This window comes from Mucilaginibacter phenanthrenivorans (assembly GCF_024721155.1).
Classification (GTDB): domain Bacteria; phylum Bacteroidota; class Bacteroidia; order Sphingobacteriales; family Sphingobacteriaceae; genus Mucilaginibacter; species Mucilaginibacter phenanthrenivorans.
Window position 1 is genome coordinate 1 of record NZ_JAHVAP010000004.1, and the last position, 57671, is coordinate 57671.

Genomic DNA, 57671 nt, shown 5'->3' on the forward strand with positions numbered 1-57671 from the left:
AGCGCTTGTTTTGCCGGGTGTAAAAATACAAACGATGTACCTGCCCAGATTAGGGCGCAGCTGGCGGTTGATAGTAAAATTATTACCGCTTATTTGGCGACTAATAATATTAAGGCAACCATGGTGGATTCGGCAGGTGTTGCAACCGGCATCTACTATATTATTGATACGGCAACTACCGGGAAGGACTTGTACACCAGCTCAACCCAGATAGTGGTGGGCTATAGCGCAACGTTGTTGACTACCGGTAAAGTGGTGATCTCTACCGATCAGTTTCACCCATCGTATGTGTTGGGTGCAACAATAAGAGGATGGCAGTTGGGGATAGCTGCCTCGAAGGCGCAGGTTGGCAGTAGAATACGGTTATTTGTACCGTCGCATTACGCTTACGGGCCCTTTGCGCAGCCGGATTTGGGATTGCCCGCAAATGCGATCCTTATTTTTGATATTAAGATTTATAATATAGTTAATTAACATAAAAAAATACAAGGCATCGCAATAACAACTTATGCCGCGAGGGCTACATTGGCCCGATAACAACAGATAACAAATGAGACAAAAATTCTTTACCCTACTTTTAATTTCAGCCATTGGTTTTGCATCGTGCCGAAAGGACAAAATTGAACAGACGATCAAGCAATATGATGAAAGCCAGATGCAAAATTATATTAAAGTTCATGGGTTAACCGGAATGCAAAAGGACACCATCGGTGGAGATACCTCCGGAATTTATTATAAAATTATAATGCCTGGTAATATAGTACCGCCGGCAACTACACTTGTTCCGTTAGATTATCCTGATAATGTATCGTTCGTATTCCAGCTAAGCAGCTTTGACGGAAGATACATCACACTTGATACTATTCAAAACCATATTGACGATTACCTGGGCCATTTAACAAATGACGCCTTACCTTCCGGTTTACAGCTTGCCATAAAAAAGCTGGTAAAATATAAAGGTGCTAGCGCCCGCATCCTGATCCCGTCGCACCTGGCTTATGGGGTAAATGGATATGGTTCCGGTAGCTCAAGTGTTACAAATACCAAAATAGCGGGCAACCAATGCCTTGATTACTATGTGCATCTTATTTCTGATTATACAACATACGATGACCAGGTTATTCATAATAACTGGAATTTAACCGGTTATACAAAAATGCAAAGCGATGCATTGCCCGGTAATTATTATTATTATAAAGTGTTGACACCCGGCACTACTGGGGCAGCCCCAATTACTGAAACAACAACCATGACTGTCAATTATACAGGGTCATTACTAAACGGAACTATTTTTGACGGAAGTAACAATGGTGCTAATACGATAGAACAGCCAATTTCACAGATTGCGTTAAGCGGGTTGAAGGAAGCGTTGGAGAAATTTGCCACTACAGGCACTAAGATATCCGTAATATTGCCTTCAAAATTGGCTTACGGGACCACATCAGCAGGAACCATCCCAATCAACAGTGTTTTACGGTTTTCCTATGTTATCATATCAACGGTGCCATAGTTGAAATTTTAAGGCTTTGATTTAGATAGCTTTAAAGTTAATTTAATGTTATTTAAAAAATAAAAATTTGTGTATTGGTTTAAGTTATTTATTATTGCGGCATAGTAAATAACTTAAACTTTAATCATGAAAAAACACCTCTTAATCTTGTCGGTATTATTTTTATTTTTCCAGGCCGCAAAGGCCCAAACAGCTGTCTCTGTATTACAATATTACAACACAACAACGCACAAACATTTTTACACTACCAGTGGTACTGAAATAACGGTAGGTCAGGGTGGTTGGACTCAACAAAGTGATTTAGGAAGATTATATAACTCTAATCAAACATTAGTTGGTCCGGCAGTTTACAGGTTTTACCAGGGGAGTTCCTATGCACACTATTATTCAAATAATAGGAACGTATTCCCGGACGGCTTTGTTTATGAAGGCGTTATGGGGTATGAAACTACAACCCCGCTGGCTTCTTACGGCACCCGTAAAGCTGTTTACGAGTTTTTTAATACATCAACTGGCGATTACTATTATTCTACCAGTTCAGCTGCTGTTACTGGCTATCATTTAAATGGAGCGACATTTCATGTGTTTTAGCATTAACAGGTTTAGATTACAAGCCTAAAAGCAAAATAATGGGTTTTGAAATATTGCCAGATGCGGTATGTTTCAAAGCCCATTTATGTTTAGATATTGCCGATTATCATAAATGTTTTATTATTGCGTTTTTAAATAAATCAAAATTTTAACATCAGACCTTATCCATTAATCGACAACATATGACCAACAGTAATTTCCCCTGGGTTGAATCACCTTTTTTTGAAGAGATCCTCAAATCAAAGAATTTACCGGATGACAAGGTAAAACTGATCAGGGAATATCACGAAAACGGCTTTGTTGTCTTGAGCGGATTGCTTCCGCAGTCGTTAATTAATGCGGTAAGAGATGATGCGGAAAAGAAGGCATTTAATCCTGATTTCGCGATAACTACCCAAAGGGATAAAACACGGGTACAGGATTTTTGGCAGTATTCTGAAGCAGCTAAAGAGCTTGCCTGTTTCCCCAAAGTATTAGAAACGTTGGAGTTGTTGTATGAAAGAACACCTATTCCATTTCAAACTTTAAACTTTTGCGTTGGCACCCAGCAAAGGGCGCATTCTGATACCATCCATTTCAGTTCGTTGCCGGCGAGGTTTATGTGCGGTGTTTGGGTAGCGCTGGAAGATATTACCGAAGAAAATGGTCCGGTTTTTTATTATCCCGGCTCGCAGCAATTGCCTGAATATGATTTCTCGGATATCCGGACGACTGCAGAAACTACATCCTACGAAAAGAACTACAAGGGGTATGAGGACTTTATCGAGAAAATTGTAGCGGTAAACAAGCTGGAAAAAAAGAAATTCCTTGCAAAGAAGGGCGATCTGCTGATCTGGTCGTCAAATATTATTCACGGGGGTTCGCCTGTTACCAAGGAAGGCGCATCACGGTGGTCGCAGGTTACGCATTACTTTTTTGAGGATTGCTATTATTATACGCCAATGCTATCAAACATGGCGGTTAACCAGCTTTACCTGCGGGATAATTTGCTTAATGTTAAAACGGGCGAGGTTATCAAACAATCATACAATGGGCAACAGCTAAATTATTTTAAGACAGGCACAGGTAAATTTATTTTTACCGGCGATATTAAGTTCCCTAAAATAATGAAGCTTTGGACGAAGCTAAAGGGTAAGAAATGAGTATTACCGGGCTAATGCTTCCTTAAAAGCCTTTAAACACCTGTCGCGTGCGAAAGCATGATCAACAATAGGTTTTGGATATTTGCTGAAATCAGCGTATTCCGGGACCCATTTTTTTACGTATTCCAGTTTAGGATCGAATTTTTTCATTTGTGATTCCGGGTTGAAAATCCGGAAATAAGGTGCCGCATCTGTCCCCGAGCCGGCCGACCATTGCCAACCGCCCACGTTGCTGGCCATTTCATAGTCCAGCAGCTTGCGGGCAAAATAACGTTCGCCCCAGCGCCAGTCAATCAACAGATCCTTACTTAAAAAGCTCGCGACTACCATGCGCACGCGGTTGTGCATGTAACCGGTTTCGTTTAGTTCCCGCATGCCGGCGTCAACCAGCGGATAACCAGTTTCGCCTTTACACCAGGCTTCAAATTGCTTTTCATCATTGACCCATTTTATCCGGTCATATTCCGGCCTGAAGGCTTGATCGGCAGTGTGGGGGAAATGATACAAGATCATCATATAAAACTCGCGCCATATCAGTTCATTCAGCCAGGTTTTCTCTTTATGTCCGTTTGCTGTTCGTGCAAGTTCACGGATACTTACCGTACCGAAGCGTAAATGTAAGCCTATATGCGTAGTGCCTTTTATAGCAGGGAAGTCACGCTTTTCAGCATAATCAGTTATCAGTTCTTTATAATCGATCTTCGGAAACTCGCGGTCGCTTTTCCCGAAGCCCATTTGTTTTAGTGATGGAAGCAGGAAAGCTTTAGTTTGATAAAAGTTTTTAAAGTACTTTCTATTGGGATAAGCCTTTAAATAAAATGGCGTAAGCTTTTGGTGCCATTTGCGCATGTATGGCGTGTATACGGTATAAGGTTTACCATCGTCCTTTGTCACTTCATCGCGGTCGAAAATTACCTGGTCCTTATAAGTATTAAAGGTGATGTCGTGTTTTTTTAGTTGCGCCGATATAGCTTCATCGCGTTTTTTGGCATAAGGCTCATAATCATGATTGGTGTAAACGGCTTTGACATCATATTCTTTCAGGAGTTTATCCCAGGCGTGTTCCGGTTTGTCATAAATAACCAGCAGGCTGCTGCCATGTTGGCGAAGTTCCTTATCCAGTTCCTCGATGGCCTGGTAAATGAAGGTTACCCGTGCGTCATCCTTATCCTCCAATTGATCGAGGATTGCCTTATCAAAAATAAATATTGGTAATACGGGGTTTCCACTCTTAAGGGCATGATACAAACCAGCGTTGTCATCAAGCCGCAGGTCGCGCCTGAACCAGAAAACAGAAACGGGCGACTGCTTATCCATAGATCTCCTTTAATGCTGATGTTAACTCCGGGTATTTGAATTTAAACCCTGCATCCTCAATTTTTTGTGCCGATACTTTAGTGCTGCCAAGTACAATGGTGGCCATTTCGCCAAGCAAAAGCTTTAATGCGAATGCAGGTACATTCGGCGCCCATAAAGGCTTATGCAATTGTTTAGCAACCGCCCGGGTAAGCTGTTTATTGGTCACCGGGTTAGGGGCAACCATGTTGTATGTTCCTTTGAAGTCTTCTTTTTCAATTGCGAACATGTACATATCAACCACATCCTGCCAATGGATCCACGGGATCCATTGTTTGCCGCTGCCCAGCGGAGAACCCACAAACATTTTTACCGGCAATGCCAGTTGCTTTAATGCGCCGCCATCGTTTAAAACCACGCCGGTACGGAACTTTACTATCCTCAGGTTAAGTGCAGCAGCCTCATCAACGGCTACTTCCCAATCTACGCAACATTGCGCCATAAAATCGGTATTTGGCGGGCTGTCCTCCGTCATCAGCTCATCGCCCCGATCGCTGTAATAACCGATGGCCGATGCAGAGACAATAGAATTTACTTTGTGCTTTTTTGTGCGGAGCAAACGATAAATAAGCCCGATGGATTTGGTACGGCTTTCAATAAGCTCCTTTTTGCGCTCATCAGTCCAGCGTTTGTCGGCTATGCCTGCACCTGCTAAATGGACAACGATGTCGATGCCATCGATACAGGCTTCATCAATCTCGCCCTTATTCACATCCCACAAAAAAGTTTTAACACCAAGGTTATTCCCTGGCTTGCGACTTAAATGACTAACACGGTAACCATTAGCCAACAACTGCATGGTAAGAGCTTTGCCTATTTCACCGGTGCCGCCTGTAAGGAGGATGCTTTTGGGAGAGTTCATGGTTGATAGTTCATAGTTAATAGGAGTTCGTGGATCATGGTTGATAGTTCATAGAAAAAAGTCTTGCCAACTGCAGCGGCTATGAACCATGATCTATTACCCATGAACTACTAAACATTCACACTATCAACAACAACAACTTTACTGCAAAGCGGTTTTGCGTAGTTTTCGGCAAATATTATGTGGGTAGGGTCAACCTGGTAGGCTTCCTGTTGTTCGGGACCGTCAAATAGCATCAGCAGGGATACGTCGTATGAGCGGTCGATCACCTCGCGAAATGTTTCCGCAGGCACACCGATATGGATCTGGCGGATATGCGGGATTGGCAGCAAGGTGTTTAATCCGTCGAGTAATTGTTGTTTATCGGCTTTGTCTTTAAGCCAGAAATGTACGTGGTGAACGAAGGTGTTTTTGAGTAGCATGTTAAGTGATCTATTAAAAGTAGATGGTGCAATTTGGTAATAATTTTCTTATCCGTTGTTGTTCCGCCGCATTGATGGGGTTGTTCTCCAAATGTAACTCCTGTAGTTGATACAGGTCTTTGATTTCATCTGGAACAGTATTAAGCTTATTGGTGCTAAGATCGAGATATAAAAGATTGTGAAGCGAGCCTATTTCTTTGGGCAGCTTTGTTAATTTATTAAAATCGATATACAACAAGCGAAGGCTTTGCAAGCGATTGATCTGTGGTGTTATTTCTTTTAGTTGATTAGAAGCAAGTGATATTTCCTCGACGTTTGATAACCTGGTGAGGGCAACAGGAAATTTATTGAAATTATCTGCCATTAGGCAAACCGATATGGCATTTTTAATCTTTGAAAACTCAGGTGGCAATGATTTTATTCCTTTATCATATATGTATAGCTTTTTAACTTTTGAAGCATTTTTGATCGCAAATTTGAGGTCTTCATATTTGTCAATAAATTCAAGCTTTCTGACGTAGCCCCAATAGGAATGATTTGCTTCGTGTTTTGCAATAAAAGGATATGCCCTATTATCGGCAGAGGTCCAGCTTCCTGAAATTATGTTCCTGTCACCGGCAATCCAACCGGCAAAGGTTCCGGTAATTTTTCCGGCATTTGTTCTTTCGATAAGGTTTATGGTATTATCTGAATTTATTTTTCCGCTCAAACTTAATGATCCATTTTCTGCCTTGTAATAATACAATCCATTAACCGACGAATCTTTATTTAGCAGGATATTTAGAGTCATAGGAACTTTGTGGCCGGGATTAATTTCGATATAACCCTTATAAACATAGGTTGGGTAAACGTATTTATCCCTCGAATAAACTACGTTGGTAAGCAGGATAAAAAATGAAAAAAAAGCTAAAATTCTCATGTTGTGGAACCGTTCACTAATTTAATCATATTTGATAATACAACTCAAATATTTTATAATAGTTGAACAACCAACAAAAAGAAGGGAGTGTGTTTTTTTGCCCGCGTTACCAAAATCCTATCCCTGGCGGAGTTTTAAATTTACCTATATCGCCCGCATTTTATTCCCCTTTGCCTCATGGGTAATTTCGGCTAAACCAAGCTTTTCCATTAGTGGTGGAATGTACATGCCAAACCGCCCGCGCAATCCTTTCTTTAACCCGTACCAACCGCCTACGGGATTGCCTTCAGAACGGCCCCAGGCTTCAACCGTTCCTTCTTTTGCAGGTTTCTGCTCATCGGCGCTGCCGAGATTCATCCAATCGCCATGTTGCTTTAACATCGTATGCAGGTCATTAACGCAGCGGATATCATAGTGCAGTATTGTTTTACCAACTGTACAAACCAAAACTTCTTTGCCATCTTTTTCATCAACGTGCATAGTGTATTCAGATGATTGCGGCGGCGTTTTCAAAAGCATCGGGTTTGCCTTGGTTCCTATTTTATCCTTCATTTTTGGGTGAATTGGTTGGATAAAGATAAAGTTTTAAAAACCGAAAATCTTAAAAATGTCGTTAAGTGTCAACCGCTTACCCAAACACTTCAAGCGTTTAGGCAAATTGCTCCACCACATGTGGTTTATAAGTATCTGTCTTCACCTCGGCCTTCAATTCATGTAAAATATTATACAAACCAAAATTGGTTCGATTTACATATATAAAATGTTTTACACCGCGGGCCTGTTTAAATTCGGGCATTTTTGATACCTTTTCGCCAAAGCCGTATAGCTCATCAAAGAACTCGGTTTGGCCAAAATCAAAATGATCGGTAATATATGGTTTGGCAAACAGGCCGATCATCTGCCGGTAGGCGGTATAATAAAATTCTATCTGCGCCGGGGTATCCTTAGCGTGGATCATCTCCAGCTGGCGGAATGCCTTGATTGTTTCCTCCTTATTATCCATCAGGCCGGTTGATGTAAGCGAGAAAAACGGGTAATAAAAATCTTCAGGCATTTCCTTGATACAGCCAAAATCAATTACACCAAGCTTATCGTCGCTGGTGATCATGAAATTTCCGGGGTGTGGATCAGCGTGTACGGCACGCAACTCATGTTGTTGAAAATTGTAAAAATCCCAAAGTGCCTGGCCTATTTTGTTTCTTAGCTCCTGTGATGGACTGGTTTGCAAAAACTCACGCAAGTGCTTGCCCTCCAGCCAGTCCATGGTGATGATCCGTTTACTGGATAGTTCGGGGTAATACTTAGGGAAAACAACGTTGTCTAAATTAGCGCAGGCAGTTGAAAATTCGATGGAGCGACGTACTTCCAATTCGTAATCGGTTTCCTCCAGCAGGCGTTCTTCAACCTCGCGCATATAAATATCCAACTCCTTTTCACTCATGCCCAGCATCCGGAATGCAAAGGGTTTTACCAGCTTTAAATCGGATGAAATGGAATCACCAACACCAGGATACTGAATTTTTACAGCGAGCTTTTTTCCATCCAACTCCGCCTGGTGAACCTGGCCTATGGAAGCTGCATTTGATGAACGCACATTAAACTTATCGTAGATCTTATCGGGCGTTTTGCCAAAATACTTTCTAAATGTCTGAACGATCAGCGGTCCGGATAGGGGTGGAGCGTTGTACTGCGACTGTGAAAATTTGTCGGTATAAGCTTGCGGCAGCAGGTTTTTATCCATACTGAGCATTTGCGCCACTTTTAATGCGCTGCCTTTCAGTTCGCTTAGGGATTCGTAAATATCCGATGCATTGTCCTCGTTCAACTCCGATTTATCCATATCGGGATTAAACAGTTTTTTTGAATAATGCTTTATATAGTTGCCGCCAATCTTAAAGCCTGTTTTTACAAACTTAGCCGAGCGTTCAACCTTACTGGTAGGGATGCTGTTTTGTTCCTTTGGTGTGTTATCACTCATTTTTAATGTTCCTTAAATAGGGCAGCAAGCTTTTGAACTGTCAGTTCTGAATAATCATCAATCACTAAATCAACCGGGTGCAGGTCTGCTGCTTTATGCCCTGTGGTAATAGCGACAACTTTCATGCCTGCATCCCTGCCTGCTTTAATTCCGGCGAGGGAATCTTCAAAAACCACGCATTTTGACGGTGGGGTGTTTAATTTTTCTGCCGCCTTTAAAAAGATCTGCGGATTTGGCTTGGGTTTGCTCACCATTGACGAGTTTACGATCTCTTCAAAATCATTCTGAATGGGCACCTTGTTCAGTATAAAATCGATGTCCTCAACCGTTGCCGAAGTTGCCATCGCCATTTTTATCCCGGAATTTTTTAATTCGGTTAAAAAATTTTCAAGTCCGTTGATCGGGGCAAGATAAGGGGCATACAACTCTCGGTAAAAACCTTCTTTTTCGCTGAGCAGTGCTTTCAACCCTGCTTCATCACGATCCGGAAATAGCCCTCTTAACGTATCCATTATGGGGACGCCACTAATTTGCGTGTAATAGGTTTGCCTGCTTAATTCGCCTTTGTCGTATTTCTTAAAAAGCGCCTGCCACGATTTAAAATGATATGGGGTATTGTCTATCAGGGTGCCGTCCATATCAAATATGGCGGCGAAGGTATTAGTTGCTTCCAAATCCCATCTTCTCTTTAAGGCCGCCGTTTTTAGCTAAAAACTTGCCGTATTCAAATAAGTTGTCAATTGGCGAGCGCTGGAAAAGATCGAACGTAACATTGATTCCTTTTTCAATGGCTTCATCAGTTTTTTCAAAGCCTGCTGAGCTATCATTTATCCAGAAGTTCAATACAAAAACAAGTTGTACCCAAAGGGCATCCTTATAGCGGTTGCTAAAGAATTTACGTTCAGAAAGCTCGTTCGATTCCAGGCCCTCTACAATCAGATCATTGCAAAAGGTTTCAAAAACATCTTTTATGCCGGTGAAGATTTGCGGGGTAGAAAATGTTTTCGGTTGTTTTTTTACACTGTAAACCACAAAACTGCGGCTGCCTTTCAATAGCTCGAAAAAACTATAGAAAAAAGATAAAGCTTTTTCGCGAGCGGAATACTGGCTCCAAACATCCTGGGTTTTTATTTCAGCGATCGTCCTTATCGCAAAGCCGGTCCATAAATTTTGTTCAATTGCGTCGAATGAGCCGAAGAATTTATAAAATTCCTCCTCAGTCATTTTATTTTTTTTGGCGAAAATGTAAACCGACTTGGGCTGTTGCCCTTCGGTGAGTACAAAATCTATATACGCCTTTTGGATTCCTTCAATAGTAGCCATAGGAGAGTGAGTTTTAAATTACTTTATAAAATTATGATATTAGACAATAGCAAGTGTCATGCCTATCTATAAATTAACGGACAGATTTTTAGGATAGTACAAATTAATTTTTGTTGGCTTGTTTTGTTAGCCTTGAATCAATATTTAAAAGTTGTATATCTTTCACTGTGACTAAATTATTGTATCCTGGAAATAGAGGATTTAATAGAAAATTGAACTCAAAAGGATTTACAGCAGAATAAACCTTAATCGCGATGTGACTTCGCTGAACCATCCATTCGTTTCCGATAAGTTTATTTTCTAAATTTTCATGACTTTGCCAAGACGTCGGATATTCGGAATCTGGTAATTTAAAGATCAAGCTGTCATCAATGTTCAATTCTATGGATGCAATATATAAATTAGGCGGTACATCCATTTCGGCAAAATGCACTATATTTTCAAGGTAAGCCAGTGAACTGTTCATGCTGGTATACAGCATAAATGTGCCCTTACTATTCCATCTCCCTCCAAATTTGAATGCTCCAATACCTGATAGATCCCTCGCTCTTTCTGTTGACTTAGAAATTCTATAAACAAAAACTGACATTAGGAGTAAACTCCTTCTTCAATTCGTCCTAAAACGTCATTAATCATATTTAAGCCTGTTTGTATATGAAAAAGCTCAATTGGCTTGACATCATTTAAAGCCTTGTTTTTTGTATTTAACCAATCTTTTAATTTTTCGTTATTTTCAAAAACTGCAAATGCATGCACTACTATTTTTGCAATTTCAATTACATGTGAAGAGGTTTGCTTATCAAGTTTATCAGTGTGTTTTTTTCTTTCTAACGATCGAAAAGATACATTAAGGACATTTTCACAAAAAGACTTTTTTGAAATGCCTAAATAATTAACCAATGAATCTAACGAGGCTTTAGTTATTCCCTCGTTACTTAATGCGATAATATCAAACTCCGAAAGAATAGGTATTGTGATTGTTTTTTCTCCGCCAAGCAGGTTAACAAGGCTTAATTCGGGATTTGATTGTAAATTTACTGAAGTTGGATCGATTTGTCTTTCAAGAATTTGTGCAAGCATTTTAATTGTGGGGTATTGAAATATAACTGCTATAGGGATTTCTTGTTTAATTTCTTGTTTGAGCTGACTTATTATTCTAATAGCTGATAAAGAGTGCCCACCAGAGTCAAAGAAATTGTCATAAATACCAATTTTAGAATTATTATTTAAAACGCCTATCCATATTTTGGCTACAAGCTTTTCTGTTTCTGTGCGGGGGGCGACATATTCATGAATGTGTTTATAATCTTCTTCCATCGCAATCTGGCTAATTTATCTATCAAAAATAGAGATAGCTGAATGGAAAAAAAAATATTTTGTTGTTGATACGATGTATTAGGCGCTACATCTTTAAAATAACCTTATAAAATGTTTAACAGATGTCAAATATTAGCTGCAACTGTTTGTAACTAACAAATAAATTGCAAATTTGTACACTGCAATAAAGTTAACCCCCTGTTTAACTATGAGTGAAAAAACAATATTGGTATGGTTTAGGAATGATTTACGCATCCGTGATAATGAAATATTATTAGAGGCAGTGCGTAAGGCAGATAAAGTGCTACCGGTTTATTGTTTTGATCCATTCTATTTTAAGCACAATCTTTCAGGCAATCCAAAAACCGGGAATATAAGGGCGCGGTTTCTTTTGGAATCGGTGGCTAACCTGCGGAAGAATTTGCAGGCCATCGGCGGGGATTTAATTATTCGCATCGGCAGCCCGGCAGAAATAATCCCGCAACTTGCTGAGGAATACCAGGTGAACGAGGTATATCATCACCGCGAAGTTGCCCATGAGGAAACTGAGATTTCCGAGCAGGTGGAAACTGCGTTGTGGAAGATCCGGCTTAATTTAAAACATTTTATTGGTCATACTCTATATCATAAGGAGGATCTGCCATTTCCGATAAAGGATATCCCGGACAGTTTCGCCATTTTTAAAAAGAAAGTGGAGCGCGACAGCGATGTGCGCCAGTGTGTGGCAACCCCCGAACATATCGACACCCCACAAATTATTGATGCCGGTGAATTACCGACATTGCAAATGTTAGGTTTGGATGAGCCATTTGATGATCCTCGGGCGGTTAATCATTTTAATGGCGGTGAGGACGAAGCAATAAAGCAACTTGAAGAATTTTTTGTCAACAACAGCCACACAGTCATCGGCAAAAAAAATAACAATATAAATTTATCTAAGCTGTCGCCTTGGATCGCCCTGGGCTGCATCTCATTGCGGCAGGTTTACTGGGAGATCATCAAGCATCAGCAACTAAACAATACCCATTACCCGGGTATGCTGCTCGACCTGCTTTGGCGCGATTATTTCAGGTTTATGTTTAAAAAGCATGGCCAGAAGTTTATTGCCGTGAAGGATCAATCGGGCGATGTTGGCGCTGACGTAATCAATAGCAACACACTTTTTGAACACTGGGAGCATGGTGAAACAGGAGTGCCCCTGGTTGATGCAATTATGCATGAGCTTAATGCTACCGGGTATATCAGCAACCACAGCAGGCAACTTGTTGCCTTGTTTTTAGTTAATGAGCTTAAGGTGGACTGGAAAAAAGGCGCCGCCTACTTCGAGGAAAAGCTGATTGATTATTCACCGGCAAGCAACTGGGGTAACTGGGCCTTTATAGCAGGGGTTAATGATGCCCGCGAGAGCCGGTATGCTATTGCTGCCCTGCCTGTAGCCGAACAAATTGCAAAAAACGACTACATAGAAACCTGGCTGCCTGCCTTTAACAGCGATGACTACCAGGCATATGCCATAAAATAATTGCGTTAATTTGTAATAATTGGTTTGGCTTTACGTCATATAGTTATTATGAACTCCTTCGAACAATTTACTGTTATTATTGGCCTGCTTGCCGTTCTTTTTGAAGGGGTATCTTACCTGCGTCAATTTGTGCACAAACTGTTGCACAAATAAAATTTCCTCCCAACTAACTTATTTGAATTTATATTAACAAATGTTAATAGGTGGGTAAGTTTTATAAATAAATTACAAAGTTTGTAAACCGATATGCTTACTTTTGTACCGTTTTAAAGATTGGTTTCTCATGGATCGTCTCAACTATATAAACAGCGGTAACGCTGCATACATTAATTCCCTCTACGAAGCATACAAACAAGACCCTGAATCTGTTGACTTTGGATGGCAAAAGTTTTTTGAAGGGTTTGATTTTGGAAAAGATACAACGGCTGCTCCCTCGGCAACAAGCGATGGAACGCCGGCGCATATTTTAAAGGAAATAAATGTGTTTAACCTGATTGAAGGTTACCGTACACGCGGGCATTTATTTACCAAAACCAACCCGGTACGCGAGCGCCGCAAGTACTTTCCGGGTAAAGAGCTGGAAACCTTCGGCTTAAGCGATGCTGATTTAGACACTGTATTTAATGCAGGTATTGAGGTTGGCCTGGGCCCTGCCAAACTGAGCGACATCCGCCAGTTATTGGAGGATACCTATTGCCAGTCGATAGGTGCTGAATACCGGTATATCCGCAACCCTATTAAGATCAAGTGGTTTGAAGACAGGATGGAAAGCAAGCGTAACACGCCATCTTTCACTGTCGACGAAAAGAAACTGATGCTTGATAAGCTGAACGAAGCGGTTGTCTTCGAAAACTTCTTAGGCACAAAATTCTTAGGTCAAAAACGTTTCTCGCTGGAAGGTGCAGAAGCATTAATCCCAGCTTTGGATTCTGTTATTCAGAACGGTTCAGAGCTTGGCATCCAGGAATTTATCATAGGCATGGCGCATCGCGGAAGGCTGAATGTGCTGACCAATATCATGGAAAAGCCTTATAAAGAGGTTTTTTTAGAGTTTGAAGGAAAGAATTTTGACGAAGATACCCCATTTGGTGGCGACGTAAAATATCACCTTGGGTATTCAACGGACGTGGTAACAAAAGGCGGCAAAAAGGTACACTTAAGCCTTTGCCCTAATCCGTCGCACCTGGAAGCGGTTGACCCTGTTGTTGAGGGCTTAACCCGTTCAAAAATCGACTTTAAATATAACGGTGACGATACTAAAATTGCACCGATACTGATCCATGGTGACGCTTCTGTAGCGGGCCAGGGTATTGTGTACGAGGTATTACAAATGGAAAAACTGGATGGCTACCGCACAGGTGGCACTATCCACGTTGTAATAAATAATCAAATTGGTTTTACCACTAATTTTAAGGATGCCCGTTCAAGTACTTATTGTACCGACGTAGCCAAAACTGTATTATCACCTGTATTCCACGTTAATGGTGATGATGTTGAAGCTTTGGCTTATGTAGTAAACCTTGCCATGGAGTACCGCCAGGTGTTTCATGAAGATGTGTTTATCGATATTTTATGCTACCGCCGGTATGGCCATAACGAGGCGGATGAGCCAAAATTCACCCAGCCATTGTTATATAAAGCAATTGAGGCGCACCCTAATCCGCTGGAGATCTACAAGCAAAAGCTACAGGCTGAGGGAAGTATCGATTCTGCGTTTGCTTCAGAACTGGAAAGGAAGTTCCGTGCCGAACTGCAAACAAAACTGGATGAATCAAAAGCCCAGGAGGGGGTCGCTGAAACAATACAGATGTTTGAAGGCGCCTGGCAGGGCCTGCATCTGGCAAGCAGCAGAGAGTCGTTTGCCTCAATAGACACTTCGGTTCCTAAAGATGAATTGCTTGAGATAGGCAAAAAGATAACCGAATTGCCCAAAGGCAAGGAGTTCTTTAAAAAGATTGAAAAGCTTTTTGAAGAGCGCAGTAAAATGGTAACCAGTACCCATGTGTTCGATTGGGCAATGGGAGAGTTGCTAGCTTATGGTACATTATTAAAAGATGGGCACCCTGTTAGGTTAAGCGGAGAAGATGTTAAGCGCGGTACGTTTTCACATCGTCATGCGGTATTAACGCTGGCTGATTCTGAAGATGAATATACCCCGCTTGAAACCATAAACGCTGAAGCCAAGCTGAGTATTTTTAACTCGCTGCTTTCCGAATATGGCGTTTTAGGATTTGAATACGGATATGCATTAGCTAACCCCAATGCATTAACCATATGGGAAGCGCAGTTTGGCGACTTCTTTAATGGTGCACAAATTATCGTTGACCAGTATATTGCCAGTGCCGAAACAAAATGGCAGCGTGGTAATGGTTTGGTAATGTTGTTACCTCACGGTTACGAAGGCCAGGGCCCCGAGCACTCATCAGCCCGCGTTGAAAGGTTTTTAGAGCTTTGTGCCGATGGCAATATCCAGGTGGCAAACTGCTCAACCCCGGCAAACTTCTTCCACATACTGCGCAGGCAGATGTTGAGGGATTTCCGCAAGCCGCTGATCATCTTTACGCCAAAAAGCTTATTGCGCAGCCCTAAATGTGTATCCCCACTTGAAGAGTTTACCAACGGTAAATTTCATGAGCTGATTGACGATACTTATGCTGATCCGAAAAAAGTGAAACGCGTGTTGCTTTGTACCGGGAAGATCTATTACGACCTGCTGGAAAAGCAACAGGTTGATAAACGTAAGGACGTTGCCATTGTTCGTGTTGAACAATTATATCCTACACCTACTTTGCAGATCCTGAAAGTAAAGGCAAAATATGCAAAGGCTACTGAATTTTTGTGGGTACAGGAAGAACCTGAAAATATGGGCGCGTGGCCATATATCTGCCGCAAGTTCCACAACGATAAGGTGATAAACCTGAGTGTGGTTTCACGTCATGAGGGCAGCAGTACCGCTACCGGTTTTGCCAAACAGCATGCCGCGCAGCAATTACACATTGTTTCAAAAGCATTTGAGGCCCCTGCCGGCAAGGTAGTGAAGGCTGCAGTTAAGGCAACAACAGAAAAAATGGCCAATGTTGGCGCTGATTAATATTTATAAGTCCCCAGTCTTGAGTCTATAGTTAAAAGTCAAAAAAAGACTCCGGACTATAGACTCAAGACTTTCGACTTAAAACACTACTTATAAAATACAAAGAATTCAAACCAATGAGTTTAACTATTAAAGTTCCGCCGGTTGGCGAATCGATTACCGAGGTAACCCTGTCAAGCTGGCTAAAAAAAGACGGCGATGCGGTTAAAATGGACGAAGTAATTGCCGAATTAGAATCAGACAAAGCAACTTTTGAGCTTACTGCCGAAAAAGCGGGTATCTTAACAACCGTTGCTAAGGAAGGTGATACTTTACCTATTGGTGCCATTGTAGCCAGTATTGAAGAAGGCGGCGCTGCGGCACCTGCAGAAGTTGCTCCGGCAGCACAACCGCAGCCTGAAGTTGTGGCAAATGCTCCTGCACCTGCTCCCGTTGAAGCAGCACCGGTTAATGCTGCTCCTGCTCCGGCAGCAGGCGGATCATTACAAGTTAAAGTTCCAACCGTTGGTGAATCAATAACCGAAGTAACGTTATCACGCTGGATTAAAAAAGACGGTGATGCTGTTGCTATGGATGAAGCTATTGCAGAACTTGAATCAGACAAAGCAACTTTTGAACTTACTGCTGAAAAAGCAGGAACATTAAAAACCATAGCTAAAGAAGGCGACGTATTGCCAATTGGCGCTGTTGTTTGCACCATCGAAGGTGCAGGCGTTGCCGCTCCTGCCGCTAAGTCTGCTGAGGCATCTCCTGCTGCTACAACAGTTACACAAGCTACCAATGGCAAAGCTATAACTTACGCTTCTGGTACGCCATCACCGGCTGCTGCCAAGATCCTTGCCGAAAAAGGCGTGGACACAAGCAGTGTTAGTGGTACTGGTGTTGCCGGCCGCATAACTAAAGAAGATGCTTTAGCTGCTCAGCTAATTTCGGAAAACCCGCAAGCACCTAAGGCATTGTCGGGTGCCGTTCCACCGCCGACAAAACCTGCTGGTGCTCCGGCACCCAAGGCCGAACCGGTTGCTGCTGGTGCGCGGTCTGATCGTCGTGAAAAGATGTCGTCGCTGCGTAAAACTGTTGCGAAGAGGTTGGTTGCCGTTAAAAATGAAACTGCGATGCTGACTACCTTTAACGAGGTTGACATGTCGCCGATAATGGAAATCCGCAGTAAATACAAAGATAAATTTAAAGAGAAGCACGGTGTTGGCCTTGGCTTTATGTCGTTCTTTACCAAAGCAGTTTGCGAGGCATTGAAGGACTGGCCGGCTGTTGGCGCACGCATAGAAGGTGAAGAAGTTGTGTACAGCAATTTTGCCGATATCTCTATTGCGGTATCTGCTCCGAAAGGATTGGTGGTTCCCGTTATCCGCAACGCTGAAAGCATGAGCCTGGCTGAGATTGAAAAAGCTGTAGCTGCACTGGCTGTTAAGGCCCGCGAAAATAAGCTGACTTTAGAAGAAATGACCGGCGGTACCTTTACAATAACCAATGGCGGCGTATTCGGTTCCATGATGTCGACACCGATATTGAATTCGCCGCAATCTGCTATATTGGGTATGCATAATATTATCGAGCGCCCGGTTGCTGTGAACGGACAGGTGGTTATCCGTCCGATGATGTACTTAGCGTTATCATATGATCACCGCATCATCGATGGCCGCGAATCAGTAAGCTTCCTGGTAAGGGTAAAACAATTGCTGGAAGATCCTGCGAGGTTGTTGCTGGGGGTTTAAGACCCATATGCATAAAATATTGAAACCCGGTTTATTGCCGGGTTTTTTGTTTTTAACCTAAGATTTTTAAGATTGATAGGATTTTAGGAGAGTCTGGCTTCAATCTTTAAATCCTTCCTATCCTGCAAATCTTAGTTTTATTATACCTTTACGGCTTCAATTCACGTGAATAAATAATGCCCGGAATTATTCAAAGTAAGCCCATCCAATCAAACAAGATCATCTGGTATTTCCTGCTGGCCTGGACAGTGCTTAACGTTATCCAGGCATCAACATTAGAACTGCAGGGCGACGAAGCCTATTACTGGATGTATTCCCGCTACCTGGACTGGGGCTATTTTGATCACCCGCCAATGGTGGCCCTGTTTAACCGCATCGGCGACAGTATTATGCATAATGAGCTTGGCTTGCGGCTGCTTACCGTGCTGGCTAGTTCTGCATCCATCTACTTGCTGTGGCTCATCCTGAAAAAATACGCGGTTGATGCCATGGCATTTGTGTTGATCGTTCCCGGCCTGTTTATTTTTCATATTTACGGGTTTACGACTACGCCCGACGCGCCGCTTTTCTTTTTTACCGTACTTTTCTATTTCCTGTACCAGCAGTATATCGAGAAAGACAAATGGGTATTGGCTGTCCTATTGGGGATAACCGTTGCCTGCTTGTTATACAGTAAGTACAATGGAATTTTGGTGGTAGGCTTTACCCTGTTGGCTAATCTCAAATTATTAAAGCGCGGAAGCTTTTGGGCGATTGTTTTAATAGCAGTGGGCTTATACATCCCGCATATCATCTGGCAGGCCAATCACGATTATCCGTCTATAAATTACCATTTGTTTGAACGATCTGCAGATACTTACAGTGTTATAAACAGTTTCTCCTATATTCCCGGTCAGCTTTTAATGGCTGGTCCGCTTATTGGCTGGTTCCTGTTTTACAAGGCTTTTACGGTGAAGGTAAAGGACGCTTTTATCCGCTGTTTGCTGGTAAATTGTATAGGTACGTTTATCTTCTTCTGGCTCAGCAGTGCAAAAGGGGAGGTGCAGCCGCAATGGGCTTTCATTCTGTTTGCGCCGTTGATCGTTCTTACACTTATCCATTTTAAACAACAGGGTGGCTGGCCCAAATGGCTGCTACCATTGGCAATTGTGAATGTGAGCATCATTATTATTGTGCGTGTGATCGTTATCGGCGGCTTCGGCTTCGCCCAAACTTACGGGCACTTAAAAAGCTACTATGGTTTTAAGGATTGGACACATACCGTTCAGCAAAAAGCCAGCGGACATTATGTGGTGATGAGCGATGGCTTCCAGAATCCATCAAAATATAATTACTACACCAATAGCCTTACTTGTTTTGCTTATGATACCCGCTACTATCGCCTTACTCAATTTGACATCTGGCCGATGGAAGACAGCATTCAGCGTAAGCGGGTATATTATTTAACCACATACCCAATAAAAGGCGTTACCACTGATTCTATAAAGATGTTAGCCGGCACCTGGTATTGTAACTGGGTTGATGATGTTCGTACCTATCAAAAATTGGTGTTTGAAACCGATTCGCTGAAAATTACCACCACGCCAGGTGTAGTTACTAATTTTGATCTTAAGCTGACCAATCCTTACAAGCACCCCATAACATTTAGGGATTCCGGCTACCTGCATCCTGTTAAGCTGGAATATTGTTTCTTTAAGGGTGATGTGTTAACAGAAGTTAAAGAAGCAACGGACACTTACAAAAAAATAACTTTACAACCGGGTGAAAGTACCCATTATACTTTTCCCGTAACTTCGCCGAAAGAAAAGGGCATATACAACCTGGTGTTTTCTTTGCGAACAGACCCGTTTTATGGCAGTAAAAACAGCAGGGTAATAAAAATAACCGTTAAATAACCCCTATATCCATGATAAAAAAATTCTACCTCATTATTCTACTTTCGTTGATAACCGGCACCGCTGCTCTTGCACAGGAAAGCCTCGACATCCATTTTAACGGGATGGGTTTCCTGGATAATCGGGAGTACAAGGATTTTGTGGCCCGTTCCCGCACCTATTCCGGCACCCGAATTGCGCTTGATCTTGGGCTTAACCTTGATAGCTTGAACCATTTTATCGTTGGGATCAATGGCATCCATGAGTTTGGGGCGCAGCCTTATTTTTTAAAGGTTAACCCGGTTGCTTATTATAAATACGAAAGTAAGAACTGGCTTTTTAATGCAGGTGAATTTCCGCGCGAAGGTCTTTTAGACAATTATCCACGCGCAATGCTGAACGATACCCTCCGTTATTACCGCCCAAATGTGGAAGGGTTGCTGGCAAAATACCATAACGCACATTTTACAGAAACCGGCTGGATTGATTGGGTTAGCCGCCAAACGGTTACCGACCGTGAGCAATTCCTGTTTGGGTTTGAGGGTAAATGGAAGCCGTCATTAACCGGGCCTTTTTATATTTCGCATTATGTGTTGATGATGCACGATGCCGGCGCCGAAGTGCTTTTACCGAACGACCATATTGGTGACGACGGGGCAGCACAGGTTAGGCTCGGCCTGGATTTTAGCCACAAACAAACCACTTTTGATTCACTTTCTTTTGAAGCCGGCGCAATGGGCTCATTTCAACGGAGACGCGGACTAACAGGTGCAAAAACGCCGGTAGGGTTTGTGGCCAGCGCTTATTTAAGCTACCATCGGTTTGCGGCCTTCGATGAGTTTTATGATGGGCAAGGATCTGAAATTACCTATGGAGATGCCTTTTATGAGAAGAAGTTTTATAACCGTTTGGATTTGATGTTTACGCCGTTCCTATTCAATCATATCAAAGGGCAATTCATATTCAGTATCCATCGCACGCCAGGCTTTACCAGTAACCAAGAAGCATTCAGGATAACTTATGATTTGGGGAGAAAGGTGCTTGCGAGGTTTAAGGATTAATTAAAATATGTCATTGCGAGAAGCGCAGCGACGAAGCAACCTCGTAGTTGTACAGAGCGAATAGAACGATGTACAATCTTTAGTCGGGAATAGCATGGCTACGAGGTTGCCACGCTATCGCTCGCAATGACAAAATTGATTATAAAGTTAGAGTGCCGATCCCTGCACAACCCCCTTCGACAAGATCCTTTGATCAATATAATACTGGATCTCGGATTTTTTTAAGCCCCAGTTTGGAGCAATTAGCAACTCACGGTCGCTAAGGCCAAAGAGGCGCTGGATCACGATATCCGGGCGGACGCGGGGCAGCAGCTCACAAAGGAAATCTGCATACTCGTCAATGCTGAAAACCTTAAAGGGCTCACGTTTATATTTTACGCCCATTACCGAACCTTCTACAATATGCAGGTGGTGGAATTTTACAAATTTTATCTGCGGGAAACGGTTGATTTCATCCGCATAACGCAGCATCATCTCATGCGTTTCCCACGGAAAACCGAATATGGTATGCACACAAATATCCAGTTTGCTATTCTCTACCAGTTTTAGTGCTTTTACCAGTTCTTCGTGGTTACAGCCGCGGTTGATCTGTGCAAGGGTTTCGTCATAAATAGATTCCATACCCATTTCAAGGTCGACGTCGAAACGATCGGTATAGCTTTCCAGCAGGGCTATTTTTTCAGCGTCGATACAATCGGGGCGGGTTCCTACAGAAAGGCCCACAATATCCTCGGTGCCATAGCTCAACGCCTCATCATACATCATTTTTAAATAATGTGCCGGGGCGTAGGTATTTGTATTGGGCTGAAAATAGATGATGAATTTATCGGCCTTATTGCCGGTACGTGCACGCTCCATCCCCTGGATCACCTGCTCACGTACGGTAGGCGCATTGCGTGATACTGATGGCGTAAACGAATCAACATTACAATAGGTACAGCCGCCATAGCCTTTTGAGCCATCGCGGTTGGGGCAGGTAAAGCCGCCGTCAACAATCACCTTAAACACCCTATGTCCCTTGTACTTTTCCTTAAGCCAGGGGCCGTAGTTGTTATATCCCTTTTCCCAAACTGCTGCTGTTGCTTCCACCGATTATTATTGAATGACTGTGCTGATTATTAAAAATGATTTCACCGATTCTAAAGTGATTTCATTGATTTGGTGGCAAAGATACGGTTTTGAGGCTGAATGTTAAGCGCATGGACAAAGCTGCCTGCCTGTTGGATTTTAATTTGACGGAAAAAAATTATATTTGGGAGAGCGTAGCTAACCCTAACCTTACGCGTTTAAACTATGAGGATTGCATTATTGAGCTGCGTGCTGTTGTTGCCGTTGTTAACGCTTGGCCAAACAAGCGATATGTATATGGATAAGGCTGTTGAGCTTTTTAATAAAAATGACTATCCGGGAGCATGGGATTACTTTACGAAGGAAATCGAACTAAACCCACAGAATGTCATGGCATTTAATTACCGGGGAGTTATAAAAACAAAGAACGGAGATTATAAAGGCGCAATTGAAGACTATTCAAAGGAAATAGCAATAAGCCCCGGAAATGCCTTTATTGGTTATACTAACCGGGCCTATGTAAAGAATGTAGTGAATGATTACAAAGGAGCACTCGAAGATTGTGATAAAGCAATCGCAATAAACCCCAAATATGGACTTGCTTATAACAACAGGGGGAACGCAAAGAACTACCTCGGCGACTACAAAGGCGCATTAGCCGATTTAGATAAGGCAATCGAATTGGATCCAAAACTGGAGTCGGCTTATAACGATCGCGGAAGCGCGAAGAATGGCGTCGGCGATTACAAAGGCGCTCTTGCTGATCTTAATAGAGCTATAGAACTAAATGGCCAACTACCGGAAGCCTATTTTAACAGGGGTATTTCAAACACCAGCCTTGACAATGATCAAAATGCTATTTCAGATTTTGATAAGGCGGCTACACTGAATCCCAAATTTACTGCGGTGTATGTGCTTAGAGGACTGACGCGGACGAAATTAAAGGATTATGATGCTGCCGAAACTGATTACAAATTGGCGCAGGCGATTGACCCCAAGTTTCCGGGCATCTACTATGGCCGGGGTGTAATGAAACTGGGTAAGGAGGACTATGTAGGGGCCGTTGATGATCTTAACCACGCAATCTTATTAAACCCGCGGTATTCCGAGGCTTATTATGACAGGGCTGAGATAAAATGGCTGCAAAGTAACTACGACGATGCGATTGCCGACTTTACAACCGCAATCAAAATAAACCCAAATTACGCGGCGGCTTATAATGACAGGGGAGGTGTGAAAAATGCGTTAAAAGACTATAAAGGTGCCCTTGCGGACTTCGACAGCGAAATAGCTGTAAGTCCCCAAAGTTTATTTGGATATAAAAACCGCGCCGAGGTAAAAGCTATGTTAGGTGATTATAAAGGTGCGGCTGCTGATTTGGATAAGGCGATAGAAATAAGCCCGCAAATGGCCGAGTTGTATAATATGCGGGGCCTTACTAAGGAAAGGCTAAAGGATTTTGCCGGTGCAAAGGAAGATTATAGCAGGGCACTGGCAATTGACCCGAAAAGTGTGCCTGCCCTTGCAAACAGGGCCTCATCAAAAAGTAATTTGCACGACCGCAATGGCAGCAGCGATGACTTTGGCAAGGCCATTGCATTAGATCCGCAAAACGCAGAAATCTATCTTAATAAAGCAGAAAGCGAAGTTACACAGCAGGATTATGATAATGCAATAAAGGACTTTACCCAGGCAATCACCCTAAACCCTAAGTATGCGGTTGCTTATAATGACAGGGGTAGAGTTAAGCTGATAATAAAGGATTATAGCGGTGCAAATGCAGATCTTAACCAGGCTATAACTTTAGAACCGGAGGACCCGTTAGCCTACAGTAACAGGGGGCAACTAAAAGCCGCAATGAGAGATTTAAAGGGAGCCTTGCAGGATTTTTCGCAGGCCATAGCCCTTGAACCGAATGAGCCTGGGTTTTATTATTTCCGTGGAATTGTTTTGATGCAGTTACGGGATGTTAATTCGGCGATTGGTGATTTTAACAAGATAATAGCATTAAAGCCTGGTGATGCAACCGCTTACACACTTAGGGCCGCAATGAAAAAAGATTTGCGCGACTTTGCCGGGGCCCTTGCCGATTATAACATGGCCATAAAATTGAATACATCATTCCCTGAAGCTTATAATGAGCGGGCCAAAATAAAATTTCATTTGAACGACCGTAAAGGCGCTTGTGCTGATTGGAACAAGGCCAGCAGTTTAGGTGTTAGGGAAGCAAATGACTTTTTGAAGTTGTATTGTAAATAAAAACCAATTTTTAAAACCATATCTCAATACCCCCGTTGTCCTTAATTCCCCCTTTACTTGTCCTCATCTCCCATTGTAGGCGGAGACATTAATGGGTAGTTTTGATTAAATCAATTAACTCAAAATTATGGCAACTACAACAGGAACATCCACACAGGGCATTACCCCGTTTTTATGGTTTAATGGCAATGTAGAGGAAGCTTTGAACTTTTATACTTCGGTTTTTGAAGATAGCAAAATAGCCAGTTCGCATCGCTTGCCGGCTGAAGTGCCGGGAAGAGGCGGCCAGATCATGACTGCTACAATTATTCTTAATGGCGTTGAGTTTATGTTATTGGACGGCGGACCGCAGTTTACTTTTACCCCTGCCATCTCCTTTTTTGTGAAATGCGAAACGCAGGCAGAGGTTGACCACTATTGGGAAAAGCTATCCGAAGGTGGCCGGAAAGATCGTTGTGGCTGGCTTACCGATAAGTACGGCATCTCCTGGCAGATAGTGCCGAATGCATTGGGACGGTTAATGTATAATTCCGATCCTGCAAAGGCGCGCAAAGTTATGGATGCCATGATGCAGATGAGCAAAATTGAAATTGCCGGACTGGAGGAAGCTTATAATAGTTAAGCTTTTTTATTATGCACGCATAGTTTTTTGATGCTTAATTTATGTTAATTTTGTTTCTTACTAATTATAGCCTGCATGGAAAGCATAGCTCCCTATCAATCCAGGTACAAGATCCGTTTTGTAACTGCTGCCTCGTTGTTCGACGGGCACGACGCCACCATTAATATTATGCGCCGAATCCTGCAATCATCAGGGGCGGAGGTGATTCATTTGGGGCATAACCGTTCGGTTGACGAGGTAGTGAATTGCGCGATACAGGAAGATGTGCAGGGGATAGCCTTAACCAGCTATCAGGGTGGCCACGTAGAGTATTTCAAATACATGCACGACCTGCTGAAAGAGCGGGGAGCCGGCCACATCAAGATTTTCGGTGGCGGCGGCGGCGTTTTTTTACCGGACGAAATTGCAGAACTGCAGGCTTACGGGATCACAAAGATCTATTCGCCTGACGATGGCCGAACCATGGGACTGCAGGGAATGATAAACGATATGCTGGAAAAATGTGATTTCCAGAACAAAATAAAACTCAACGGGGAGCTTAAACACCTGCCCGAAAAAGATATCAAATCAATTGCTACCGCGATAAGTATAGTAGAGAATTACCCAAAGGAAGCAGATGCCTTTTTAACGGAGGTACGTAAGATAATTAGTGCCGGCACTACGCCTGTTTTAGGGATTACCGGTACCGGCGGGTCGGGTAAATCATCTCTGGTTGATGAAATAGTGCGACGGTTTTTGATGGAGACAGATAAAACGATGGCCATTATTTCTGTCGACCCATCAAAGCGTAAAACCGGCGGGGCGCTGCTTGGTGACAGGATCAGGATGAATGCTATTAATAGTCCACGCATTTATATGCGTTCGCTGGCTACCCGGCAGGCTAACCTGGCATTGTCAAAGCACGTCCAGGAAAGTATAGATATTTGCAAGGCAGCGGGATATGATTTGATTATTGTGGAAACTTCCGGCATCGGGCAATCGGATACAATGATCACCGATTATTGCGATCTCTCCCTTTATGTAATGACCCCTGAATTTGGCGCGGCAACCCAACTGGAAAAGATCGACATGCTTGATTTTGCCGACCTGGTTGCATTAAACAAGTTCGATAAACGCGGTGCGCTGGATGCTATTCGCGATGTGCGCAAGCAATATAAACGCAACCATATGCTGTTCCAGGCAAAGGATGAAGACATCCCGGTTTATGGAACCATGGCATCCCAGTTTAATGATCCCGGGATGAATACGCTGTTTACTGCGCTGATGAAGGCTATTAAAACAAAGACAGGGGTTGACCTTATAGGAACCCATGCAGCTGTTGAACACGAAAGCGAATCAGAAAAAATCTATATTATTCCTCCCGACAGGAACCGTTACCTCGCCGAAATTGCCGAAAGTAGTAATGCCTATAAGGAATGGGTAAATGAGCAGTGTAAAATTGCGCAGCAGCTGTTTCAGTTAGACGGGGTTATAAAATTATTAAATGTTGTAGAGACGCAATACTTTGCGTCTCAGGATAAGCATTCGGAACCAAAATCTGAGACGCAAAATATTGCGTCTCTACAGGATATTAAAAAATATCTGGAAGAACAATTGCACCCGGATTGCAAACGCTTGTTGCGCGAATGGCCCGAAACTGTTGCAAAATATAAAGCCGAAAATTTTATTTATAAAGTACGGGATAAAGAGATCAAACAACCGCTTTATTATACCTCATTATCTCAACTGCAGATTCCTAAAATCTCCCTACCTAAATATGAGGCATGGGGCGATATTTTACGCTGGCTGCTCACTGAAAACGTGCCGGGAGAATTTCCTTATGCTGCAGGCGTGTTTCCGTTAAAACGCGAGGGAGAGGATCCGACAAGAATGTTTGCAGGCGAAGGTGGTCCCGAGCGGACAAACAAGCGCTTTCATTATGTTTCGTTTGGTCAGCCGGCGCACAGGTTGTCAACAGCGTTTGATTCAGTTACCCTTTATGGTGAAGACCCGCATACCCGGCCCGATATTTATGGAAAGATCGGCAACTCGGGTGTGAGTATAGCCACGCTGGATGACGCTAAAAAGTTGTATTCCGGGTTTGACCTTTGTAGCTCATCCACGTCCGTATCAATGACGATAAACGGCCCGGCGCCAATGCTGCTTGGCTTTTTTATGAACGCGGCTATCGATCAGCAATGCGAAAAGTATATCAGGGAGCACAAGCTGGAGCATTTGGTGGAAGCGAAGTTTAAGGAAGTTTATGACGATAAGGGGTTAAAGAGACCCGAATATGATGGCGACCTACCAAAAGGAAATGACGGTTTAGGTTTATCTATCCTCGGCCTCACCGGCGATCAAATCCTCCCACCAGATGTTTATGCAAAAATAAAGGCCTACGCCATTGCCACTGTTCGTGGTACGGTGCAGGCTGATATATTAAAGGAAGACCAAGCGCAAAATACCTGTATTTTCTCCACCGAATTTGCGCTGCGGATGATGGGCGATATCCAGCAGTATTTTATCAATGAAAAGGTTAGAAACTTTTATTCGGTATCTATCTCCGGCTATCACATTGCTGAAGCGGGGGCAAACCCCGTTACCCAACTGGCGTTTACGCTATCAAACGGGTTTACCTATGTAGAGTATTACCTGAGCCGGGGAATGCACATCGACGACTTTGCGCCAAACCTCTCCTTCTTTTTCAGCAATGGCATCGACCCTGAATATTCAGTGATCGGGCGTGTTGCCAGGCGAATTTGGGCAAAAGCTATCAAGAACAAATACAAGGGTAACGATAGATCACAGAAGCTGAAATATCATATCCAAACCAGTGGCAGGTCCTTACATGCGCAGGAGATCGATTTTAATGATATTCGTACTACTTTGCAGGCTTTGTACGCCATTTATGATAACTGCAACTCGCTGCACACCAATGCATATGATGAGGCAATCACTACGCCGACAGAGGAGTCAGTACGCCGGGCGATGGCTATTCAGTTGATCATTAACCGTGAGCTTGGCCTCGCAAAAAATGAAAACCCCATCCAGGGCGCCTTTATTATTGAGGAGCTAACTGACCTGGTGGAAGAAGCTGTACTAGCAGAATTTAAGGCCATCAATGAGCGCGGCGGTGTGCTCGGCGCCATGGAAACCATGTACCAGCGCAGCAAGATCCAGGAAGAATCACTTTACTACGAAACCCTTAAGCATACCGGAGAATACCCTATTGTAGGTGTAAACACATTCCTTAATAAAAAAGGATCGCCAACCATTGTGCCATCAGAAGTGATCCGTGCCACAGAAGAAGAAAAGCAATACCAGATAACCGCATTGCATGAGTTTCAACACCGTAATGAAGCGATAATCCCACAGTTGCTGAAAGACCTGCAGCATAAAGCCATAGCCGGCGATAATATTTTCGAAAGCCTGATGGAAGCATGTAAATATTGTTCCTTGGGGCAGATCTCGCATGCGTTATACGAGGTGGGGGGACAGTATAGGCGGAATATGTAGTTTGGTAGTCAATTAGAGGTTAGAGATTAGGCGGGGAATTTGTATCTTGCTTCTAAAAATCATCGATTAATGCCAAATCTATACATAATAGCAGGTTGCAATGGTGCCGGGAAAACAACGGCAAGCTATACCATATTGCCGGAAATGCTAAATTGTAAAGAGTTTGTAAATGCTGATGGTATAGCAGCTGGGTTATCTCCCTTCAATCCGGAAAAAGTCGCCATCGAGGCAGGAAGAATAATGTTAAGCAGGATTGATAGGTTACTGGATGACAAGGTAGATTTTGCAATTGAAACTACTTTGGCAACAAGAAGGTACATGTTGCTGATAAAGGACGCTCGGGCAATTGGTTATAAAATAATATTGGTGTTTTTTTGGTTGAGCTCAACAGAGCAAGCAAAGCAACGGGTTGCAACACGGGTGAGTAAGGGTGGCCATCATATTCCAGATGACGTTATCGAGCAGAGATATTTCAAGGGAATTTATAATTTAATACATCGTTATACAAATATTTGCGACTATTGGGTAGTGTTTAATAATGAAGCCGGGGGGGCGGAAATTATTATTTCTGGTGAGCTTATTAAGCCGCAAGTGATCTTCAATTCAGATATTTGGAAAAGAATTAAAAAGCAAAGCAATGAAACCGGAAAATATTGAATTGCAAAATAAGATCATAGAAGGCGCTAATAAAGCGTACCTCAAGTTGCTTGTTTCAAGCGCCGAAAAAGACCAAAGCCTGGTAGTAACAGATAAAGCCGGTAAAGTTATACACGTCCCAGCTACGGAATTATTAAAAAAGCTTTCGGGAAATATATGATATTAAAAATAACAATTACTGGAATATCATTATTGCTTATAGTCTTTATATGCAAAGCTCAAAAGAAAAGTTCCACATATCCTACTGAAACGTTTTCAGTTATTGAGGCAAAGCTTGCCAATGGTAAACCTGTAATTGGCTCGGTTAATACAGCTTATAAAAATTACGATAAAAAGGACAAATATCCTTGGTGTTTAACGATAAACATCGCACTTGATTTAAAAAATGTTCAAAATAATGGGTTGCCAATAAAGTCAGAATCAGACATCGCCAATAAATTTGAAGATCAACTCATAAATCAAATTAAAAAGCTAACTATAAGTCACTACATCGGTCATTTGTATAATGACACTTTTTTAGATGTTTACATATATTTAGAAAACCCGGAAAAAGTTCATGAATATCTTCAATCGCAAATTAACAAAGAAGGGCTAACACGCCCAATGGCGTATAAGATAGAAAAAGACCCTAACTGGACTGGCGTGAAAGCCTTGTTAAAATAGAAACCCTACTTCTCCTTCCCAACAAACTCACCCATAACTGCTTCCCTGATCAATGCCGGTGGCAATATACCTTGCGACAAAATGAAATCGTGAAAATGCTGCTGGTTAAATTTATCGCCTAAAGCCTTTTCGGTATCCTTTCTTAACGCTATCATTTTGGTGAAACCATAAAAATAACTGTTAGCCTGTCCGGGGGCGTTCAGACTGTAGCGCTGCACTTCCTGCTGTGCAAAGGCGTGTGATTGTACCACATCGGTCATCAAAAGGTTTAAGGCTTGTTCCTGGGTTACTTTGCCGGCCTGCAATTCCGGATCTAAAAATGCACGGGCGGCGCGGAGTAAGCGGTAATCCAGCGATACTAACTGACCCTCTGCAGGGAAGAATGGGCGGCTGATATATTCAGAATACAATCCCCAGCCTTCCACGTTGGTGGAGTTAAAGGCATAAAGGGCGCGGGCCTGCGATACGCCTTCTTCAACCATTTTATCAAACTGTAGTTCATGACCCGGACGTGCTTCGTGAGCGATGATGGTCCATGATGCAGCATCGAATGTGAAATCGTCATATTTATCCACCTTTTCACCGGGCGCCGGCGGCATATTCAGTGGCAGCACAAATACGCCCCGCTGACCGGTGTTATTCAAAAACGGTGGCGGTACCATGTGCGGTGCAGGTGATTGCGCGGTTTCTGCCTCGCTTGCCAGCCTGATAATTGCCGGGCGGTTAGGCAGCGTTACCAAATGCTGCTCCCTGATGATGGTTTCAATATCAGCAAGGTGCTGCTTGTAGATCGGCATGATGGAATCGCCGATGATCTGTTTCGTTTTCAGGAATTTGATCACCGCGCGATAATCGCTCGATGGCAGGTTATACTTTTTGGCAACCTGTTCTGCCAATGGCTTCATCTGGTTTTGAATGTCGGTAAACGCAGCGTGTGCCATTTTAGCCAGTTCAGCAGGAGGGATGTCGATCCCGTAACCTTCCAAAGCAAGCTTGTACTCTTCGGGTGGCAGACGGAAATCGGTGCGGGCTTTTGGTTGCACGGTAGCTTTAACCCAGGCATCATAGTCTTCCAGCTGTTTTTTAATTGCAGCGTAAGCCTGCTCATAGCCGGTAATATTATATTTCTTAAACAGCTCTTCGATCCCGGCAACCATGCTGGCGTCGCGCGAAAGCTCAACTTCCATCGCTTGCTTTGAGGGGTAGATCATGCCTGGTTTGGCAATCTGTTTTAGCGTAAGCTGTTTGTATAGTTCAGTAGTTGGCTGATACCCTTTTTGCAAACCGGCATATTTATTCAGTCGGATAACTGCTGCAGGACGGCGTTCGACTGGAGTCTGATCGTCTAATAGACTTTGTAAGCCGCCAAACACGGTTGAGGTTGCATTCAGGAACGAAACTTCTTTACTCCGGTTAAAATCCTGGTTGCGGAAGCCGAGTTCAGATTGATTGATCAGGATATCGAGGTCCTGTTTGATCTTCAGATCCGTTTCTTTTTGCTTGGCTGCCTTTAATTGTGCAACGGCATCCTCGCGTTCCTTGCGCTGCGCTAGGGTATTAGCTTCAGTTGGTACGGAGATCAGCGTATCGTAATAAGCTAAACCTTGTGATGAGCCGAACTCTGGTGAATATTTTTTATCGAGATCGATAAGGATCTTGGTATAGCTGTTTGATTTGGCTATCCAGTCTTTATTTTCGGTTTGGGCTTTGCCGGCAAAAGGGTGTAAGGCTAACGCACCTATCGCCAGGGCGTAGATGGCTTTGTTTTTATTAATGGTCATTTACTACAGATTTATAGAACAATAAAAGTAGGATAATCACGCCAATGAAACGAAAAATTTCAACGAAACAGGCGAAAGTTTCAATAATGCCGTTAAATCTTCCAGATCTCATACACCGTCATTCAAATAAATAAAAACCGTACATTCAGTCTCCAATGAAAGTTACCTTAATATTGTTATTTGGCTGGATGTTTTGCAGCTCTTTTGATAGGGAGATGGGTATTGTTTTTACTAAAACTCCAGCGGATACAATCCCCAAGTCTGCCCAGAAACTTATCAAAAGCTACCCCGACTTTATTAACGGCTATGCAAACAACTACATCATTTTAAAGGATGGTACTAAAATGCTTTGGGATGATGGTATAAAAAATAAATCGCCAAAACAACTGCTGGATAAACCCGATCTGGAGGATATGTTTTATCAAAAATATAGTACAGGAAAGTTAGCCGAGCCACCGACAGCCGGTTTTGATCCCGGGCGTACGAGGAATGAACCTTTTTTCCTGAAGATGTATGGATCGACTGAAAGGGAAGTAAGGAAGAGTCTAACAGAAATCACCTGGTGCCCAAAGCTGGTGAATCAAAAAATAACTGTTACCAAAATTAATGGAATAGATAAGAAGGTGGCTGAGATCTCAAAGGAACTTGACGAACATCCGGAGTTAAAGAAATATCTCATCAATATTGGCGGCACGTTTGCATGGCGCAATATCGCCGGGACCAACAGGCATAGTATGCACAGCTTCGGGATGACGATAGACATTAATACTACCTATTCCGACTATTGGGAATGGGCCTGTAAATGCAGCAATGAAAATAATACGGTGAAATACAAAAACAGGATCCCGCGATCAATAGTGGATATTTTTGAAAAGCATGGGTTTATCTGGGGTGGTAAGTGGTACCATTACGATACCATGCACTTTGAGTACCGGCCCGAACTAATTGATTAAATATGAAATATAGCCTGTTAACCTTATTGCTGTTTATTAACAGCTTTTCTGCACCCGATAACGTGATAACCCGTTTTAAAACACCCGAGGGCTATCATAAATGCGCGGTAAAGCCCGGCAGCTTTGCCGCTTATTTGCAAAGTCTGCCTTTAAAACCGGTCGGTACGCAAACCAAGACGTACAGAGGTGAGGTTGCCCGAACGGACGTTTATACCGCAGCGGTAGTCGATATGAGTGTAGGCAACCAGGACCTGCAGCAATGCGCCGATGCCGTGATGCGATTGCGGGGCGAATACCTTTACTGGCAAAAGGATTATAAAGCCATTACCTTCAATTTTGTCAGCGGCTTTAAATGCGACTATATTCATTATGCCAACGGCTACCGTTATCATAATGACAGGTGGGCGCTAAAAGCAAAAAAGGATTACAGCTACCCAACCTTTATGCGCTATATGGAACTGGTGTTTTCGTACGCCGGTACCTTATCGTTAGAAAGAGAACTACACCCGGTAACCAATGCTGATGAGTTAAAGGCGGGCGATGTGTTTATACATGGTGGTTCGCCGGGGCATTGTTTTATTGTGATGGATGTGGTGGAGAACGATCAGCACCAGAAACAATTTTTACTGGCCCAAAGCTTTATGCCTGCCCAAAATATCGAGGTACTGCAATACCATTCGCCTTGGTTCAGGATGGATAAGACGAGTGATATATTATATGGGGAACTGATTAAAAAGAATTATTTGAGGAGGTTTGAACCGTGATTATTGGATTTTAGGGATTTTTCGGATGGAAGGTAAAACAATCAAGCCAATCGATAAATCAGGCGAATCATGGTTCAAATTGCTTTTTCACCCGTTGCTCCCCAAAACACCAAATACCCCGGTTTACTTTTAGCAATACCAATACTTTTTAAAACCCTTTTGGGATCAACCTTAATTTTTAACAGGTCAATATTGTGATGATCTTTTTCGGTCATGTTGTTTTTGTTGCCCCATTTGGCAAGGTCGTGGGAGAGGTAGCACAAGTTTGGGTCGTCTGATTTTATATCAGCATAATAATCCGGAAGTACAAACGCTTGTGAAGCTGCTCCATCGCTATAAGTTAAATTGATAGTTAAATTAGATGGCCCCTCAGAACTCGTCAATGCAAGATAAATGGTTTTATATTTTGATTTAGGTACAGCAAATTCAACACTTCCCGCGCCGCTGATATTACAGGTTTGCTTATCCAAGCTGTCGGTATTCGAGTAGTGCAGCTTTATTGCCGGGTGATGCCCGTTTGCCGGGAATGTTGGGTTGTCCGGAAGCGCGTGCGGGTCTTTATCGCCATTAAATAAGGCTGCTGACAGGGTTAAATAACCATCCCCGGAACCTCCGCCATCAATACCTTTGGTCCATGTAGTTAGTTTGTTATTGGTAGAAGTAGTTACGGGGCGGGCGTTTAAATTTTTGCTGATATCGAATTGAATCACTGAATTATTTTGCAAGGAGATCTTGCTGATAAACAGCGAACAAAAGATAAAAACTGGGAATGAGATCTTCATTGTGAGGTTTGTAGAGGCGCGATACTTCGCGCCTCTGTTAAATAAGATATTGGCACCACGGGAGACACAAGGTATTGAGTCTCTACGAAATTAATTAGTCCCTTTTGCAGGTTGTGGCGGTGGCTGGTTTAACAGGAAGCGTTTATGAATAACGGCGATATCCTCGCTGCTTAAAGCAGAAGTCTTTTTTAAGATCGTGTCAAAAAATGCGACCTCTTTATCACTGGCGGGACAGCCTACGTTGTCTTCAGCAGTGGCCGTTGTTGCGCCGTCTTTGGGCATTAGTGAATTGGCCAGCACGTTTCCTTTTGTGTCTAAAACCAGCCAATAAGGCAAGCCGGATTTTTCGCCGCCGAACTTCTTCATCACTTCCATACCGCCGGGATTTTCAAGGTTAGCTTTTGCTGGCTGCTCCATCACGTCCAAATGAGCGATCACATAATTGTCATCAAACATTTTTTTGCAGATAGGATCATTAAGCGAGGCATCCATCTTTTTGCACCAGCCGCACCATGAGGCGTGGAAGATCAAAATCACCTTTTTATTTTCTTTTGCTGCCTGTGCATAAGCATTGTTTAATACAGTTTCTGACGCAGGAAGCGCAGTTTGTGCCACCGCTGCTGATCCCATCAGCATAAACAGGGCGATAAGTAGCTGTCTTGTTTTCATAATAATTAAAGATAGGTGTATTTTATTTATTGTTGAGCCTTTTGCAGGTAATTTGTGAACTTGGGAAGGCTGATTTCTCCCACAATGTTACCCTTAACCATGATGTTTATTCCCACTTCATCTTTGTGGAATTGGAGACGTCCCCTAAATAAATGATTATCACCGGATTGGATAAATTGTACGAGACTTTTTAACGTGGATTTATGGCAAACATTTTCCACGCCATTGTTATAAACTACCAACCGTGCCTTTTTTTCCAGGTTTTCGAGGGCGAAAGTATAGCCGCTGTTTAGGTTTAAAAACTTCATTGTTTCTGGCATAACTCACTAAAAACTAAGCAGAAAGCGCTAAAAAGCATAAAGTATTTTAATAGCTGCGAAAAGAAATTTCTACACAAATAATAATCCACAGGCATATTACACAAGTGTTAATAACTTTCGTGGGGGAAAGTGGAGTAAAGTGGTAAAAGAAATCTAATTTTACACTACAATTAATGCCATAGTTTTAATATGTCCTATTTAACCGGCGAGTTTGAGTGTAAATTAGATAACAAAGGGCGAATGATGATCCCTGCGGGCCTCAAAAAAAAGCTTCCAGAAGCTGAAAAAGAGGGCCTTGTGATCAATCGCGGCTTTGAAAAATATCTTGTGATTTACACTAAACAAGAATGGGACAAAAAACTGGATGAACTCAACAAACTTAATCAATACGAAAAGAAAAACATAGAATTCATAAGATATTTTACCCGCGGCGCTACTGAATTAAGCGTTGATGCTGCCGGAAGGGTGAATTTACCCCAGGGCTTATTGGACTATGCCGGCATTGGAACGGATGTGGTTTTAAACTGCCAGATGACTAAAATTGAAATGTGGGATAGGGTAGCATACCAGGCAATGATTGAGAATGAGCCTGAAGATTTTGCTAAACTGGCGGAAGAGGTGATGGGTGATAAGAGAAGGGGGGATGTTGCATGAGTACATATCATACTCCGGTAATGCTGAATGAGTGTATTGAAGGGTTGAATATTAAACCATCAGGAACTTACGTTGATGTAACATTTGGCGGCGGCGGTCACTCTCGCGAAATCTTAAAACATTTAAATAAGGACGGCAGGCTGCTGGCCTTTGACCAGGATGCAGATGCCCGACAAAACATCATCGATGATGAGCGTTTTATTTTTGTAGACCAGAATTTTAGATACCTTAAAAATTTTGTCCGTTTGCATGACGCGATGCCTGTTGATGGCATTCTTGCAGATCTGGGTGTTTCATCTTACCAATTCGACCAGGCTGAGCGTGGTTTCTCTATTCGTTTTGATGCCGAGCTGGATATGCGGATGAATCAGCAGTCGGAATTAAGCGCAAAGGAAGTTGTAAATAATTATTCGGAGGCTGAGCTGCACCGGATTTTCGGCATTTATGGCGAGATCCAGAATGCAAAGTCGCTGGCCAATTCTATAGTGATCGCCCGTTTGGCTGCACCTATAGTAACGGTTGCTGATCTGAAAAATGCCATCATCAACCGCATCCCCAAAGGGAAGGAAAATAAATACCTGGCGCAGGTTTTCCAGGCGCTCAGGATAGAGGTTAACCAGGAGCTGGAGGCGTTAAAAGACTTTTTGATCCAAACCGCATCGGTATTGGTATCAGGCGGACGGTTGGTGGTAATGTCGTACCATTCACTGGAAGACAGGCTGGTGAAGAACTTCATCGCCAAAGGAAAATTCAGCGGAGAGGTAGAAAAAGATTTTTACGGAAATGATAACAAGCCTTTTGATGCGGTAAGTCGGGGAGCGATCACAGCAACGGAAGAGGAGATAAAGGATAATAACAGGGCACGGAGCGCTAAGCTAAGAATAGCGGTAAAGAAATGACAAACAAGCTACGTACGCAAATTGAAGAGGAAGAGGCGGAACAACAAAAGCTTATTGTTGAGGAAAAACGCGACTCGGAATTTCCGGATAATTTTTTGACTCAGTTTTTAACCAAAGGAATTCTTAATGCCGAAGCTGCTACCAGGGCGTTGCCGTTTGTATTGTTTATTGCCTTTTTAGGAATGCTGTATATAGCCAATATGCACATGGCGGAAAGAAGCATCCGTGACATCAGCAAGATTAGCAAGGAAGTAAAGGAGTTGAGCTGGGATTATAAAAACACCAAAGCTGAGCTTGCTTATAAAAGTACGCTTACAGAAGTTGCCAGACGTGTAGATACCCTGGGATTAAAAGAATCACTTACGCCACCGCAAAAAATAGTTGACGAGGAGGTGAAAAATGAGCGTTAGCATTAGGAAAACTATACTTATCAGGGTTTACCTGGCCTTTGGGTTGATCCTGCTTTTTGCCGCTGCAGTAGTGATCCAGCTTTTTCGTGTGCAATTTGTACAGGGCGATAAATGGAAGGCAATGGCATCTAAAATATCAACCAGGTACCAGACAATTGAGGCTGCACGCGGGAATATTTTTGCGAACGATATGAGCCTGCTGGCAACATCAGTGCCTGAATACGAGTTGCACATGGACATGTTTGCCGGAGGTATTGCTGACGACAAGACGTTTAATGAAAAGGTTGACTCGCTGGCGTTGATGCTTTCGCAATTATATCCTGATAAATCGGAGAAGGAATTTTCACGCTTGCTGCGCGATGCCCGTAAGGATGGGTCTAGATATGAACTGATCAGGAGAAGGGTAACCCATAAAGAGTTAAAGCTGATCCGCAACTTCCCGATCTTTAACATGGGTAAATACAAGGGCGGGCTTATAGTTGATGAGCAAAACAGGCGGGTAAAGCCGTTTCAATCACTTGCCGAGCGTACCATTGGTTATAAAAACGAAAATGCAAATAAAGCGGTAGGTCTGGAAGGCGCTTATGCTGATTATATAAACGGCGAAAACGGTAAACGTCTGGTGCAGCGCATGCCCGGGAACGTTTGGATGCCGGTAAGGAACGGTGAGGATGAAGTAGAGCCGAAGGATGGTGCTGATATTATATCAACAATTGATGTAAACTTTCAGGATGTTGCGCAGGATGTGTTAAGGGCGCAGTTAGACAGTACAGGCGCCGATCATGGCTGCGTGGTATTGATGGAAGTATCGACAGGCGAGATCAGGGCGATAGCCAACTTTACTAAAACCAAATCCGGCAAATACGAGGAAAAGCTGAATTATGCGATTAGTGACGCCGGCGATCCGGGGTCAACTTTTAAGCTGGCTACTTATATGTCTCTTTTTGATCAGCATAAAATTGACACCAATTCTACTATTAATGCGGAAGGTGGAAAGTACAAGATTCCTAAGGGCCCAACTATTAACGACGTAGAGGATTACAATTTTGTGATCACCGCAAAAAAAGCATTTGAAGAGTCGTCGAATGTTGCAGCAGCCAGGTTCGCTTATAACGCTTATAATAATAACCAGAAGGAATTTACAGATAAGCTGTACAGCTATCATTTAAACGAACCACTTGGCTTGCAAATTCCCGGCGAGGGTCATCCTGTGGTTAAGAACCCAAAAAGTCGCAGCTGGAATAAATATTACAGTCTGCCCGAAATGGCATACGGTTATGAAATGAAGATAACGCCATTGCAGATGCTTGCATTTTATAATTCAGTAGCTAACAACGGCAAAATGATAGCGCCGATCCTGGTAAAGGAAATCCGTCGGTATGGAAATACCATCGAGCAGTTCCAGGCAAGGGTGATCAATGAAAAAGTTTGTTCGGACGCTACCCTTGGTAAAGTACGCAGCCTGCTGGAAGGTGTGATAACTGAAGGTAACGGTAAAACATTGTTTAAAAACTCACTATATACCGTAGCAGGTAAGACCGGTACTGCGCAGATCGCGAACGGCATACGTGGTTACGGAAATGGAACTGGCAACAGCGAAAAGAAAACTTACCAGGCTTCGTTCTGCGGATACTTCCCGGCTAAAAACCCTAAGTATTCCATGATCGTTGTGATCAATCATCCTACAAAAGGATCGTACCTGGCGGCTAAAGTTGCAGGCCCGGTATTCAAAAAAATTGCTGACCGGGTATACGCCGCTGATAAGAGCCTGAACCCGGGAGCGCCGGTGCACTATGTAGGCAACACCAATTTGCCGCAAATAAAAAAGGGTAATACAAAAGCACTGAAACACGTGTATAGCAAACTCGGCGTTAAGCCCCTGTATGCTGTTAATAACGCGTCGGTGAACGGAGTTGATACCAGCAATGGAGTTGCTTTTGAAGATGCGAGCTATAAAAGCGGTGTAGTGCCGCAGGTAAAGGGAATGGGGTTGAGCGATGCTTTATACGTATTGGGAAATGCCGGTTATAAGGTTGTTGCCAGGGGCAGTGGCATGGTAGCCAATCAATCAGTAACGGCGGGAAGCATAACGCCAAAGGGATCAAAAATAATAATAGAACTGCAATGAGATATTTGAGCGATATAATAGAGGGGCTTGCGTTTACAGAACTGCAGGGAAGTGCGGATATTGAAATAACTGCTATAGTTTTCGATTCGCGCAAGGTAGTGCCGGGTTGTATGTTCGTAGCTGTAAAAGGCACGATGGTTGACGGGCACGACTATATTCTGCAAGCCATTAAAGATGGCGCAGTTGCTGTTATTTGCGAGGAGTTACCATCACGGGTTACCGGCGAGGTTGACTTTTTAATGGTAGCTGATTCGTCTGTGGCGCTTGGTCTTGTATCGGCTAACTTTTACGATAATCCATCATCAAAACTAAAGCTGGTAGGAGTAACCGGAACAAACGGGAAAACCACCATTGCTACAATGCTCTACAAGTTATTTCGTGATTTGGGCTATAAATGCGGTTTGCTTTCAACCGTTGAAAATCAAATCAATGGCGAGGTGATCCCTGCAACACATACTACACCCGATCCGGTTGAATTAAATAAGCTGTTAAATGAGATGGTTGAACAGGGCTGTGATTATTGCTTTATGGAAGTAAGCTCACATGCCATTGCACAGCATCGCATTGCATCATTAAAGTTTACAGGGGCAATATTCTCGAACTTAACACACGATCATTTAGATTATCACAAAACATTTGAAAAATACCTGAAGGCTAAGAAGACATTTTTTGACGAGTTGCCATCAAACGCTTTCGCCTTAACCAATATCGACGATAAAAACGGCAACGTAATGCTGCAAAATACCAAGGCCCATAAAAAGACTTATGGCCTGAAAAGCATGGCGGATTACAAAGCGCGCATACTTGAAAACCAATTTGAAGGGCTGCACCTGCAAATTGACAGCGAAGAGGTTTGGTTTAAAATGGTAGGGACGTTCAATGCATATAATTTGTTAGCGGTTTACTCGGCTGCAATGCTGCTTGAGCAGGACAAAACTAAAATACTAACCAGCCTGAGCAAGCTTACAGGCGCCCGCGGGCGGTTTGATTATATAATTGCACCTAACAAGGTAATAGGTATTGTTGATTACGCCCACTCACCGGATGCTATTCAGAATATTTTAAGTACGGTACACGACATCCGCAAGAATGAAGAAAAAGTGATAACGGTAATTGGCTGCGGTGGCGACAGGGATAAAACCAAACGTCCTATCATGGCTAAAGCTGCTTGCGAATGGAGTGATAAAGTGATCCTAACTTCTGATAATCCCCGCTCAGAGGACCCATCCCAAATAATCAGGGATATGGAGGAAGGAGTTGATCCTGCTTTTAAACGCCACACACTGAGCATAGTTGACAGGCGCGAAGCCATAAAAACAGCTTGTATGCTGGCAAGACCGGGTGATATAGTAGTGGTAGCGGGTAAGGGGCATGAAAAATACCAGGAAGTTAATGGCGTACGCTCTCACTTCGATGATATGGAAGAGCTAAGCGCAATTTTTAAAGAAATGAACTAAGAGGATGTGCGAATGTGTGGATGTGCAAATATGCGGATGAGGAAAAAGATGGGTGGATGTTTGATGGGATAGATGAATCAAAGACATCGATTTGAATAAATAACAATATAGACCATGAGCGAGAAACCGAACCAGATAGTTGATTTAACATTTAGTTTTTCATTGAAAATAATTGCTTTCACCGAAATTCTTGAATCGCAAAGAAAATTCAACATGGCGAATCAACTTTTTAGAAGCGGAACCTCTATTGGAGCAAATGTTAGTGAGGCGCAAGGAGCTGAAAGTAAAAACGACTTTAAACACAAGTGTAAGATTGCATATAAAGAAGCAGGCGAAACAGAGTACTGGTTAAAGCTTTGCAAGTTCGCCGAAAACTATCCATTTGAGCCGGAGATGTTAGATGAAGTGCAATCGATATTAAGGATACTGGGAAAAATAATTACAACAACAAATAATTAGAAAAATGTGCAGATGCGTGGATAGGCAGACGTGCATATAATTAAAACAACTAACGAATAAAAGAAAATTTACAAACAAATAAGAGTGATTAAAGAATTTGGATTTGCATGTATTCGCACATCCGCACATCAATAATCCGCACATCAATATGTTATACTACTTATTCAACTGGCTTAATAAAAATTACACTATTCCTGGTTCGGGGGTGTTTCAGTACATCACGTTCCGCACGGCAATGGCTGTAATTACATCGTTGATAGTAACTACGGTGTTTGGGCGCAGGTTGATTGACTACTTACGATTTAAGCAGGTTGGTGAAACCGTAAGAAACTTAGGGCTGGAAGGGCAAATGCAGAAGGCTGGAACGCCGACAATGGGTGGGCTGATCATTATCCTGGGAATTCTGGTGCCAACCCTGTTGTTTGCCAAATTGGAAAATATATACATCATCATGATGCTGGTTACCACCATTTGGCTTGGCGCGATAGGCTTTTTGGATGATTATATAAAGGTATTTAAAAAGAACAAGGAAGGCTTAGCAGGCAGGTTTAAGATAATAGGGCAGGTTGGCTTAGCGCTTTTCATCGGATTTACTATGTATTCTAATTCGGATATCGTGATCCGACAGGAAGTAAAGCTGCCTGTAAAGGTTGATGCTCCGGTTGATTTTCATATGCGGAATAATGTACCTGTTTATACTCAGGATGTAAGATCGACAAAAACTACCATGCCGTTCTATAAAAACAACGAGTTTGACTATGGAAAGGTGTTAAAATATATCGGGGCTGACTCTGATCATTATTCGTTACTGGTGTTTATGTTCTTTGTTATAGTAATCGTCACATTTATTTCAAATGGTGCAAACATAACAGACGGTATAGACGGGCTGGCGACAGGTACCTCGGCCATCATCGGCATTACGCTGGCTATTCTGGCTTACGTTTCTGGTAACACGGTTATCGCCGATTACCTGAACATCATGTACATCCCCAATTCCGGCGAGCTGGTAATTTTTGCCGGTGCATTTGTTGGGGCATGTGTTGGTTTTCTCTGGTATAACTCTTACCCGGCACAAGTATTTATGGGTGATACTGGCAGCCTTGCAATCGGCGGCATCATAGCCGTGTTTGCCATCATGATCCGCAAAGAGTTGTTGGTGCCATTGCTGTGCGGTGTGTTTGTGATAGAGAATTTGTCGGTAATTATACAGGTGGGCTGGTTTAAATATACAAGGATAAGATTTGGCGAGGGACGCAGGGTGTTTTTAATGTCGCCACTGCATCACCATTATCAGAAGAAAGGATTTCATGAAGCCAAGATCGTAACCCGGTTCTGGATCATCGGTATCCTGCTGGCGATAGTGACGATAATAACGTTGAAGCTGAGGTAGAGATGCCCCCCGACCCCCTAAAGGGGGAGATGATGTGCGATAGGAATAAATATTAAAGAAAAGATAAATAATGATACAGGACAGCAAAAACCAACCCAATCAAAAGCTCCCCCTTCAGGGGGCTGGGGGGCTAGTAGCAATTCTTGGAGCCGGCGAAAGCGGGGTGGGAGCGGCATGCCTGGCGCAACAGCAGGGCTATGATGTTTTTGTGTCGGATTTCGGGATGATTGCTGACGACTATAAAAAACAATTGCAGGACTGGAATATCCGCTTTGAAGAAAGGCAGCATACTGAAAGCGAAATACTTAAGGCTATTGAGGTAATTAAAAGCCCCGGTATTCCTGAAAAGGCGCCCATCATTAAAAAAATAAAAGAAAAGGGCATCCCGGTTATCTCTGAAATTGAATTTGCCGGCCGCTATACAAATGCCAAAATAATAGGAATAACCGGGTCGAACGGTAAAACGACCACCAGCAGCTTAACCTACCATATACTGAAGAATGCGGGATTAAATGTGGGCCTCGCTGGTAATATCGGTAAAAGTTTTGCCTACCAGGTGGCTACTGAAAAGTTCGACTTATATGTGCTCGAGCTGAGCAGCTTTATGCTCGACGATATGTTCAGTTTTAAGGCCGACATAGCCGTGCTATTAAATATTACGCCCGATCATTTAGACAGATACGATTATAAATTGGAGAATTATGCAGCATCGAAGTTTCGAATCACTCAAAACCAAACAGGAAATGATTATTTCATTTACTGCGCCGACGACCCGGAGACCATTAAGGGAATGGCGGACCGAACTTTTGCAGCACAGCAATTGCCGTTTTCTATCGAAAAAGAGATTGAACAGGGGGCATGCCTCCACCAGGACAATATTGTCATTAACCTTCATCAACAACATTTTGAAATGTCGATACACGAATTAGCTCTACAGGGTAAACACAATATTTATAACTCTATGGCATCAGGTATAGTAGCCAAAGTCCTGGAACTGCGTAATCCCGAAATGCGGGAGAGCATGGGCAACTTTAACGCGATCGAGCATCGGTTGGAGTCGGTTGCTGTGATATCAGGCATCAGCTTTATCAATGATTCAAAGGCTACAAATGTAAACTCAACATGGTATGCCCTTGAAAGCATGACCAGCGATGTGGTGCTGATACTTGGCGGAGTTGACAAGGGAAATGATTACGGGATGCTTAGAAGCCTGGTTAAGCAAAAGGTAAAGGCAATAGTTTGTTTAGGCAAGGATAACAAGCGCATACACGAAGCATTTGAGGATGTGGTTGACGTAATAGTGAATACCCACTCGGCGCAGGAAGCCGCAACGGTGTCTTATCACCTGGCAACAAAGGGTGATACCGTATTGTTGTCGCCGGCGTGTGCAAGTTTCGACTTGTTTAAGAATTATGAAGACAGGGGCAGGCAATTTAAGCAGGCGGTGAAGGAGTTATAGCCCCCTAACCGCCTAAAGGGGGAATGATGTGCGGATATGCAAATGTGCAGATGTGCGAATGAGAATTAATATTGAATAAAAGATTAGATAATAATAATGATACAGGATAGCAAAAACCAATCCAATCAAAAGCTCCCCCTTCAGGGGGCGGGGGGGGCTTATGCATAAAATACTCAATAACACAAAAGGCGACCGCTGGATCTGGCTGATAGTAATACTACTTTCGGTTATATCATTGCTGGCGGTTTACAGCGCCATTGGGTCGCTTGCCTATAAGAAGGGAGTGGGTACTGAAACGATTTTGTTAAAGCACCTGTTTATGATAGTGGGCGGTATTGGATTGATGTATTTATCGCACAAAATTGATTACCGTTATTATCGCGGCATTTCAAAGTTGCTGATGATCATCACCATCCCATTGTTGATGTACACGCTGTTATTTGGTAATCATGTTAACGAGGCCAGTCGCTGGATTGCGATCCCGGGAACCGGGCTCAGTTTTCAAACATCCGATTTGGCCAAGCTGGCGTTGATCACTTACCTGGCACGTACACTATCTATCAAACAAGAGAACATAAAAGATGTTAAGCAATCGTTCATCCCGATAATGGGTGCCGTTTGTGTTGTGTTCGCATTGATTGCCTGGGCGAACTTGTCGACCGCTTTGATGCTGTTTGGAGTTAGTATTTTATTGCTGATAATGGGCCGCATAAGCGTTAAGCAAATTGCGGTTGTATGTTTAGGTGGAATGGTGGTACTATCGGGTATCGTGTTTTTAGGGCCACGCCGCCACATGTATATCACCCGTATTGAAACCTTTATGCACCCTGAAAATGCTAATCCGGATAAAGCACAACAATCCAATCATGCCAAGATAGCCATTGCTACGGGCGGTATTTTTGGTAAGGGAATAGGCAACAGCGACGAGATAAACAGTTTACCCGAAGCATATTCGGATGAGATCTATGCGATAATAGTTGAAGAATACGGCCTGTTTGGCGGGATAGTGTTGATAGGGATTTACCTGTTTTTATTGTTTAGGTGTATAAAAATTGCAACCAGGGCGCCAAAGGCATTCGGTACTTTGCTTGCTGCCGGGTTGAGTTTTAGTTTGACCATACAGGCTTTTGCAAATATGGCGGTTGCCGTAGGTTTAGGCCCCGTTACCGGCATCCCGTTGCCATTTGTGAGCATGGGCGGAACATCTATATTGTTTACCAGCATTGCGTTTGGGATCATATTATCGGTAAGCAGGGATATTGACGAACCTAAAAAGGTAATAGTAGGGGAAATAAAGGAAGTAGCGATGGCTTAAGCCCCCTAACCCCCTGAAGGGGGAATGATGTGCAAATTCGTGAATGTGCGGATGTGCGAATAAAAAGAATAAAATAAAAAGAAAGCTGAAATGGTACAAAGCAAAAGCATACCCAATCAAAAACTCCCCCTTCAGGGGGCTGGGGGGCCGCGCATTATCATAAGTGGTGGCGGTACCGGGGGGCATATTTTCCCGGCTATTGCTATTGCCAATGCTTTGAAAAAGCTTGATCCGGCTACTGAGATCTTATTTGTTGGGGCTGCCGGGAGAATGGAGATGGAAAAGGTGCCGGCGGCAGGTTATAAAATAATAGGGTTGGAGATCCAGGGCATTCAACGTAAGTCTATCTGGAAGAATGTGATGTTCCCGGTTAAGCTGATGCTGAGCGTCAGGCGTTCTTTGGAGATTATTAAGGAATTTAAACCCGATGCGGTGGTTGGTGTTGGGGGATATGCTTCGGGGCCTTTATTGTATGCTGCATCAGTGAAAAACATCCCGTATTTAATACAGGAGCAAAATTCATACGCTGGCATAACCAATAAGTGGTTGGGTAAGAAGGCCAGCAAGATCTGTGTTGCATTTGACGGTATGGATAAGTTTTTTCCGTTCGACCGCATTATTAAAACAGGTAACCCTATCCGCAAGGATTCGGTAAATATTGCTGGTAAGCACATGCAGGCGTTGGAATTATATAAATTATCAACGTTTAAAAAAACCATATTGGTTATAGGCGGCAGCCTTGGTGCGCGTACGTTGAACAATAGCATAATGGCCGGGCTTGATAAGCTGATAGCAGCCGACGTGCAGGTAATATGGCAAACCGGTAAGTTTTATTACAAGGGAATAATTGAAAAATTAGGTGAAGATTTTAACCCGGATATCAGGATTCTTGAATTTGTTAACCGGATGGACCTCGCTTTTGCCGCGGCAGATGTGATCATATCAAGAGCAGGCGCCGGAACAATAGCCGAGTTGTACATGGTGAAAAAGCCTGTGATCCTGGTACCGTCGCCTAACGTGGCAGAAGATCATCAAACAAAAAATGCTTTGGCATTGGTGCAAGAGAACGCAGCTGTATTTATTGCAGACCGGGATGCAGAAGAAAAATTAGTGGATAAGGCACTTGAACTGTTAAACGATAAGGAAACGCAAAGAAAGCTAAGCGAAAACATTGGCAAAATGGCAATGCCTGATGCTGATGAGGTTATAGCGAAGGAAGTATTTAAAATGATTAAATAGTTTAGGAGTTCATAGTTGATGGTTCATAGTTCATAGATGGAGAGAAAAAGATCAGTGGAATCATCAAACAATAAATCGGTGAAATTGCAAAGTTTAATCGGTGAAATCAAAATAAGAAATGGAGTTAAATAACATAAAACGGGTTTATTTGGTAGGAATAGGGGGCATCGGCATGAGCGGATTGGCCCGGTATTTTCACCATTTGGGTTGTGTTGTTTGCGGCTATGATAAAACATCAACCGATCTGACTAACGACTTGCATAACGAAGGCATTCAGATCATTTTTGATGATCGTCCGGATTGGATTCCTTATGCTTTTCAAACGCCGGACGAAGGGACGCTGATTATCTATACGCCTGCCATTCCAAAAGATTCAGCTATACTGAATTTCTTTAAGAACAACGGTTTTGAGTTGTTCAAGCGGTCGCAGGTATTGGGGATCATCAGCAAAAGCATGTTTACAGTTGCTGTTGCGGGTACGCACGGCAAAACCACGACATCAACAATGGTTGCCCATATTTTAACGGATTCGGGTAAGGATTGCTCGGCATTTTTAGGCGGGCTGTCAACAAATTACCACAGCAACGTGCTGTATGGCAAAAATAACATTGTGGTGGTTGAGGCAGATGAATACGATCGTTCATTCCTGACGCTGTATCCTGATGTCGCCATCATTACGTCAATGGATGCCGACCATTTGGATATTTATGGCGATCACGCGCATTTGACTGATTCGTTCAAAATGTTCGCTTCGCAGATAAAACCGGGCGGCACACTGATCCACAAAAAAGGGCTGGCTTTGGATAGCGGCTTTACCTATGCAGTTGAAGCGGAAGCTGATGCCACAGCATCGAACATAAGAATAGAGAACGGCGATTTCTATTTCGATTTTAAAAATAGTCAGAGCAGCATCACCAATATTAAAATGGGAATTGCCGGTACGCACAATATTGAAAACGCGGTTGCTGCTATTGAAGCATGTTTGATCCTGGAGGTTTCGCCTGACGCTATAAAAAGCGCGCTGGAATCATTCCGGGGTGTACACCGCCGTTTTGAATATGTAATAAAAAACGATCATCAAATATTTATTGATGATTATGCCCATCATCCGGAAGAATTGAAGGCAGCTATAAAATCGGTAAAAAGATTATACCCTGGCAAAAAGCTGACGACCATTTTTCAGCCGCATTTATACACCCGTACCCGTGACTTTGCGGATGGGTTTGCAGAGGCACTTGATCTGTCGGACGAACTGATCATCCTGGATATTTACCCTGCGCGTGAATTGCCGATTGAGGGTGTAAACGCCGACATGATATTGGAGCGGATGAAGCTTGAAAACAAGCGCCGCATCAGCAAACAGGATGTTTTGGCTGTGATAAAGGAAGAAAAGCCGGAGCTGCTGTTAACAGTTGGCGCAGGCGATATCGATACATTGGTTCAACCATTAAAACACATATTGGAAAATGTTTAAGAAACGCATCTGGAAACCGCTGTTGATCAGCCTTGCATGGATAACATGCTTTGGCGGCCTGGTGGTGCTGATGAGTTTTATTAATCAAAAGAAGGATGAAGTAGTTTGTAAGGATGTTAAAATTTACATTCCCGGCAACCAGTATTTTATAGATAGGGACGAGGTTGACAATATTTTGCAAGTGAACAGCCATGCGCTTATTGGCCGTAGGATGGCCGATATTAACATACATGAGCTCGAAAATAAATTAAAGAGCAATCCATTTATCGAGTTTGCCAAGGTGTACACTGATATGGATGGGATTATTAATGTAGAGATCAGCCAGCGCCAGCCGATTTTGAGGGTGATGAACCGCTTTGACCAGGATTTTTATGTGGATCAGCATGGCTTGAAAATTCCTTTATCAGGAAATTTTACCGCAAGGGTAATAGTGGCAAATGGATATATCGACGAGGCATTTGCCAATCATGTAGACAGCCTTCATACGCCGATGGCGGCTGAGCTTTTTAAGACTGCTGATTACATAAGGAAAGATTCACTTTGGGATGCGCAGATAGCGCAGATCTACGTGAATAAGGATCATGAAATTGAGCTGATCCCGCGGGTAGGCAACAATAGGATTTTGCTGGGCAACGCAGATTCATTGGACAGCAAGTTTCACAACCTGCTGGTATTTTATAAAAAAGCGCTGCCTTTGGTTGGTTGGGATGCATATAAAGTTATAAACATAAAATACGCTAACCAGGTGGTTGGCGTACGAAACGAGAATAAAAAAACAGATTCATTAAAAGCAAAAACAGCTGCTAACGATTCGACAAAAGCGATTAGGGATACATCTATTATAAAAAAGAATTGATATGGACAAAACTTCAACTCAAGAAAAAACCTCACCAATAGTAGTGGGATTGGACATAGGTACTACAAAGATCTGTGCCATTGTTGGGCGTAGGAGCAAGAACGGCAAAATTGAAGTGTTGGGTATTGGCAAGGCCGAATCTGCAGGAGTTACGCGCGGGATGGTTTCAAACATTGATAAAACTGTGCAGGGGATAAGTATTGCTGTTGATGTAGCAGGTACACAATCGAACGTGGAAATCAAAGTAGTGAACGTAGGCATTGCAGGTCAGCATATTAAGAGCTTGCAACACCGCGGATTAATTACCCGCCGCGATATGTCGAACGAGATCTCCCGTAAGGATATTGACAAGTTGGTTGAAGATATGTATAACTTGGTAATGCCTCCGGGTGAAGAGATCATTCATGTATTGCCACAGGAATTTACAGTTGATAATGAGCCGGGTATAAAGGACCCGATCGGTATGGCAGGCGTAAGGCTTGAAGCCAACTTCCATATCATCTCGGGCCAGGTTACTGCTATAAAAAATATAGTAAAGTGTGTTAACAAGGCAGGTCTGCAAAGCGAAGAACTTACACTGGAGCCCTTGGCTTCGTCGGAATCTGTATTGAGCGACGAGGAGAAGGAAGCTGGTGTTGTTTTGGTTGATATCGGCGGTGGTACTACAGATGTTGCTATCTTCCACGAGGGTATTATCCGTCATACAGCGGTTATCCCATTCGGCGGTAACAGTGTAACTGAAGATATCCGCGAGGGTTGTTCAGTAATGCGCAACATTGCGGAGCAGCTGAAGGTAAGGTTCGGATCGGCTTTGGCTGAAGAAAATAAAGAAAACGAGATTGTTTGTGTTCCCGGCTTACGTGGCCGCGAGCCGAAGGAGATCTCGGTAAAGAATCTGGCTTTCGTGATCCAGGCCCGTATGGAAGAGATAGTGGAGCATGTTTACTACGAGATTAAGTCATCGGGATACGAGAAAAAGCTGATAGCAGGGATAGTAATCACAGGCGGCGGCGCGCAGCTTAAACACCTGGCCCAACTGGTTGAATATGTTACAGGTTTGGATTGCCGCGTAGGTTACCCTAATGAGCATTTGGCTAAGAATGAAATGTTGCCGAAGAATGTTTATGAGGAATTACAAAGCCCGACTTTCGCTACTGGTATAGGCCTGTTGATAAAGGGGATCCAGAAGATGGAGTATAACGATTACGTGCCGGTAGCTGAGGAGAAAAAGGATGTGAAGCCACGTTACACCGAGGATAGAAAGTTTGGTTTATTAGGAAAATTATTGGAAAGTGGTAAGCGTTTTATTAAGGACGACATTAATGATGAGGATTTTTTAAAGTAAACTTTCCACATCGGCGCTATCTTTCCACATATTGACAATTGTGGATAAGTGTTGTTGAAAAAGTTTTAATATTACAATAGAGAAATCTGATTATTCGTCAATCACATATAACTCAATATAAGGATTATGCAGTTTGAGATGTTAAAAGAAAAGTCGTCTATCATCAAAGTAATTGGTGTTGGCGGCGGAGGGGGTAACGCAGTTAACCACATGTACAGGCAGGGAATTACCGGTGTGGACTTTATTATATGTAACACTGATGCGCAGGCATTGGAGTTAAGCCCCATCCCCAACAAGGTACAATTGGGTGCGAGCCTTACTGAAGGAATGGGCGCTGGTTCCATACCCGAAGTTGGTAAAAATTCGGCTATAGAAAATATTGATGATATAAAACAAATGCTTGGCTCCAACACCAAAATGCTGTTTATAACAGCAGGTATGGGTGGCGGTACCGGTACAGGGGCAAGCCCTATTATAGCAAAGGCTGCCCGCGAAATGGATATCCTTACCGTTGGGATCATAACTACCCCGTTTGCTTTTGAAGGCAAGCGCCGTAAGTTACAGGCCGATGCCGGTATGGAAGAGCTGAAAAAGAATGTAGATTCCTTTCTGGTGATTAGTAACGACAGGTTACGCCAGATTTTCGGAAACCTAACTTTAGGTTCTGCATTTGCACAGGCCGATAATATTTTAACAACTGCCGCAAAAGGCATTGCCGAAATTATTACGCTGCCAGGCTACATAAACGTCGATTTTAAGGATGTACGCACTGTGATGAAAGATAGCGGTGTATGTATCATGGGCAGCTCGTCTGCCGATGGTGAAAACCGCGCATCTAAGGCTGTGGAAGGTGCATTGGCATCTCCGTTGTTAAAGGATAACGAGATTGAAGGTGCACGTTATATCCTGCTGAACATCAGCTCGGGTGTGAAGGAAGTAACCATGGATGAAGTGAGCGTAATTACTGACTACATACAGGAAGAAGCCGGTTTGGCTGCCGACCTGATCTGGGGTAATTGCATCGACGAGAATTTAGGTGAAAAGATCTCAGTTACCATTATCGCTACCGGTTTCCAAACCAAGGATGAGCGTGAGAAGGAGCAAAGCACCAAGAAAGTAGTTTCGATGCTGATGCCTGAACCCGCACCAAAGGCTAAACCGGTAAATGAGTTTATTACCCCGGTAAAAGCTGATGCTGTTGCTGAGCCTTATATGAAAATGAAGGAAGAGCCTAAGCAAACAGGCTTGTTCGACCTTTTTGCCGCCCCGCGCGCAGAAGAGCCACAGGTTGTAAGATATGATCTTTCTGCACGGGAAGAGCCGGTTGCTGAAGAAGAGGAATCTGACGTGCCGGAAATGACCTTTAAAATAAGTGAACCTGCAACCAATTTTATGCAGCCTAAGGAAGAAAAACTTCCTGAACCTGAAAAGGAGCCGGAAATTGTTGTTGGTGCTGATGATAACAAAACCAATGAGTCGATTGAAGAGCAGTTGCGTAAATCGCGTGAGCGCATCATGAGGCTTAAGGACCTGAGCATGAAGCTGCGCAGCGGCAACATCCAGGAGATGGAAAGTGTGCCGGCCTACAAACGCAAGGAAATTGCCTTACAGCAAACTCCTGCGAGCGATGAGAGCCATGTTTCCCGCTTCTCATTATTGCCTGACAGCGAAGGCAATATCGAGATTAAGAACAATAACTCGTTCCTGCATGATAATGTCGATTAGTTAATTAGAGGTTAGAGATCAGAGGTTAGTTCTTTTGCGCCGGATAGGTAAGTTTAAGAAACAAATTCCTAATTGTATTTATATAAAAGGCCTTGCAAATTTTGCAGGGCTTTTATTTTGAAAACAGCTTCAGGGTTGTTTTCAAAATTTATCTCCTATTGCTAATCCTCCCAAACCCCGCTGCCAGGAACTAATCTCTAATTAACCAAACTCTAATCTCTAGCATTATAGCCTATTATAAAAAGTAATAATGATTGTTTCTGCACGTTTTAAGGGCTATATTTGTATTTTTATCTACACAATAAAAACGTAGCGGTTTGGACATATTTAACAAGATCTCAAAAAACATGGGCGGTCCGCTTGGACAGCATCAAAAATGGTCGCACGGATATTTTTCTTATCCAAAACTGGAAGGTGAAATTGGCCCGCACATGATGTTCAATGGAAAAGAGCATTTGGTTTGGAGTTTGAATAATTACCTGGGATTGGCTAATCACCCTGAAGTTAGAAAAGCTGATGCACAGGCAGCTGCTGATTATGGCATGGCTTACCCAATGGGTGCGCGTATGATGTCGGGTAACTCTATCCACCATGAAGAACTGGAAGCTGCTCTTGGCACCTTTGTAGGTAAGGAAGACGCGTTTTTATTGAACTACGGTTACCAGGGAATGGTATCGATTATAGACACGCTGGTTGACAGGAATGACGTGATCGTGTACGATGCAGAATCGCACGCTTGTATTATAGACGGATTAAGGATGCACATGGGTAAGCGCTACGTTTACCAGCATAATGATATTGAAAGCTGCGAAAAACAGCTGGAACGTGCTACTAAGCTTGCCGAACAAACCGGTGGTGGCATCCTGCTGATAACCGAAGGTGTTTTCGGTATGTCGGGAGCACAGGGTAAGCTGAAGGAGATCATCGACCTGAAAAAGAAATACGATTTCCGCATTTTAGTTGACGATGCACACGGTTTCGGTACCATGGGCAAAACAGGTGCCGGTACGCACGAAGAGCAGGATTGTGTTGATGGGGTTGATGTTTACTTCGGGACGTTTGCCAAATCAATGGCGGGGATAGGCGCATTTGTAGCTGCCAACAAAGAGATCGTTGATTACCTGCGTTATAACATGCGCTCACAGATCTTCGCCAAGGCATTGCCAATGCCAATGGTGATCGGTTTGAAGAAACGTTTTGAGTTGTTAAAATCTCAACCAGAATTGCGCGAAAAGCTTTGGGAGATCTCCAATACCCTACAGAAGGGATTAAGGGAACGCGGCTTTAATTTGGGTGTTACAAACACTATGGTTACCCCGGTAATACTGGAAGGCGACCTGTATGAAGCAACCGCCCTAACCCGCGACCTGCGCGAGAATTACGGCATTTTCTGTTCGATAGTTATTTACCCGGTGATCCCTAAAGGACTGATCTTGTTAAGGCTGATCCCAACTGCATCACATAGCCTGGAAGATGTTCAGCGTACGCTGGATGCTTACAGCGAAATGGCTGAAAAGTTGAAAGCCGGATATTACAAAGAGAATAAATTAGTGGTAGCGTAAAGTCATCCAACGTGTTGGCGACAGTTATTTTGTCATTCTGAGTTGTAAAATCCGCTGGATTGCGAAGGTCAAATGACAAGAAAGGGATGTCATGCTGAGGCACTCGAAGCATGTGGGCAAAGGCCTCTGCACCATGCTTAGCACGCGGATTGGCCTCTGCGCACGTCGCACTTCGAGTGCCTCAGTGTGACACCCCACCCCTAAGATGTATAACTTGTCATGGGTAGCGAGAGCGAAGAATCTTCAGCGCAAGGCATGAACGCAGGATAGGTATACCGCAGACCCAGCAATTCGATAAGATTCTTCGCTATGCTCAGAATGACAAATGGCTTAAATAGTGTGCAGTAACAAAAATGACATAGTTTATATAAATATCAATTAGCCTTTCGGATTCCGAAAGGCTTTTTTATTTTTACCGCTTACCAATTGAAAACCCTATGCTATCCCGGAGAAATTTTATCAAAATAAATGGCGTAACTACTGCTGGTATTGGCTTAGGCTTAAAACCCGCCTGGTTTACTGCAAAGCTTAAACAGTATGAAAGCCTTCGCCCTAAATTAAGTGAACGCAAATTCACCAGCAAGGCTGTTGAGTCAACTATAAAAAGTGTAAAGGCCACCATTAAGGATCCGGAGCTGGCATGGCTGTTTGAAAACTGCTATCCAAACACTTTGGATACTACGGTAAAATATTCCGAGAAGGGCGGTCGCCCGGATACTTTTGTAATCACCGGCGACATCAACGCCATGTGGATGCGCGATTCATCCGCACAGGTTTGGCCGTACCTGCCCTTGATAAAGAATGATCCGGAATTAAAGAACTTAATAAAAGGTGTGCTTAACCGGCAGGCTAATTATATCCAGGTAGATCCGTATGCAAACGCGTTTAACGAGGGTGCAACCGGCAGCGAGTGGGATAGCGACCGTACTGACATGAAGCCTGAGCTGCATGAGCGTAAATGGGAAATAGATTCACTTTGTTACCCGGTAAGACTAGCCTTCAACTATTGGAAGATTAGCGGCGACAGCAGTTTTTTTGATGAGAATTGGCAAAAGGCAGGCAAAACAATTGTTGCCACGTTTAAGGAGCAGCAACGTAAAACCAGCAAGGGGCCTTACCATTTCCAGCGTAAAACTGAGGTGTCGACCGATACCGCACCGTTAAGTGGTTACGGAAACCCGGTTAAACCTGTTGGTTTGATTTGTTCTATCTTCCGTCCAAGCGATGATGCTACCATTTATCCGTTCCTGGTGCCGTCTAATTACTTTGCAGTAGTGAGCTTATACCAAATGGCAGAGATGTACCAGAAAATTGCCAATAATTCGGCTATGGCAATTGAATGTAAAGCTTTGGCTGCAGAAGTTGCTCATGCGCTGCAAAAATATGCCACCGCCCAGCACCCGGTTTACGGCAAGGTATTAGCTTATGAGGTTGACGGTTTTGGCAATCAGCTATTTATGGACGATAGCAATGTGCCAAGCCTGCTGGCACTGCCTTATCTGAATGCCCTTTCGGAACATGATCCGCTTTATATAAATACCCGCAAGATGATATTAAGTTCATCAAACCCCTACTTCTTTAAGGGCAAGGCTGCTGAAGGCATTGGCGGGCCGCACGTAGGTTTGAATTATATCTGGCCGATGAGTATTATCATGCGGGCGCTAACCTCAACCGACAAGGCTGAGATAGCAAAATGCATCAACTGGCTTAAAACTACCCATGCGGATACAGGCTTTATGCATGAATCATTCAACAAGGATAACCCTGCTGATTTTACCCGCAAATGGTTTGCCTGGGCGAATACTTTATTCGGTGAATTAATAATTAAAGTACATAAATATTACCCGGAATTGCTGTAAAAACAACACAATAAATTTTAACGGTAATATTTTAGTAGCAGCTGAAATTGAAATATTGAATGGTTTTTTGGCTAAACGTTTTCTTGTTTTCAATAATTGTGAACATTACATTAAAATAGTGTAAAATAGATCGCTTATAAAACGTGTTATTATTACGTATTTAATATTTTTTCAATAGTATTAAATACTTCGATAACGAATGTTTTAGGTTGAAAAAGTTTAATTAAACCACTTTAGAGGCATTATTTTTCTTCTCAAAAGTTTTTAATTAAGAAAAAACATTTTAGATTAGCTTCATAAAACAATAAACCTCAATATTTAACAAAAGGAGTAACTGAAATGAAAAAATTTACTGAAGTAAAAGAACTGGTAGCATCTTTGGAAGCAGATGCTGACAAATTCTACACTAAAGGCAACAGCGCAGCTGGCACCCGTGTAAGAAAAGGTATGCAAGACCTTAAAAATTTAGCCCAGGCTATCCGCCTTGAAGTACAGGAGGCGAAAAACAAGGCCTAGGTAATAGAATATAATTCTTTACTTTATTAAAAAGCCCGTTTCGATAAATTCGAAGCGGGCTTTTTACTTTTAAGCTTTTTAATAAATATGTCATTGCGAGCGTAGCGTGGCAACCTCGTCGCAAGCAGAGCGAATATGCACGGCGACGAGGTTGCTTCGTCGTTCCTCCTCGCAATGACAAGGGGGGATTATTGGGTTATTCTCTTAGTCTCCGCTATTATCTTCGCTGCAATGTTTTCGCTAACCTGCACCAATGGCAAACGCAATGTGTCGCCACAAATGCCTAAATGCTTCAGCGCGGTTTTAACACCGGCCGGGCTGCCTTCAACAAACATTAGGCGAGTAAAATCAATTAAATCCAAATGTGGTTTTAGGGCCGATTTAAAATCGCCGGCAAGGCCGGTTCTGATCATATCTGACATTTGCCTTGGCAAAGCATTGCCAACTACCGAAATCACGCCAACACCACCTAAAGCGATCATTGGCAGGCTGATTGGATCATCGCCAGAGATCAATAAAAAGTCTTCCGGTTTATCCCTTGCTATCTGGTTCAGCTGGTCGAAATTACCCGAAGCCTCCTTAATGCCGATGATGTTTTTAAAATCCTTAGCCAGCCTTACAGTAGTTTCTGCGCTTATATTGCTGCCCGTACGGCTTGGTACGTTGTACAAAATAATTGGCAGCGGTGTTACCGCGGCAATGGCTTTGTAATGCTGATAAATGCCCTCCTGTGTAGGCTTATTGTAATGCGGGCTTGCCGATAGTATAGCATCATAACCTGTGGCATCAAATGCCTTGATTTGCTCAACAAGTTCAAGGGTGTTATTGCCGCCTAAGCCTGCAACCAGGCCTACACGACCATTAACCGCTTTTGAAGTATATTTCCAGATCTGCTTTCGTTCATCACTGCTCAGGGTGGCGCTTTCACCGGTTGTACCCAATGAAACGATGTATTCCACACCTCCGTCAATTAAATAGTTGATGAGCTTTCCTAAAGCCTCATAATCAACCTGTCCGTCTGCCTGAAAGGGGGTGATTATAGCCACCCCGGTTCCGTAAAATCTGTTCATGTTAGTTATTAAAGGGTGCTAAGATAGCAATAGTTCATAGTTCATGGTTGATGGTTCATGGTTTTTTTGTGCGGGTAAGTTCATAGTTGATGGTTCATAGATCATGGCAGCTGCATTCAGCTATACAATATCGGCCCGAATAGTTTTCAGCTATAACCCAACAACCATCGACCTTCCGGTCATGAACCACTAAAAACTCACCCCTAACCTTATGGCCGAATTGGTATTACTGCCGCTATTAAACGATTTGCCATACATCAGCCTGAAATTAAGGTATTGTATGCCAACGCCAAGTTCGGTGTAGTTTTTTATTTCGGGCGTTGAGAGGTAATTGATATCAAGGATCTCCTGCAATTTTAATTTCCTGATCAGCGGGATCTTATTGAGGATAAAGCCGGAGAAATTTTGCTCAAAATGCCCTTCGATGTATTCAGTCTTGGTACTGTAGGTATAGTAATTCAGTAATAAGAAACTGTTGATGCCGGTTTGGGACAACAAGATCTGGTTGCCGGAAAATTGTTTGTAATCGGGATAGAAAAGACTTTTATTATTCAGGAACTTACCCGCTCCGATGAAGAATGAAGTTTGCCCCAGTACGCCGGCGCTTATGTTCGACTTGGAAACATCGGCGCTCAATAGATCATAATCTACATCCGATCCAAAAATGCTTTTTACACCTTTGGTATAGCTAATGCCGATAGTAGGGTATTTTGATGGCAAATACCGTTTGCCGGTAGGGTAGGTTTCGTACTTGTCACTAAAATCATAAGTGGTTCTTAAGCCGATCTTGAACGATTGGTTATCCGCAAACAACGGTGTTTCCAGGTTCGGCGTAAATGGATTGTTTGAGGTATAATCCCTGTCGCCAGGGTTAAAGAAGCTGAATGATGACGAGTTTGCGAGCGATTTCCTGTCGGCCCATTCAACAATCCCACTGGCCATCCATCCACCGGTTATGCGCCTGCTTGCCGATGCCGATAAATATTGTTTTTGGTAAAGTTTTTCGTAGTTCTGTTTTTCAAATAAACTGTAAAACGTGTTCACCAGCGAAGATATTGGCTGGCGGTTGTTAAGATCAGTAATTTCAGACCCTGCGCTAAAACCCAGGTTGTAATTGCCG

General features: G+C 43.1%; 51 protein-coding genes (1 of these 51 running past the window's edge). 34 read left to right on the forward strand and 17 right to left on the reverse strand.

Annotated features, from left to right (window positions below):
* The 4 genes from KXD93_RS09655 to KXD93_RS09670 all read left to right on the forward strand — a co-directional run.
* The coding region (locus KXD93_RS09655) for an FKBP-type peptidyl-prolyl cis-trans isomerase (RefSeq protein WP_258136870.1) at nucleotides 1-474 on the forward strand (474 nt) is incomplete at its 5' end.
* Between the two features lie 76 nt (nucleotides 475-550).
* A complete protein-coding gene (locus KXD93_RS09660; RefSeq protein WP_258136871.1) occupies nucleotides 551-1510 on the forward strand; it encodes an FKBP-type peptidyl-prolyl cis-trans isomerase in 960 nt (319 codons plus the stop codon).
* 126 nt (nucleotides 1511-1636) lie between these two features.
* Entirely contained in the window at nucleotides 1637-2101 is a 465-nt protein-coding gene (locus tag KXD93_RS09665) for a hypothetical protein (protein ID WP_258136877.1), read from the forward strand.
* A gap of 182 nt (nucleotides 2102-2283) precedes the next feature.
* Nucleotides 2284-3243: a phytanoyl-CoA dioxygenase family protein gene (locus tag KXD93_RS09670; protein WP_258136878.1), complete on the forward strand. Its 960-nt coding sequence runs from the start codon at nucleotides 2284-2286 to the stop codon at nucleotides 3241-3243.
* A 3-nt stretch (nucleotides 3244-3246) separates the two neighbouring features.
* Here KXD93_RS09670 and KXD93_RS09675 read toward each other — a convergent pair whose 3' ends face one another.
* The 10 genes from KXD93_RS09675 to KXD93_RS09720 form a co-directional block, all read right to left on the reverse strand.
* Complete coding sequence (locus tag KXD93_RS09675; RefSeq protein WP_258136879.1) at nucleotides 3247-4560, reverse strand: cryptochrome/photolyase family protein; 1314 nt, start codon at nucleotides 4558-4560, stop codon at nucleotides 3247-3249.
* The gene (locus KXD93_RS09680; RefSeq protein ID WP_258136880.1) at nucleotides 4553-5461 is read right to left on the reverse strand and encodes a TIGR01777 family oxidoreductase; all 909 of its coding nucleotides are present in this window, start codon (nucleotides 5459-5461) and stop codon (nucleotides 4553-4555) included. The genes KXD93_RS09675 and KXD93_RS09680 overlap by 8 nt, the downstream gene beginning before the upstream one ends.
* Before the next feature lie 110 nt (nucleotides 5462-5571).
* On the reverse strand, nucleotides 5572-5883 hold the full coding sequence (locus tag KXD93_RS09685; RefSeq protein ID WP_258136881.1) for a Dabb family protein: 312 nt from the start codon (nucleotides 5881-5883) through the stop codon (nucleotides 5572-5574).
* A 13-nt stretch (nucleotides 5884-5896) separates the two neighbouring features.
* On the reverse strand, nucleotides 5897-6802 hold the full coding sequence (locus KXD93_RS09690) for a leucine-rich repeat domain-containing protein (RefSeq protein WP_258136882.1): 906 nt from the start codon (nucleotides 6800-6802) through the stop codon (nucleotides 5897-5899).
* Nucleotides 6803-6946: 144 nt separating this feature from the next.
* Nucleotides 6947-7354: a DUF6855 family protein gene (locus KXD93_RS09695; protein ID WP_258136883.1), complete on the reverse strand. Its 408-nt coding sequence runs from the start codon at nucleotides 7352-7354 to the stop codon at nucleotides 6947-6949.
* A gap of 97 nt (nucleotides 7355-7451) precedes the next feature.
* Complete coding sequence (locus KXD93_RS09700; RefSeq protein ID WP_258136884.1) at nucleotides 7452-8780, reverse strand: ABC1 kinase family protein; 1329 nt, start codon at nucleotides 8778-8780, stop codon at nucleotides 7452-7454.
* 2 nt (nucleotides 8781-8782) lie between these two features.
* On the reverse strand, nucleotides 8783-9454 hold the full coding sequence (locus KXD93_RS09705; RefSeq protein WP_258136885.1) for an HAD family hydrolase: 672 nt from the start codon (nucleotides 9452-9454) through the stop codon (nucleotides 8783-8785).
* Entirely contained in the window at nucleotides 9441-10103 is a 663-nt protein-coding gene (locus KXD93_RS09710) for a TetR family transcriptional regulator C-terminal domain-containing protein (protein ID WP_258136886.1), read from the reverse strand. The genes KXD93_RS09705 and KXD93_RS09710 overlap by 14 nt, the downstream gene beginning before the upstream one ends.
* Nucleotides 10104-10206: 103 nt before the next feature.
* Nucleotides 10207-10692 carry an RES family NAD+ phosphorylase gene (locus KXD93_RS09715; RefSeq protein WP_258136887.1) on the reverse strand — a complete coding sequence of 162 codons (486 nt, stop codon included), beginning with the start codon at nucleotides 10690-10692 and terminating at the stop codon, nucleotides 10207-10209.
* Nucleotides 10692-11420: an Xre family toxin-antitoxin system antitoxin gene (locus KXD93_RS09720; RefSeq protein WP_258136888.1), complete on the reverse strand. Its 729-nt coding sequence runs from the start codon at nucleotides 11418-11420 to the stop codon at nucleotides 10692-10694. The genes KXD93_RS09715 and KXD93_RS09720 overlap by 1 nt, the downstream gene beginning before the upstream one ends.
* A gap of 208 nt (nucleotides 11421-11628) precedes the next feature.
* Between KXD93_RS09720 and KXD93_RS09725 the strand changes: the two genes are divergently transcribed.
* The 5 genes from KXD93_RS09725 (at nucleotide 11629) to KXD93_RS09745 (ending at nucleotide 20701) form a co-directional block, all read left to right on the forward strand.
* Entirely contained in the window at nucleotides 11629-12942 is a 1314-nt protein-coding gene (locus KXD93_RS09725) for a DASH family cryptochrome (protein WP_258136891.1), read from the forward strand.
* 283 nt (nucleotides 12943-13225) lie between these two features.
* Nucleotides 13226-16033, forward strand: coding sequence for a 2-oxoglutarate dehydrogenase E1 component (locus KXD93_RS09730; protein ID WP_258136892.1), 2808 nt, complete (start codon nucleotides 13226-13228; stop codon nucleotides 16031-16033).
* Nucleotides 16034-16149: 116 nt separating this feature from the next.
* Complete coding sequence (gene odhB / locus KXD93_RS09735) at nucleotides 16150-17766, forward strand: 2-oxoglutarate dehydrogenase complex dihydrolipoyllysine-residue succinyltransferase (RefSeq protein ID WP_258136893.1); 1617 nt, start codon at nucleotides 16150-16152, stop codon at nucleotides 17764-17766.
* A gap of 176 nt (nucleotides 17767-17942) precedes the next feature.
* Nucleotides 17943-19661: an ArnT family glycosyltransferase gene (locus KXD93_RS09740; protein ID WP_258136895.1), complete on the forward strand. Its 1719-nt coding sequence runs from the start codon at nucleotides 17943-17945 to the stop codon at nucleotides 19659-19661.
* Between the two features lie 11 nt (nucleotides 19662-19672).
* The gene (locus tag KXD93_RS09745) at nucleotides 19673-20701 is read left to right on the forward strand and encodes a lipid A deacylase (protein WP_258136896.1); all 1029 of its coding nucleotides are present in this window, start codon (nucleotides 19673-19675) and stop codon (nucleotides 20699-20701) included.
* 147 nt (nucleotides 20702-20848) lie between these two features.
* Here KXD93_RS09745 and mnmL read toward each other — a convergent pair whose 3' ends face one another.
* Nucleotides 20849-21790 (reverse strand): tRNA modification radical SAM protein MnmL/YtqA, encoded by a 942-nt coding sequence (gene mnmL, locus KXD93_RS09750; protein ID WP_258136897.1) that lies wholly within the window; start codon nucleotides 21788-21790, stop codon nucleotides 20849-20851.
* Nucleotides 21791-21994: 204 nt separating this feature from the next.
* Between mnmL and KXD93_RS09755 the strand changes: the two genes are divergently transcribed.
* The 6 genes from KXD93_RS09755 (at nucleotide 21995) to KXD93_RS09780 (ending at nucleotide 29465) form a co-directional block, all read left to right on the forward strand.
* Entirely contained in the window at nucleotides 21995-24028 is a 2034-nt protein-coding gene (locus tag KXD93_RS09755) for a tetratricopeptide repeat protein (protein ID WP_258136898.1), read from the forward strand.
* A gap of 127 nt (nucleotides 24029-24155) precedes the next feature.
* Nucleotides 24156-24650, forward strand: a complete 495-nt coding sequence (locus KXD93_RS09760) for a VOC family protein (RefSeq protein ID WP_258136899.1) — start codon at nucleotides 24156-24158, stop codon at nucleotides 24648-24650.
* Between the two features lie 75 nt (nucleotides 24651-24725).
* Nucleotides 24726-28145 (forward strand): methylmalonyl-CoA mutase family protein, encoded by a 3420-nt coding sequence (locus KXD93_RS09765; RefSeq protein ID WP_258136900.1) that lies wholly within the window; start codon nucleotides 24726-24728, stop codon nucleotides 28143-28145.
* Nucleotides 28146-28184: 39 nt separating this feature from the next.
* Nucleotides 28185-28802 carry an ATPase gene (locus KXD93_RS09770; protein ID WP_258136901.1) on the forward strand — a complete coding sequence of 206 codons (618 nt, stop codon included), beginning with the start codon at nucleotides 28185-28187 and terminating at the stop codon, nucleotides 28800-28802.
* Complete coding sequence (locus KXD93_RS09775) at nucleotides 28783-28962, forward strand: DUF8506 family protein (RefSeq protein WP_258136902.1); 180 nt, start codon at nucleotides 28783-28785, stop codon at nucleotides 28960-28962. The genes KXD93_RS09770 and KXD93_RS09775 overlap by 20 nt, the downstream gene beginning before the upstream one ends.
* Nucleotides 28959-29465 (forward strand): DUF695 domain-containing protein, encoded by a 507-nt coding sequence (locus tag KXD93_RS09780; protein ID WP_258136903.1) that lies wholly within the window; start codon nucleotides 28959-28961, stop codon nucleotides 29463-29465. Before KXD93_RS09775 ends, KXD93_RS09780 begins: the two co-directional genes overlap by 4 nt.
* 5 nt (nucleotides 29466-29470) lie before the next feature.
* On the opposite strand, the gene KXD93_RS09785 is transcribed toward KXD93_RS09780, so the two are convergent.
* Nucleotides 29471-31246: a DUF885 domain-containing protein gene (locus tag KXD93_RS09785; RefSeq protein ID WP_258136904.1), complete on the reverse strand. Its 1776-nt coding sequence runs from the start codon at nucleotides 31244-31246 to the stop codon at nucleotides 29471-29473.
* A 155-nt stretch (nucleotides 31247-31401) separates the two neighbouring features.
* Between KXD93_RS09785 and KXD93_RS09790 the strand changes: the two genes are divergently transcribed.
* Nucleotides 31402-32199: a M15 family metallopeptidase gene (locus KXD93_RS09790; protein WP_258136905.1), complete on the forward strand. Its 798-nt coding sequence runs from the start codon at nucleotides 31402-31404 to the stop codon at nucleotides 32197-32199.
* A 2-nt stretch (nucleotides 32200-32201) separates the two neighbouring features.
* Entirely contained in the window at nucleotides 32202-32963 is a 762-nt protein-coding gene (locus KXD93_RS09795) for a DUF4846 domain-containing protein (RefSeq protein WP_258136906.1), read from the forward strand.
* A 74-nt stretch (nucleotides 32964-33037) separates the two neighbouring features.
* On the opposite strand, the gene KXD93_RS09800 is transcribed toward KXD93_RS09795, so the two are convergent.
* From KXD93_RS09800 to KXD93_RS09810, 3 genes are all read right to left on the reverse strand, one after another.
* Nucleotides 33038-33745, reverse strand: coding sequence for a hypothetical protein (locus KXD93_RS09800; protein WP_258136907.1), 708 nt, complete (start codon nucleotides 33743-33745; stop codon nucleotides 33038-33040).
* Nucleotides 33746-33835: 90 nt separating this feature from the next.
* A complete protein-coding gene (locus KXD93_RS09805) occupies nucleotides 33836-34414 on the reverse strand; it encodes a thioredoxin family protein (protein ID WP_258136908.1) in 579 nt (192 codons plus the stop codon).
* Between the two features lie 26 nt (nucleotides 34415-34440).
* The gene (locus tag KXD93_RS09810; protein WP_258136909.1) at nucleotides 34441-34722 is read right to left on the reverse strand and encodes a hypothetical protein; all 282 of its coding nucleotides are present in this window, start codon (nucleotides 34720-34722) and stop codon (nucleotides 34441-34443) included.
* A 201-nt stretch (nucleotides 34723-34923) separates the two neighbouring features.
* Between KXD93_RS09810 and mraZ the strand changes: the two genes are divergently transcribed.
* The 17 genes from mraZ to KXD93_RS09895 all read left to right on the forward strand — a co-directional run bounded on the left by mraZ (nucleotide 34924) and on the right by KXD93_RS09895 (nucleotide 55481).
* Nucleotides 34924-35388, forward strand: a complete 465-nt coding sequence (gene mraZ / locus KXD93_RS09815; RefSeq protein ID WP_258136910.1) for a division/cell wall cluster transcriptional repressor MraZ — start codon at nucleotides 34924-34926, stop codon at nucleotides 35386-35388.
* Nucleotides 35385-36287: a 16S rRNA (cytosine(1402)-N(4))-methyltransferase RsmH gene (gene rsmH, locus KXD93_RS09820; RefSeq protein WP_258136911.1), complete on the forward strand. Its 903-nt coding sequence runs from the start codon at nucleotides 35385-35387 to the stop codon at nucleotides 36285-36287. Before mraZ ends, rsmH begins: the two co-directional genes overlap by 4 nt.
* Entirely contained in the window at nucleotides 36284-36697 is a 414-nt protein-coding gene (locus tag KXD93_RS09825; RefSeq protein ID WP_258136912.1) for an FtsL-like putative cell division protein, read from the forward strand. Before rsmH ends, KXD93_RS09825 begins: the two co-directional genes overlap by 4 nt.
* Nucleotides 36687-38825, forward strand: a complete 2139-nt coding sequence (locus KXD93_RS09830) for a PASTA domain-containing penicillin-binding protein (protein WP_258136913.1) — start codon at nucleotides 36687-36689, stop codon at nucleotides 38823-38825. The genes KXD93_RS09825 and KXD93_RS09830 overlap by 11 nt, the downstream gene beginning before the upstream one ends.
* A complete protein-coding gene (locus KXD93_RS09835; RefSeq protein WP_258136914.1) occupies nucleotides 38822-40282 on the forward strand; it encodes a UDP-N-acetylmuramoyl-L-alanyl-D-glutamate--2,6-diaminopimelate ligase in 1461 nt (486 codons plus the stop codon). Before KXD93_RS09830 ends, KXD93_RS09835 begins: the two co-directional genes overlap by 4 nt.
* Nucleotides 40283-40396: 114 nt before the next feature.
* On the forward strand, nucleotides 40397-40741 hold the full coding sequence (locus KXD93_RS09840; RefSeq protein ID WP_258136915.1) for a four helix bundle protein: 345 nt from the start codon (nucleotides 40397-40399) through the stop codon (nucleotides 40739-40741).
* A gap of 148 nt (nucleotides 40742-40889) precedes the next feature.
* Nucleotides 40890-42131: a phospho-N-acetylmuramoyl-pentapeptide-transferase gene (mraY, locus tag KXD93_RS09845; protein WP_258136916.1), complete on the forward strand. Its 1242-nt coding sequence runs from the start codon at nucleotides 40890-40892 to the stop codon at nucleotides 42129-42131.
* 70 nt (nucleotides 42132-42201) lie between these two features.
* Nucleotides 42202-43590, forward strand: coding sequence for a UDP-N-acetylmuramoyl-L-alanine--D-glutamate ligase (gene murD / locus KXD93_RS09850; RefSeq protein ID WP_258136917.1), 1389 nt, complete (start codon nucleotides 42202-42204; stop codon nucleotides 43588-43590).
* A 160-nt stretch (nucleotides 43591-43750) separates the two neighbouring features.
* Nucleotides 43751-44905, forward strand: a complete 1155-nt coding sequence (locus KXD93_RS09855; protein WP_258136918.1) for an FtsW/RodA/SpoVE family cell cycle protein — start codon at nucleotides 43751-43753, stop codon at nucleotides 44903-44905.
* Nucleotides 44906-44995: 90 nt separating this feature from the next.
* Nucleotides 44996-46144 (forward strand): undecaprenyldiphospho-muramoylpentapeptide beta-N-acetylglucosaminyltransferase, encoded by a 1149-nt coding sequence (murG, locus tag KXD93_RS09860; protein WP_258136919.1) that lies wholly within the window; start codon nucleotides 44996-44998, stop codon nucleotides 46142-46144.
* A 118-nt stretch (nucleotides 46145-46262) separates the two neighbouring features.
* Nucleotides 46263-47618 (forward strand): UDP-N-acetylmuramate--L-alanine ligase, encoded by a 1356-nt coding sequence (gene murC / locus KXD93_RS09865; protein ID WP_258136920.1) that lies wholly within the window; start codon nucleotides 46263-46265, stop codon nucleotides 47616-47618.
* Nucleotides 47611-48474 (forward strand): cell division protein FtsQ/DivIB, encoded by an 864-nt coding sequence (locus KXD93_RS09870; RefSeq protein ID WP_258136921.1) that lies wholly within the window; start codon nucleotides 47611-47613, stop codon nucleotides 48472-48474. The genes murC and KXD93_RS09870 overlap by 8 nt, the downstream gene beginning before the upstream one ends.
* A 1-nt stretch (nucleotide 48475) precedes the next feature.
* Nucleotides 48476-49819, forward strand: a complete 1344-nt coding sequence (gene ftsA, locus KXD93_RS09875; protein ID WP_258136922.1) for a cell division protein FtsA — start codon at nucleotides 48476-48478, stop codon at nucleotides 49817-49819.
* Between the two features lie 126 nt (nucleotides 49820-49945).
* Nucleotides 49946-51544 (forward strand): cell division protein FtsZ, encoded by a 1599-nt coding sequence (ftsZ, locus tag KXD93_RS09880; protein ID WP_258136923.1) that lies wholly within the window; start codon nucleotides 49946-49948, stop codon nucleotides 51542-51544.
* A gap of 317 nt (nucleotides 51545-51861) precedes the next feature.
* Nucleotides 51862-53106 carry an aminotransferase class I/II-fold pyridoxal phosphate-dependent enzyme gene (locus tag KXD93_RS09885; protein WP_258136924.1) on the forward strand — a complete coding sequence of 415 codons (1245 nt, stop codon included), beginning with the start codon at nucleotides 51862-51864 and terminating at the stop codon, nucleotides 53104-53106.
* 437 nt (nucleotides 53107-53543) lie between these two features.
* Complete coding sequence (locus KXD93_RS09890; RefSeq protein ID WP_258136925.1) at nucleotides 53544-54965, forward strand: glycoside hydrolase family 125 protein; 1422 nt, start codon at nucleotides 53544-53546, stop codon at nucleotides 54963-54965.
* 339 nt (nucleotides 54966-55304) lie between these two features.
* Nucleotides 55305-55481 (forward strand): BF3379 family histone-like protein, encoded by a 177-nt coding sequence (locus KXD93_RS09895; protein ID WP_258136926.1) that lies wholly within the window; start codon nucleotides 55305-55307, stop codon nucleotides 55479-55481.
* Between the two features lie 188 nt (nucleotides 55482-55669).
* Here the strand turns inward: KXD93_RS09895 and dapA are convergent, their stop codons facing one another.
* Nucleotides 55670-56551 carry a 4-hydroxy-tetrahydrodipicolinate synthase gene (gene dapA, locus KXD93_RS09900; RefSeq protein ID WP_258136927.1) on the reverse strand — a complete coding sequence of 294 codons (882 nt, stop codon included), beginning with the start codon at nucleotides 56549-56551 and terminating at the stop codon, nucleotides 55670-55672.
* 189 nt (nucleotides 56552-56740) lie between these two features.
* Nucleotides 56741-57671, reverse strand: partial view of a DUF5686 and carboxypeptidase regulatory-like domain-containing protein gene (locus KXD93_RS09905; RefSeq protein ID WP_258136928.1) — the 3' end only. 1523 nt of this gene lie beyond the right edge of the window; 931 of the gene's 2454 nt are visible here — the last part of the coding sequence; its start codon lies beyond the right edge, outside the window; the stop codon is at nucleotides 56741-56743.

Bases quoted from the DNA above. Each gene is read 5' to 3' on its own strand.
- KXD93_RS09660 (WP_258136871.1), top strand. From the start codon at position 551: ATGAGACAAAAATTCTTTACCCTACTTTTAATTTCAGCCATTGGTTTT.
- KXD93_RS09665 (WP_258136877.1), top strand. From the start codon at position 1,637: ATGAAAAAACACCTCTTAATCTTGTCGGTATTATTTTTATTTTTCCAG.
- KXD93_RS09670 (WP_258136878.1), top strand. From the start codon at position 2,284: ATGACCAACAGTAATTTCCCCTGGGTTGAATCACCTTTTTTTGAAGAG.
- KXD93_RS09675 (WP_258136879.1), bottom strand. From the start codon at position 4,560: ATGGATAAGCAGTCGCCCGTTTCTGTTTTCTGGTTCAGGCGCGACCTG.
- KXD93_RS09680 (WP_258136880.1), bottom strand. From the start codon at position 5,461: ATGAACTCTCCCAAAAGCATCCTCCTTACAGGCGGCACCGGTGAAATA.
- KXD93_RS09685 (WP_258136881.1), bottom strand. From the start codon at position 5,883: ATGCTACTCAAAAACACCTTCGTTCACCACGTACATTTCTGGCTTAAA.
- KXD93_RS09690 (WP_258136882.1), bottom strand. From the start codon at position 6,802: ATGAGAATTTTAGCTTTTTTTTCATTTTTTATCCTGCTTACCAACGTA.
- KXD93_RS09695 (WP_258136883.1), bottom strand. From the start codon at position 7,354: ATGAAGGATAAAATAGGAACCAAGGCAAACCCGATGCTTTTGAAAACG.
- KXD93_RS09700 (WP_258136884.1), bottom strand. From the start codon at position 8,780: ATGAGTGATAACACACCAAAGGAACAAAACAGCATCCCTACCAGTAAG.
- KXD93_RS09710 (WP_258136886.1), bottom strand. From the start codon at position 10,103: ATGGCTACTATTGAAGGAATCCAAAAGGCGTATATAGATTTTGTACTC.
- KXD93_RS09715 (WP_258136887.1), bottom strand. From the start codon at position 10,692: ATGTCAGTTTTTGTTTATAGAATTTCTAAGTCAACAGAAAGAGCGAGG.
- KXD93_RS09720 (WP_258136888.1), bottom strand. From the start codon at position 11,420: ATGGAAGAAGATTATAAACACATTCATGAATATGTCGCCCCCCGCACA.
- KXD93_RS09725 (WP_258136891.1), top strand. From the start codon at position 11,629: ATGAGTGAAAAAACAATATTGGTATGGTTTAGGAATGATTTACGCATC.
- KXD93_RS09730 (WP_258136892.1), top strand. From the start codon at position 13,226: ATGGATCGTCTCAACTATATAAACAGCGGTAACGCTGCATACATTAAT.
- odhB (WP_258136893.1), top strand. From the start codon at position 16,150: ATGAGTTTAACTATTAAAGTTCCGCCGGTTGGCGAATCGATTACCGAG.
- KXD93_RS09740 (WP_258136895.1), top strand. From the start codon at position 17,943: ATGCCCGGAATTATTCAAAGTAAGCCCATCCAATCAAACAAGATCATC.
- KXD93_RS09745 (WP_258136896.1), top strand. From the start codon at position 19,673: ATGATAAAAAAATTCTACCTCATTATTCTACTTTCGTTGATAACCGGC.
- KXD93_RS09755 (WP_258136898.1), top strand. From the start codon at position 21,995: ATGAGGATTGCATTATTGAGCTGCGTGCTGTTGTTGCCGTTGTTAACG.
- KXD93_RS09760 (WP_258136899.1), top strand. From the start codon at position 24,156: ATGGCAACTACAACAGGAACATCCACACAGGGCATTACCCCGTTTTTA.
- KXD93_RS09765 (WP_258136900.1), top strand. From the start codon at position 24,726: ATGGAAAGCATAGCTCCCTATCAATCCAGGTACAAGATCCGTTTTGTA.
- KXD93_RS09775 (WP_258136902.1), top strand. From the start codon at position 28,783: ATGAAACCGGAAAATATTGAATTGCAAAATAAGATCATAGAAGGCGCT.
- KXD93_RS09780 (WP_258136903.1), top strand. From the start codon at position 28,959: ATGATATTAAAAATAACAATTACTGGAATATCATTATTGCTTATAGTC.
- KXD93_RS09785 (WP_258136904.1), bottom strand. From the start codon at position 31,246: ATGACCATTAATAAAAACAAAGCCATCTACGCCCTGGCGATAGGTGCG.
- KXD93_RS09790 (WP_258136905.1), top strand. From the start codon at position 31,402: ATGAAAGTTACCTTAATATTGTTATTTGGCTGGATGTTTTGCAGCTCT.
- KXD93_RS09795 (WP_258136906.1), top strand. From the start codon at position 32,202: ATGAAATATAGCCTGTTAACCTTATTGCTGTTTATTAACAGCTTTTCT.
- KXD93_RS09800 (WP_258136907.1), bottom strand. From the start codon at position 33,745: ATGAAGATCTCATTCCCAGTTTTTATCTTTTGTTCGCTGTTTATCAGC.
- KXD93_RS09805 (WP_258136908.1), bottom strand. From the start codon at position 34,414: ATGAAAACAAGACAGCTACTTATCGCCCTGTTTATGCTGATGGGATCA.
- KXD93_RS09810 (WP_258136909.1), bottom strand. From the start codon at position 34,722: ATGAAGTTTTTAAACCTAAACAGCGGCTATACTTTCGCCCTCGAAAAC.
- mraZ (WP_258136910.1), top strand. From the start codon at position 34,924: ATGTCCTATTTAACCGGCGAGTTTGAGTGTAAATTAGATAACAAAGGG.
- rsmH (WP_258136911.1), top strand. From the start codon at position 35,385: ATGAGTACATATCATACTCCGGTAATGCTGAATGAGTGTATTGAAGGG.
- KXD93_RS09825 (WP_258136912.1), top strand. From the start codon at position 36,284: ATGACAAACAAGCTACGTACGCAAATTGAAGAGGAAGAGGCGGAACAA.
- KXD93_RS09830 (WP_258136913.1), top strand. From the start codon at position 36,687: ATGAGCGTTAGCATTAGGAAAACTATACTTATCAGGGTTTACCTGGCC.
- KXD93_RS09835 (WP_258136914.1), top strand. From the start codon at position 38,822: ATGAGATATTTGAGCGATATAATAGAGGGGCTTGCGTTTACAGAACTG.
- KXD93_RS09840 (WP_258136915.1), top strand. From the start codon at position 40,397: ATGAGCGAGAAACCGAACCAGATAGTTGATTTAACATTTAGTTTTTCA.
- mraY (WP_258136916.1), top strand. From the start codon at position 40,890: ATGTTATACTACTTATTCAACTGGCTTAATAAAAATTACACTATTCCT.
- murD (WP_258136917.1), top strand. From the start codon at position 42,202: ATGATACAGGACAGCAAAAACCAACCCAATCAAAAGCTCCCCCTTCAG.
- KXD93_RS09855 (WP_258136918.1), top strand. From the start codon at position 43,751: ATGCATAAAATACTCAATAACACAAAAGGCGACCGCTGGATCTGGCTG.
- murG (WP_258136919.1), top strand. From the start codon at position 44,996: ATGGTACAAAGCAAAAGCATACCCAATCAAAAACTCCCCCTTCAGGGG.
- murC (WP_258136920.1), top strand. From the start codon at position 46,263: ATGGAGTTAAATAACATAAAACGGGTTTATTTGGTAGGAATAGGGGGC.
- KXD93_RS09870 (WP_258136921.1), top strand. From the start codon at position 47,611: ATGTTTAAGAAACGCATCTGGAAACCGCTGTTGATCAGCCTTGCATGG.
- ftsA (WP_258136922.1), top strand. From the start codon at position 48,476: ATGGACAAAACTTCAACTCAAGAAAAAACCTCACCAATAGTAGTGGGA.
- ftsZ (WP_258136923.1), top strand. From the start codon at position 49,946: ATGCAGTTTGAGATGTTAAAAGAAAAGTCGTCTATCATCAAAGTAATT.
- KXD93_RS09890 (WP_258136925.1), top strand. From the start codon at position 53,544: ATGCTATCCCGGAGAAATTTTATCAAAATAAATGGCGTAACTACTGCT.
- KXD93_RS09895 (WP_258136926.1), top strand. From the start codon at position 55,305: ATGAAAAAATTTACTGAAGTAAAAGAACTGGTAGCATCTTTGGAAGCA.
- dapA (WP_258136927.1), bottom strand. From the start codon at position 56,551: ATGAACAGATTTTACGGAACCGGGGTGGCTATAATCACCCCCTTTCAG.